Genomic DNA, 57,671 nt, shown 5'->3' with positions numbered 1-57,671 from the left:
TACAATATGGAAATTCCTTCTGTATTATGTGATGTTTTATTACACTTGCTTATTGACACTATCATAACACATGTTTTATATTTATTTAAGGAATAATAAAGGAAATATTCCATTATAAAAGAGGTGGCTGCTTTTGAATGATGTGTTTGAATACGTCGAGCTAAACAGGAACAAATATATCCAATGGCTGCAGGATATTTGCCGACAGCCCAGTGTTGCCGCACAGAATCGCGGAATGACAAAAACGGCTGGCATGGTGGAATCTTTGATTCAACAGCTTGGCGGAAAAGCGGCGCAGGTTCAAACTTCCGGTTATCCGGTTGTGTATGGAGAGTTTCAAAACAATAAAAAGAGTACGCTTTCTTTTTATAATCATTACGACGTTCAACCGGAGGACCCTATTGAATTATGGGACTCACCACCTTTTGCGGCTGAAATAAAAGATGGTCGAATCATTGCCAGAGGGGTTGCTGACAATAAAGGAAACCTTATAGCTCGATTGGCTGCAATTGACGCCTATATGGCAGTAAAGGGTGAGCTTCCGCTCAATATCAAGTTTATCATCGAAGGTGAGGAAGAGATCGGCAGTCTTCATTTGCGGGAGTTTGTGGATGCGAATAGAGAATTGGTTCAAGCTGACGGATGCATTTGGGAATTTGGTTATAAGGATGCGGACGGCAGTTTGCAGGCAAGCTTTGGGGTCAAGGGGATGTGTTATGTTGAGCTGGTTTGCCGGGGAGCGAACACCGATATGCATTCTTCCAATGCGGCTATTATCGAAAATCCGGCTTGGCGTTTAATCTGGGCTTTAAACACATTAAAAACGCCGGATGAGCGAATTCAAATTAAAGGTTTTTACGATCAAGTAGCCTCTTTAACGGAAAAAGACCTTGAAGTATTGAACAACATGGATTACGACGAAGAAAGCACATTGAAGAAGTTTGGACTGGACTCATTCGTTCTCGAGCTGTCGGGCTTGCCGTTGAAAGAAAAGCTGATATATCAGCCTACCTGTACGGTTTGCGGCTTCAAATCCGGTTACATAGCCGAAGGTAAAAAGACGGTCCTGCCATCAGAAGCAAGAGTGAAGATTGATTTCCGTCTCGTACCGAATCAAGACCCGCATACCATTTATGAGCTTTTGCGGAAGCATTTGGACGAGCACGGCTTTTCAGATATGGAAATGATTCCGCATACAATGACTTATCCCGCACGTACGCCGCTTGACGGACCATTGGCTCGCTCGGTTATTAAAACAGCCAAAGAAATTTACGGTTCTGAGCCTACAATCAAGCCTATGTCACCGGCAACGGGGCCTATGTATATTTTGTGCCAACGAATTGGAATTCCTTCCGTATCCGTTGGAGTAGGGCATTTCGCATCCAATAATCATGCTCCCAACGAGAACATTTTTGTGGAAGATTTTATTCAAGGTATTAAACATATAGCGGCAATTATGGATGAGTTTTCCAAACAAACATAGGAATGTGTATGAATAAAATCGAGGGGGAAATTATTAATGAAACGATTTGGGACCACGAGTCTGGCCATTATTATTGCATTATCCGCTGCGCTTGCCGGTTGTGGCAAACCTGATGCAAACGGTTCAAGCCAAGGGGCCGGTATGGGTGGAGAAAAAGTGCTGACGATAGCCAGAAGCAGCGACATTATCGGATTTGATGTGCATAATCATGGCTTCACAGGTACAGAATCGGTCCATGTCAACATGTTCAATTATTTGGTTAAAAAAAGCCCGGACGGCAAATTTCAGCCGGATCTGGCTCTATCCTGGGAAACGACAAACCCGACAACCTGGAGATTCAAGCTGCGGGAAGGCGTGAAATTTCATAATGGCGACTCCTTTACTGCTGCAGATGTGAAGTTTTCACTGGAGCGCGTGGCTAAAGATCAAAAGCTGGTTGAATACGGAAACTACAAGCAAATTAAAGAAGTGAAAATCGTCGACGATTACACGGTTGATATCATTACAAGTGAAACGGAGCCGGTACTGCTATCCAGACTTTCCCGACTGGGCTCAAGCATGCTGCCGTCTAAATATATTCAGGAAAAAGGAATAGAAGCATTTCTCAAAAATCCTGTTGGAACCGGACCTTATAAATTTTTCGAATGGCTGCGCGACGACCGTGTGACTTTAGTAAAAACCGATACTTACTTTGGAGATAAGCCGAAATGGGACAAGCTGGTTTTCCGGTCAATTCCAGAAGAAGCGACAAGGGTTTCCGAGCTGATGACCGGTGGGGTTGATATCGCGGTGCAAATTCCGCCGACTGACATGAAGCGGGTTAATGAGAACAAAACCACTCAATCGTTATCCGGACCGACAACACGTGTGATGATGCTGGCGCTTCGCACGAAAAGCGGACCGACTTCAGATCCGAAGGTTCGTGAAGCGATTGATTTGGCCATTGACAAAAAAGCCATCATCAAAAATCTGTTTGAAGGCGATGGGAAAGAAACGATGACAGCAATTACTCCGGGTATTTTCGGGGCTAAGCCGGATTTGTTCGGCAAATCGCAGTTCGATCCTGATCGAGCCAAGCAATTGTTGAAGGAAGCCGGGTATGAAAAAGGGTTGACGATTAACTTTACAGGTTCGGTTGGAAAAACGTTGAAGGATAAGGAAACTTCGGAGTTTATTGCCGCTATGCTTGGCGAAGTGGGCATTAAAGTGAACCTCGAAATATTGGAAAGCAGCAAGTTTAATGAAAAACGCAACGCGGGCACAACCGGAGATATGTTTCTGGTCGCTTATGCCAATTCTATGTTTGACGCAGCACTTCTTTACAAACGCCTTGCCCCGGATACCGGTTACGACAATCCGGAAGTGCTCAAGCTGTTAAGTGCAGCTGAGAAAAATATGAACGCTCAAGAACGGGAAAAGCAGTTCCAGCAAGTTCAGGATATTCTAGCAAAAGACCGGCCGCAAATCAACTTGCTGCAATTGGTAGCTAACTATGGAACGAACAAACGCCTTAACTTTACACCAAGAATCGATGAAATCACCTATGCAGATGAAATTACTTTGAAGTAGCCGCTTTTACGCTTGGGGTCTCCGAGGTGGGGCCCCTTCTTAATTCAAGGCTTACATTGGGAGGTAAAGCGTGAGGCAATTTTTATTAAAATCGATCATTCAGGTCATCCCGGTATTGTTTATGATTTCCATTATCGTTTTCTTGTTGGTGCATGTTTCAGGTGATCCTGTATCGTTGATGCTCCCGGACACGGCCACCGATGAAGACCGCAGAACATTGAGCATCGCTCTAGGCTTGGATCAGCCGTTAATCAGTCAATATTTCAGTTTTCTTGGCAATTTGCTGCAAGGGGATTTCGGCAAGTCATTTCGTTACAACGAGCCTGCGCTGCCAATCGTGTTAGCCCGGCTTCCGGCTACGTTCGAGCTTGCTTTTTTTGCGATGGTTGTTGCTACAGTTATTGCGATTCCACTTGGCATCATTTCGGCAACGAAACGGAATTCCTTCTGGGACGTGCTAGCAACAGGAGCGGCAGTACTCGGTAAAGCAATGCCCCACTTTTGGCTAGGGATCATGTTTATTTTATTGTTTTCAGTTAAATTGGGCATATTTCCGGTATCTGGTCGAGGAACGTTCGCTCATCTGATCTTGCCTGCGTTTACGCTTGGAACAGGGATAGCTGCAGAGATGACACGTTTGATCCGTTCCAGCATGCTGGAAATATTGGGCCAGGATTATATTCGTACCGCCAGAAGTAAAGGCTTAGGTGAAAAAATTGTTATTTATAAACATGCTTTCCGCAATTCATTAATTCCTGTTGTTACGATCATGGCGCTGCAAATTTCATCTTTAATAAGCGGGGCATTAATTACGGAGGCGATCTTCGCTTGGCCCGGCATGGGACAATTAATTGTTCAAGCGGTCAATACGAGAGATATGGCGATCGTTCAAGCAGCCGTATTTGTGATCGCAATATTGGTTATAGCCAGCAATATGCTAGCTGATCTGGTATACCGGTTATTGGATCCGCGAATTAAATTTAATTAGCAGCAAGGGGGGGAACATATGAGTTCATTGATCGAGACGCAGAGCGGGCAAGTTAACAGGCGAGAAACTACAAAAAGTGTCAGCAAGGCAAGGCGTTTAGCACGCTCACTGTTGAAAAGCAAAACGGGTACGATTGGTTTTATTATCATAGTCGCTATTGTGTTCATGGCGTTGTTTGCCGGTGTTGTTGCTCCGCACGACCCGGTCAAAACTAGTGCGGCAAAGCGGCTGCTGCCGCCGATGTGGATGGATAAAGGCACCGCTGATTATCCGCTTGGCACGGATAATCTTGGGCGGGATGTGCTCAGCCGCATTATTTATGGGTCGCAGATATCGCTGCTCGTAGGAATATGCGCGGTAGCAGTTGCTGGTACGATCGGCGTTATTTTAGGGCTTGTTTCCGGATACTATGGGGGTTGGATCGATAAGGTCATAATGAGAACTGTCGATACATTTTTGGCCATACCGAATATATTATTCATCCTTGTAATTTTAGCTGTTTTGGGGCCGGGATTATCCACGCTGATTTTCGTTATTGGGATAACCAATTGGGTGAAATATGCTCGCATTATCCGAAGTGAAGTGCTTAGTGTTAAAGAGCGTGATTATGTGAGAGCAGCCCGTTCGGTAGGTGCGAAAAATTACCGGATTATAGTCAAGCATATACTTCCTAATGTTATTTCTTCATTTATTGTCGTTTCCACTTTAAGTGTGGCTACAACTATTATTTTGGAAGCGTCCTTAAGCTTCCTAGGTCTGGGCATCCAGCCGCCGACCGTTACGTGGGGCGGTATGCTGAGTGATGGCAGACAATATCTTGCCACTAGCTGGTGGGTCGCTACATTCCCTGGAGTTGCCATTACAATCACAGTTCTGGGCATTATTTTCCTGGGCGACTGGCTGAGGGACGTGCTTGATCCTCGTATGAAAACAAAATAATACTACTATTATGATACGGAACAAAAGAGGTGAGAGTATTGGCACAATTGCTGGAAGTTAAAAACTTGCAAACGCATTTTAAAACCGAAGGCGGGGTCGTTGCTTCTGTCAACGGTATTTCGTTTTCCGTATCCAAAGGGGAAACGTTGGCTATTGTTGGTGAATCCGGTTGCGGTAAAAGCGTTACCTCACTTTCTATCATGGGGCTCGTTGCTGCACCTGGGAAAGTGGTTGGCGGTGAAATTTTGCTAGATGGCGAAAATTTGCTGAACAAAAGCAATTATGAGCTGCGCAAGCTCAGGGGGAATAAACTTTCAATGATTTTCCAGGAGCCGATGACATCGCTTAATCCTGTGTTTACGGTTGGAAACCAGCTTGGTGAAGTATTTGCGCATCATCAGGGGTTGAATAAAAAACAAGCCAAGCTTAAAAGCATACAGATGTTGGATGATGTTGGAATTCCACGTGCAGACAAAGTGGTTGATTACTTCCCGCATCAGCTTTCAGGGGGGATGCGGCAAAGAGTAATGATCGCAATGGCTCTCGCCTGCAACCCAGCTTTATTGATTGCCGACGAGCCGACGACGGCCCTTGATGTGACGATCCAAGCGCAAATACTTGAATTGTTGAAAGCACTATCCAAAGAACGTGATACAGGAGTCGTTCTGATCACTCACGATCTTGGAGTTGTTGCGGAAATGGCTGACAGAGTGATCGTTATGTATGCCGGAGAGATAGTGGAAGAGGCTAATGTATTTGAATTGTTTGCCTCTCCGAAACATCCGTATACAAGAGGGCTTCTGGGCTCATTGCCGAAAATCGATGAACAGCTCGATGAGCTGGATTCCATCTACGGCTCCGTACCGAATCCGCTGCAAATGCCGAGCGGCTGTGCATTCCACCCGCGCTGCCCAATCGCCACGGAACAATGCAAGGCCAATAAACCATTGCTTGAGACGGTGAACGACAGCCATCGGGCACGTTGCTTTTACAGCCAGTAAGGAGTGATTTAGCATGAATCAAACGCCCCTGCCGTTATTGGAGGTTAAAGGGTTAAAAAAACATTTTCCGTTTAAACAAGGCTTATTCAGCACACAAAAAGGTTCCGTACGCGCCGTTGACGGTATTGATTTGTCAGTATACCGCGGAGAGACGCTTGGAATTGTAGGCGAGTCCGGATGCGGTAAGTCTACAGCTGGACAGCTCATTCTGCAGCTCATAGAGCCAACGGAAGGGGAAGTATGGTTTGAGGGAAAACAGATGACCGTCCTATCCAAAGAGGAGCTGCGCAAAGCTCGCCGCAATATGCAAATCATTTTCCAGGATCCGTATTCCTCACTTAACCCGCGGATGAGCGTGGAAGATATCGTGTCTGAGCCTTTGGTGGTACACGGTCTTTATAAGGGTGCAGCATTAAAAGAAAAGGTTATAGAGCTATTGCGGCTGGTCGGTCTCGATACACATCATCTTTCGCGCCATCCCCACGAATTCAGCGGCGGACAGAAACAGCGGATTGGAATAGCCAGAGCGCTTGCGCTTAATCCGAGTCTGATCGTTTGCGATGAAGCGGTATCAGCATTGGACGTATCCATACAATCACAAATTTTGAATTTGCTCAAAAAGCTGCAAAAGGAATTGCAACTGACCTATATTTTTATCGCTCATGGCTTGCCGGCGGTCAAACATATCAGTGACCGTATTGCAGTTATGTATTTGGGCAAAATTGTCGAATTGGCTGATCGCGAATCTTTATTCTCTCATCCGAGACATCCTTATACACAAGCACTGCTTTCAGCTGTTCCAGTCCCTGATCCGACACAACGGAAAGAACGTATCATTTTGCAGGGTGACTTGCCGAGCCCTGCGAATCCGCCCAAAGGCTGCAGCTTTCATACACGCTGCCCTTATGTACAAGAATTGTGCCGCAACATAGCACCCATTTTGCAGGAACAAGCGAGTGGCCATGCAGCTGCCTGCCACTTCCCGCTATAATGGGGTATCGGGGCTTACGCCTAATAACATTCGGTAAGGAGTTCAAAAACGATGGAAAACAATGAACATACAGAAGACAACAGCACGCTCCAAGCTTATTTAAACGTAATATTGGCTTACCAGCCGCAGGTAGTGCCTCATCGAAACCGGGTTACATTTATAACGAAAAAAACGGGATTACCCCAGCTTTGGAGTTGGGATGCAGCTGAGTCGAGCTGTAAGCAGGTCGTACAGCTGCCGGATCGGGTGATGGCCGTCAAGCATTCTTCCTGCGGCTTCAGAACAGTTATAGGCATGGATCACAAAGGAAATGAGAAGCAGCAGCTGTATATGTTGGACAACGAGACGCTGAATGTGCAGGAGCTTGTCTTCTCCCCGGAGCATTTCCACCATCTGGGCAGCTGGTCTCCATGCGGAAAAAAAATCACCTTCTCCAGCAACCGGAGAGGTCCCGGTTTATTTGATCTTTATGTGCTGGATGTGGAGACGAAACAGTTGGAGGTCGTCTACCGGCACGAGAGCAAGTGTGTTCCTCTCAGCTGGCTGCCAGATGGCTCTGGACTATTGTTCGTTACTGACGAGACGAGTATCTCGCAGCATTTGTACGTACTTGATCTTCAAGATGGAGGCACCCGTCGAATTGGTTTGGAGGGAGCGGGGGTTTATACTTCCGTACAGCTCTGTGAGGATGGTACAGGTTACTTTATCACGAATGCCGCTGAAAACACGATGGCGCTGTATTGTTTTTCCGCGGATCGAACAGGAGCGGATTTGCTCTGCCATATTCCCGAGTGGGATATTGAGGAGGCCAAGCTGTCACCCGATAGAAGCCGAATTGCGTATACAGTAAATGAAGGCGGCATGTCGGTTTTATATATGTATAATTTGGAAAGTGGAAGCTCAGAAGCAACTAAAGGGCAGCCGAAGGGCGTTATACAATCTTTGTCCTGGTTAAACGAGGAGCAGCTCGTTTTTGCCCTCAAGAGTCCAATACAGCCAGGAGATGTCTGGTCCTATCGGACAAACGACACATCGTTCCAGCAGCTTACTCATTTCGGTGCGGCGGAGAGTATCGCGCATTTACTGCGTGAACCTGAGCTTTGCACATTCAAATCCTTTGACGGTGTTGAAGTTCCGTATTTTTATTACAGACCCGATTCATCGAGGTATACAATGGGGCAATCCAAATCGGAAGGAGCAGCGCTGACGGCCCAAAAGTCACCAACAGTCGTTTACGTACATGGCGGGCCGGAATCGCAAATTCGCTTCGAGTTTCAACCGGTCATCCAATATTTGGTTGGAAAAGGGTTTAACGTTATTGCACCGAATGTTCGCGGCAGTATGGGCTACGGCAAAAACTATTTGAATCTCGATAACAGACGGAAAAGGATGGACACAGTCGCGGATTTGGCAGAGATGGTGAAGGATCTTGGCCGCTTCGAGGAAATCGATACAGCCAACATTGGCATCATGGGACGGAGCTACGGGGGATTCATGGTACTCGCTGCGCTCACGCATTATCCTGATTTATGGGCAGCGGGAGTGGATATCGTAGGGATAACCCATTTCCGTACCTTTCTGCAAAATACAGGCGAATGGCGCAGAAAGCTGCGCGAATCGGAGTACGGTACGCTCGCTGACGATTCTGACTTTTTTGAGGAAATCGCGCCATTCAATCATTCGCATAAGATCAAGGTACCGCTGCTCATCTTTCACGGACGCAATGATACACGGGTTCCGGTTACGGAGGCCGAGCAGTTGTTCGCGGATATGCAGGCTAGAGGTCAAGAAGCCGAGCTGGTCATTTTCGAGGACGAAGGGCATCAGACAGAGAAAATGGAAAACCACATCGCAATGAATTCGAGAATCATTCGCTTTTTCCGTCGTCATTTAGAAAAATAAAGCTGCATATTGTAAAATGAAAATCCTCTGACGCCTGTATTGGTGCAGAGGATTTTTTGTGAAAGAACGTACGCGGATATGGCTGGAGTTGTTTGTGGAACGATCTATTTCAACGCATACTGGGATAAAGCAGCCAAAAATTGGTTACATATAGAAAGACAAGTGTTACCAATTCACGAAGTTAGGTTAATTGGTACACATAAGAGTCTCTTATTCATTATGATAAGGAGCCGAGATATGTATGCCAGAGCTACCGGAAATGGAAAATTACAGGCTTCTGCTGAACCCGAGAATTACCGGCATACCGATATCAGCAGTTGAAGTCGGTAGAGAAAAATCAATTAATACTTCAGTGGAGTTTTTTCAGCAGCAGCTGATAGGTGCCTCCATTTACACGATTGAACGCAGGGCTAAGCATCTTTTGTTCCATCTTAACACGACTAAGGTGCTTGTGCTTCATCTTATGCTTGGTGGAATGATGTATTACGGAAGCGGCGATGATAGGCCGGAACGGACTGTACAAATAACCATAAGCTGGGGAAACCGTCATTTATTTTTTATTGGATTGAGGTTGGGGTATTTGCATTTATACGATGTATTGGATGTCGAGAGGCTGCTGCTAAAGCTCGGACCTGAACCTTTGGAGCCAGAGTTCTCCTTCAATGATTTCGCCCTATTACTGCAAAGGAATCGGGGAACCTTAAAGTCAACATTAGTTGACCAAAGTGTTATTTCTGGAATTGGCAATTGTTATTCCGATGAAATATGTTTTGAAGCGGGATTGCTTCCGTCACGTCGCTGCCAGCAGCTTCACCAAGAGGAGCTGGAACGTCTATTTCTTTCTATGCTACACGTGCTCCAGACCGCTGCACACCAGGGTGGTTATATGGAAATGCCGCTGTTCTCCGGTGATCATCTGACGGGCGGGTATGATAGCCAATGCAAAGTATACGACCGGGAAGGAGAGCCCTGTGTGCGCTGCGGGCGTCCTTTGGTCCGGCAGGATGTGTCGTCCAAGAAGTCCTTTTGCTGTTTGAACTGTCAGAGCTAGTGATTGAATTGTGTCTGAAAGAGCATTGGGAGGTGGGAAGAAACGATGAAAATAGGCTGTCATATTAGCATACGCAAAGGTTATGAAGAAGCAGCCAAAACTGCGATTAAGCTGCAAGCGGGAGCATTTCAATACTTCTCCAAAAACCCGCGAAGCTTGATCATTAAGCGCTGGAATGCCAAAGATGCCGAAGCTTGCTTCTCGCTGTGCCGTGAGCAGGGCGTTCTTTCGATCGCACATTCACCCTATCCGACCAACCTGGCCTCTGAGGATTCCGAACTTCGTCATGCAACCGTTATGTCATTGCGCAACGATCTGGAGATTGCCGAGGCTTGTGGTTCCGTAGGCGTTGTGGTGCACTTTGGCAAATATAAAGGCGGGGATACGTTACAAGGCTATAAAAATATTATACAATGTTTACATGAAGTGCTTTCAGACTGGCAGGGCCAAGCCAAGCTGCTTATTGAGAATCAAGCTGGAGAAGGCACGAGGATGGGCACCTCTTTGGAGGAGCTTATGCAAATTCGGAATTTGTCGGATTGCCGTGAGCATATCGGTTTTTGCTTCGATACATGCCATGCTTATGCTAGCGGTTTATGGCCATCACACCCGAATGGATGGGGAGAGCTGGCTGCTAAAGCCTCTTCACTTGGGTATTTTGATCATTTAAAAGCCATTCATATTAACGATTCGTTGTATCCCGGAGGTATGGGGAAGGACCGGCATGAGAATATAGGCAAGGGATATATAGGTGAGCTGCGGTTCCGTGAGTTTTTGCAATCACCATCCTTACGTGCTCTTCCACTTGTACTAGAGACTCCGACTCCTGCAAATGGATCACATGCTTCTGAGATTGAATTTATTCTTGAGTTGTCGCGCATCAAGGACGTTCAATGAAGTTAGTTTAATTCCGGTTACATAGTTCCAGACTTCATAATTTATGTGAGAATACGGCTTAATAGAGCTTTCTTTTGAAAAGAGGTGATTTCCATCATTCATGTTTATCTGGACGATATGAGACCTTGTCCCAAAGGATTTGTAGCTGCCCACAGCGCCGAAGAGTGCATTCTTTTGCTTCAGGAATGTGAGGTTGGTATTCTTTCCCTCGATTTTGATTTGGGTTGGGGGCAGCCTGATGGTTTGAATGTCGTACATTATATAGTTGCTGCGGGACGATATCCGGAAGAAATCTACCTGCATACCTCAAGTCTAAGCGGCAAAAAAGCTATGTATCAGCTGTTGTACCAGAACAAACCTGAAGGTGTACAGCTAATTAATGGGCCCATGCTTTATGATACACTACAAAAGATTTCCAATACTGTACAAGAATAGGTTGTGATCCTGCACATGCAAGTTTTATCATTGAAAAATATTCATTTTGTCCGCGAGGAGCGGGCGATTTTATCCGATATTGAAATTCAGGCCAACTTGGGTGAGCACTGGGTTATTCTCGGCAAAAACGGTTCCGGCAAAACGACCATTTTGGAACTGATTAACGGGTATCAATTTCCAAGTCGCGGTCAAGTACAAGTGTTAGAGCATACATACGGTCAATGTGACGTAAGAGAAGTGCGTAAAAAAATTGGCTACATCAGTCAATCCTTATATGAGAAGTTAAATCCGGCGGATCCCGTTTGGGAGGTTGTTGCTACCGGTGAGTATGCATTTTTGCGGTTTTACGAGGAAATTCCTGATGAGGTTCGACAAAAGGCATTGCGTATGCTGGAAGAGGTAAGACTGCCGCATCTAGCTGATCAAGCACTAGGTTCATTATCTCAAGGTGAACGCAAGAAAATCATGCTGGCTCGATCGCTTATGACTAATCCCTCGATTCTTATTATGGACGAGCCCTGCTCAGGCCTTGATTTATTCGAGCGGGAAAGGCTGCTGGAGACGGTGAACCGACTGGGGCAACAAAACATTACAGTTTTATATGTAACCCATCATATCGAAGAAATAATGCCGATGTTTACTCATGTGGCGCTTATAGATGATGGAAAGCTTATCGCCTCGGGCCACAAAGAGGATGTATTGACAGAAGATAATTTACTCAAGGCGTTTCAGGTTCCGGTATCGTTGGAATGGTTCCAGGGACGGCCTTGGATTAAGGTGCTGTAATGATAGTAGATACGGTAAAAAGCAGCGTTTTTATTGGAACAGCGAACCATGGCTTCGGACAGCAGGCACAGGAAGAAATTCGGCGTTTGTTTGGCAACGAGGCTAAATTTAGTCATGTGGTGCCTGCCGAAATATTTCTATATTCCTTGCCTCTTGGAAAATTGGATGCGATAAGCAAGGTGCTGGAGCAGGAGCCTATGTTTCTTCGTCATATGCAGCCTGTGGATACTGAGCTGGACTGGGATGGCTCCATAACGTCGCTTCAGACTTGGATTAGCGACAGCTTTCAACTGGCTGAGGGGACCAAACTCGCGATTCAAATTCGTAAGACGGAGCAGACATCGCAATTGTCAACAGGCGAATGTAAAAAGGCTTTGGACAGTGTTTTGATGGATGCTTATGCAATTGTGCCGGTTGCCAAGGATGCGGAGCTTATCTTGTCGGTCTATTTGACACCGGAGAGAGCGTATGCCGGAATTTCCAAGCCAACAGACAATTTATCCGATTGGTCGGGTGGGGCTATTCGTTTCCGTAAGGAGGATGGTCAAGTATCTCGGGCCAAGTTCAAGCTGCTGGAATCAGAAGTAGCGTTTGGTCTTGATTTCACACAGTATCGATCGGCAATTGATATTGGCGCGGCGCCGGGTGGATGGACGTCCTTATTGCTGGAAAGAGGAGTTAAGGTCACTGCGATTGATCCGGCCAAGCTCGATGCAAGTCTTCTTAAACATCCGAATCTGACATTTCATAAGAAAAATGCAAGTGATGTGTTACTTCAGCCAGATTCTTTTGATCTGCTCGTATGCGATATGAGCTGGAGCCCACGCCAAATGGGCAGACTCGTAAAAGGGCTGCTTCACGCACTTCAAAGTGGAGGAACTGCAATCATTACGGTCAAGCTAATGCATAAAAAGCCGTTTCAAACCGTTCGTGAGCTGCTGGAGGATATTGAGCCTGAGCTGAATTTGCAGAAAGCGAAGCAGTTGTTTCATAATCGGGAGGAACTGACCTTGTTTTTTATCAAATCCTGATGACGGTTGAGGGAGGACTTTATGCAGAAAGAACAAAATTATTGGAACCAAGTATTTGCTGAAATGGATAATGGCAAGCCCGTTTATGATAACTGGCTGGACAAGCATACGTCTCTATTGGAGCTGACACGCAATATTCCTGTTATTGATCTGGGCTGTGGCGTTGGCTGTGACACTCTATATTTAAGCGAGAGGGGATTTCGCGTCATTTCATGCGATTTGTCAGAGGAAGCGCTGCAGAGGGTTCAGCAGTATGTGCCTAATGCGGTAACCATGCAGGTAAATCTGTTGGAAAAGCTTCCATTTGAATCGAATAGTGCTATGACCGTTATCGCCGATCTAAGCTTGCATTATTTTTCCTGGTCTGATACTGGGTCCATCCTTGCGGAGCTGCAGCGTGTGCTGCAGCCTGGCGGGAACCTGCTGTGCAGGCTGAATTCCGTCCATGATGTGGATTTTGGAGCGGGTCAGGGAATTGAGATCGAACTTAATTATTACGAGCATGAGGGGCGCCGGAAGCGATTTTTTAATGAGGATCAAGTTGATCATTTGTTTGAAAAATGGCGTGTCGTTTATAAACAGGAGGCCGTCATGACTCGTTATAGGCTGCCTAAGCAATTATGGGAGATTGTCGTAACTAACACAGATGTATAGTTGAGCAGCAGGAAGCTGAATAAACCATTAACCGATTACATCGGAGAAGGGGAGAATTCAAATGAAAGCCGTTTATGCGGGAAGCTTCGACCCTATTACATTAGGGCATTTATCCGTTATTGAACGTGCCTTAAAGCTGTTTGAAAATGTGCATATTATTATCGCTAATAATCGTTCGAAAAAACATTATTTTTCATTGGAGCAAAGAACGGAATTAGTGAAGTCGTCTGTAGACAGTGAGTTTTTAAATCAGGTAAATATTGTCCCGTTTGAAGGTATTGTTGCTAATTATATAAATGCTCATCAGATTGATGTAGTCATTCGGGGGATTCGAAATGCAACGGATTTGGATTACGAACTCCAGATGGAGCAGTATATTCGAAATACGACTTCCGCGGATACGATATACTTATCACCTTATACGCCTGATATGCTGACAAGCAGCTCGCTGGTGCGCATGTTTTTTCAATCGGCTAAGTCAGAGCTTGCTCAAAGATATATGCATCCGGTAGCGTATCGCAAAGCAATTGGGTATTTGAAGGAAATGAACCAATCATAAACGTTTATGATATTGGCTATCCAAACAGCTCATTCCTCTTAGAGGAACGGGCTGTTTTTGTTTTGTTTATTTTCAAATATACATCTGTTCACAGAAGGAAAGCAGCCAAGATTGTCGAATGTACAATTGACGCATTTTGGAAATGGAAAACAAAAAAATAGCTTAAGCCGGAGGCAAGTCATCTATGTTAAGTTATTTCAAAGATTTTATCGTCAATATATTTTTTATCTTTTCTCCATTAGTCTTTTACCCGTATATATATAGAACCAAAAGCAGAGTGCCGTTATACAAATTTTTATTGTACATCTTGTTTTCCGTTGCCTTAGTAATAACGATGTCTTTCCCGCTCAATATAAATGGAATGGTATATGATTTCCGCTCCATCCCTATTGTGCTTGGTGCACTATATGGAGGCCTTGAGGTCTCTATTTTATTGTTTGTAACCCTTATCACATATCGGCACCTATTGGGAAGTCCAGTCAATCTGCTGTATAGTGTAGCGTCAGTACCCAGTTTTACAATGCTTGCAGTCTCCTATAAAAAATTCGTTAATCTCAAGTTATATCAAAAAATTGCAGCGGCAGTCATTTTATGTACATTTTTTAAATTGATAACGAATCTAATTTATTATCTTCTTACTCATAGGATTCAATTTTTTTTCAATAGTGTGATAACAACTATAGAGACCTATTTGTTGCAGGGGCTCATTATCGGCATATGCGTATATTTAATAGAATTTTTGAATAAATACTTTCACATGCAAGAAGAAGTTGTAAAAAGTGAAAAAATGAAAATCGTTAGCGATATGGCTGCATCTGTAGCTCATGAGATTCGTAATCCGCTTACAACGGTGAGAGGGTTTATCCAATTGTTTGGAGCACAAAATTTAGGAGAGGAAAAGAAGCTCCTTTACCAGAGAATTTGCTTGGAGGAATTAGATCGTGCACAATTAATTATTACAGATTATCTTTCTCTTGCTAAACCGGATCCTGAAATTATTGAGAAGATGAGTATAAAGGACGAAATTAGCTATATGTCAAATGTTCTCCTAACTTATGCAAATTACAATCATATAGAGATAAAAGAAATTTTATCAGAAAATGATGCGCTCTATATTGTTGGAGACCGGTATAAATTTCGACAAGCGTTAATTAATATTGGCAAAAATGCAATTGAGGCCATGGACAGTAAGGGTGTTTTAGAAATAAAGGCCGTTAAAATCAACCATAATGTTGCAATTATCATAACCGATACGGGGGTGGGAATGACGTCTGAACAAATCAAAAGACTCGGAACCCCTTATTATTCAACAAAAGAAAAAGGAACAGGTCTCGGTACTATGGTATCGTTTGGTATTATTAAAAAAATGAATGGAAAAATAGATATTAAAAGCGAAGTCGGTAAAGGCACCCAATATACATTAATATTTGCAGAGGCATAATCAAACATAATATTCCAAAATAGTTGATAATTCCTTATAATGTGCTATAATTCTAAGTAATATTAATAGAACCGCAGGCGGAAGCACCGCTGATCAAGAGTATTTCTTGTTCAGTGAGTGCTTTTTTTGCGTTCCTATTTGAGGAGGCGATAGGTTATTACAAACCAAGTTAAAGCTGCGGTCGTGCTGGCGATACTATCGGCAGTTCTGATAGGCAGTGGACTTTTGCAATTAAAGGGGATGATGTGAGCATCAACGAAAGCATGACCACCGCTTTTAAGGTATAGTGCGGGAGCTTAGGGCTCGTGAGAATGCTGTCAGATAAAGGGGGAGGGGCCGGGAGGATATGTCTAAGATGAAGCTCGTTTTACTGGAGCAGGATAGTTATTTTATCGATATGATTTCTTCGTACATCCGGACTTCAGATTATGCAGAAACTTTTACAATGAGTGTGTTTACAACGAAGGAGCAAGGATTTTCTTATATTGGACGTACTCAGGAGCTATATATATTGCTTGTTAACGAAAGCTTTATGCCGCTCCCGGAGCTTGTGTTTCGTCAACAGCATGGGTGCCTAATCCTATTAAGTAATACACGGGTCCAGGCGGATATTGTAGAGTATCCGGTGCTTTGCAAATATCAACCGTTAAATCAGCTGTTGTCTCATATTGTTTCACATTTCAACGAATTTACTACGAGTAGGATGCTTAAGGGGAACCGAAGCTCCGAGGTTATTGCTGTATATTCTGCTGTGGGAGGCAGCGGTAAAACATTAGCAGCGGTACATCTGGCGAGAGAACTTACTTTTAAGGGAAAGAGGGTCTTTTACTTAAATTTTGAACAATTGCCTTCCCCATCATGGCTTAAGGAGGCAGGCGCAGAGAGTGAGAATTGCTTCTCCAGGATGCTTTATTATGGGAAAACGGATCCTCGTGTGCAGTCGGCGAAGGTAGAGCGTTATAAGCGAAAGCATCAAGCAATGGGATTTGATTTTTTTCCTGGTATATCGGATTCTGCCGAGATGTCTGAAATGACCGAATTGGATACGGAATCCATTATAAAGGCTGTGCTTGCAACAGGAGGGTATGATTGTATTTTGCTTGATCTCGATTCATCGCTTTATCCCAGAACTTTAGCCTCGCTTAAACTAAGTGATTCAGTTCTTTGGCTTGTTATTGATGATCGCATTCACTTGGAAAAAACGATGCTTCAGATACGGCAGTTAGCTGAAAAGGAGGTATTGTCTGCAAAAGAAGTTAGTCAAAAGCTGAGATTAGTAGTCAACAAGTATAGTGGTTCAATGAAGAATGAGGTTGCAGCACTTGAGTTTCCGGTTTTAGGCTATCTTCCTTATATTCCAGAATGGAAAGCGATTGGCACGATGGATGTACTGCAAGCGCGTGGCGTATTTAGCGAAAGCTTGGCTGCTCTTTCATGGCTTGCAGCTCGACAACAGGGAGGACAATCGAATGTGGTCGGATGAAACCGTTATGCTGTTGAAACAAACGATAAAAGAAAAACTGGATGTATCCTTTTCTGTTACAGACGGGCTGTTGATGGAGATGATCGAGCAGGAGGTATTCGGCTATTCGTTCGATGGATATTTAACAGCAGGGCAAAAACATCTGTTAGTTATGCGGCTCTTTAATTCGTTCCGCGGATTGGATGTACTGCAACCGCTAGTGGACAATGCGAAGGTGACGGAAATTATGATTAATCGTCATGATCAAATTTTTATCGAGCAGAATGGCCGCGTCGAGCTAACGGAAGTGAGGTTTGAAAGTAAAGAAAAGCTCGAGGATGTCATTCAGGCAATAGTTGCCCGAGTGAACCGTGCAGTAAATGAGTCCAACCCGATGGTTGATGCAAGGCTGTTGGATGGCTCTCGTGTTAATGTTGTACTTTCGCCGGTTGCCTTGGAGGGTCCGGCCATGACGATTCGTAAGTTTCCTGAATCTCCACTCACTTTGAACGATTTGATTGAGAAAGGCGCACTGACGGATGAAACTGCTTTGTTTTTGACAAAACTGGTAAAGGCTAAATACAACCTTTTTATAGGAGGAGGTACCGGTTCGGGTAAAACTACATTCCTGAATGCTCTATCGCAATATATTCCGGAAGATGAAAGAATCATTACGATTGAGGATTCGGCTGAGCTGCAAATTCGCACAGTCCCGAACCTTGTCCGGCTGGAGACACGTAACGCGAATACGGAGGGGAAAGGAGAGATTACAATTCGTGATTTAATTCGATCCTCCCTTCGTATGAGACCTAATCGAATTATTGTCGGAGAAGTGAGGGGGGCTGAGGCGCTGGACATGCTGCAAGCAATGAACACGGGACATGATGGCAGCCTATCCACGGGTCATGCGAATTCAACTGGCGATATGCTGAGCAGGCTTGAAACGATGGTGCTGAGCGGCGCCCCTCTGCCTGTAGAAGTGATTCGCAAACAAATATGTTCAGCTATAGATGTGATGATTCATTTACATAGGCTGAGGGACAAGTCTCGCAGGGTTACAGAAATTAGCGAAATTATAGGGTTGAAAGGTGGCGAAGTACAGCTAAATCCATTATTTCAATTTATTGAGAGAGGGGAGGACAAGGACGGTAAAGTTATTGGGGAGCTTCAAGCAACAGGAAACAAGCTTTTGTCAGCACATAAATTAGCAATGGCCGGGATGATGTTGTAATCCGATTCCAATAGGACTGTGCTTTGCCAGGGGAGGAAAGTCAGTTGACTGCTGTAGTTTTGATCATTCTGATTGGGGGAGTTTGCTGGATAGGTTTTTCATTCTTGAAAAGGAATCAACAGCCCCGCAGGGAGCTTGTTAATGGGAGTTTGATCCATTACAACGAGTATGTCATGACTTCTGGGCAAATTCTCATTTCGATATTAGCTGCCGGCAGCTGCTTGGGTATTGTCGGCTATATTTTTTACAAACATATCGGTGGCGCTTTGATCCTTTCATTGTTTGGGTTGTATTACCCTGTCATACGCCGAAAGGGATTGATACGCAAGCGCAAAAGCCAACTGCAGCTGCAGTTTAAGCAAGCTCTGGCATCTATATCTTCTGCGCTGGGTGCTGGCAAATCAGTAGAAACTGCATTCCAAGAGGCTTTGCTGGATTTGCGGTTACTTTATCCTGATCCTAGAGCGCTAATAGTTAAAGAGCTTGAAACGATAAACCATCGCATCAACAATGGTGAAACCATTGAAAACGCCTTGAAAGATTTAAGCGAACGTTCGGCTTTGGAGGATATCCAACAGTTTACTGATGTATTTATGACCTGCAAACGAACTGGCGGCAATTTGGTTCATGTAATTCGTCGTACCTCTTCAATCATTCAAGAGAAGCTGGATATTCAGCAGGATATTCAAGTTATGATGTCACAGAAACGGTTTGAATCCAAGGTTCTTGCGTTTGCTCCGCTTATTGTAATTGCTGTATTAAGCTTTAGTTCCCCGGATTATATGGAGCCGATGTACCAAGGCTCAGGTTTTTTAATCATGACAGTGTCTTTGATTATTTTGATCGGATGTTATGCAGTAACCAAAATGATTATGAACATTAAGGTGTGATGCACGGTTGGTGATTCTGATGCTGTTAGGCGTACAACTTGTGATCGGAGGATGGCTGCTGCTGATAGCAACACCTCACTACAGTGCCTTTTTGAAGGAACAAAAGATCTATTTAAAACTATCCTTTGCCGCACCATTGTCGTTGTGGCTGATGGACCGTTTGCGGCTAGCGGATCACCTGTCAGAGCCGTTATCCCGTGTTCATCAAGTAATGGCTGGATTGCATGGAAGTAAAACCGCTGTTATTCGCACTAAATGCTTTGCCGCTAATGTAATTACAATTGAGATTATTGTTTTGTTTGGAAGCACGGTACTATCCTTGGTTTCTGAGGGCGGTGCTGAAATGCTGCTTTACGGGTGCTGTTTGAATGCGCTGCTGCCGTTCATATTTTACAAAGAGCTGGCAGTCAGGCTGCAAAAGAAAAAGAGGCAGATGCTGTTGGAGCTCCCTGAGGTAGTTAATCTAATTGTTCTGCTTGTAAATGCCGGGGAAACTCTGCAAAAGGCTCTGATGAGGTGCATGGAACGCAAGTCGGATATTGAAGCGAGCCCACTGCTTACTGAGCTGGCTAAAGCCGCTTACGAAATCCAGATGAATGCATCCTTTACTAAATCGATGGAGGATTTCAACAAGCGCTGCGGTGTACAGGAGGTGTCTTTATTTACAACCACGCTGCTGCTCAACTATAAAAGGGGCGGTGATGAATTGGTCATGTCCTTAAAGGAACTGTCATCGAGTCTCTGGGAAAAGCGAAAATCGTTGGCTAAAACATTGGGTGAGGAAGCCTCTTCCAAAATGGTTTTTCCAATGGTTGTCATTTTTATGGTTGTGATGGTTGTTGTAGCGGCGCCTGCCATCATGACCATGGGTTAATCGTAATCAAGGATGAGAGGAGAAATAGTCATGAAAAGGATGAGCGAAGCGCTTAGCGGCTTTTGGGAGGATGAGGATGGGTTAGGAACCCTTGAAATATTATTGATCGTAGCTGTGCTTGTTATTATAGCGATCGCTTTTAGAAAATGGATTATGAAATGGGTGGGTGATTTATTTAATTCCGCTAATACGCAAATATCCGGACAATCGGGTTCCATTGTAAACGATGCAAATTCAATTAGTCCATAGAAAATGGCAGATGATTGTGGAGGCGAGGTTGAGCTGTAATAGAATGAAGCTGTGGCTTATGGATACGAATGGAAGCTTTACAATCGAAGCCAGCTTTGTGCTACCCCTTATATTATTGAGTACGATCTCACTGTTGTTTTTAGCGATGTTTGTGTTTCAAACTTCATCTGCCTATCAAACGGCGGGAATTGCTGCAGACCGTGCCGCGTTCGTCTGGGACAATAGCAAAAAGAATCCGATTACAGGCGCTTTTACGGTTGGAGAGGACGATGGTTTGTATTGGAGGTTGAATAGTGATAGTGTATCCGATCTGTTCTCTTTCCTGATCCCGAACGCTGCTTCACAAGTAACGCTGCCTGTCGCAGGACAGAAAGCAAATAACGGCCTCGAGGGGAAGCTGCTGCGGATTGGGGAAGCAGCCTCATCGGAGTGGAGTGGATCGATGCAGTACAAGAATAATGGGATTAGCCGGGAAGTGAGCGTTCATCTGGTCAAACCCTTCCATTCTCCTCGCTACGTAGAGCACAAACTAGAGAGTAAAGTACAAGCTTCAGCGGCCGCTCAAGTGGTCGATCCCGTAGAAACAATCCGGGTCATTGACCTCACTCGAACTTTTATCCAAGAAGTAAAAGGCAGAATAAAGCCAAGCGATGCACTATTAACTTTGATAGAGCCCAAATCAGTACCAGAGAAACCGGTTGTTATTAACAGCCACAAAACAGCAGTCCTATATTTGCAAACTCTCGTAAATGGAAGAGAGCTAACTATTAATGTCAATGTGGATACACAGCGAGTAGTAGATGCAATGGATACAAATCAGGTGGCGCACCAGGCATTCTATACGTTTAGTGAAAGTCAGCTTCGTAATGAACAAATGCCCAAGGACGCTCAACTTCTTCAGAATGGGACAGCAGTCAAAGGAGTGGTCTGGCACTTTTTTAAGCAGTCCCGTAATAGCCAGGTTAAGTTGTCAGCAAGCTTGAGGCAGGAGCTGGAAAGGAGAGGAATCGTGATTGTTATTCATGAATGATTAACGGTCTGCCCGTAAAAAGATTTTGTTATGAGAGGAGCGAGATTATGTGAGACCTTGGAGGGAGCTGATCCGGGAGCAGGATGGAGCAGTTTCATTGTATTTGATAATGATTTTGGTTTCGGTCTTTTTGTTATGCGCCCTCTTGATCGATTTTTCACGTCTTAAAGTGGCAGAGAAGGAAGCGGAGAATGCGGTGAAAACGGGAGTCCGCTCTACTCTGTCTGCTTTTTCCCCTCAGCTGCATAAGTATGGTCTGTATGCTCTGGAGCAGGAACAGGATAAATCCGAGGCATTATTTCTGAAAACCGTCTCAGAAAATATGTCCGGTTCTGTTACAGCGGGGGGCTTCAGCTTCATTGATCAAAAGTTGGAAACGGATGGATCGGGCATAACCTCCATGTATACGCTCGGAAATCATATCTTTTTAAAAAAACAAATTTTGGAGGAAATGAAATATCGTGCGCCAATGATTTATTCCTTGGAGATAGCAGATAAATTTAAGAAAACAGGTTTGGCTGCTACTATGTCGCAGGCCTCCCAATATGCACATAATGCGGTGAAAATTGAAGCTCTGCTCGAAGAACGAGACGGCTATCTTGATCAAGCATGGAAGGAATGGATATCCATCCATCAAAAGGCCACATCTGTACACCCTTACTACAAGGTCCAATTGGAAGCGTTGAACCAGCTTAGCGATAGAGTTGGTATTCATACTGTTACTGAGGTCAAGCAATCCATTCAGAATGCTAAACGGGATTTGACAGATTTAAGGGATCAAGTAAAGAAAATTGATCTTCGAATAAGATCCTTAATAGAATCAGGTTCGGATTCAGCGGCCGCTCTTGATCGATTATACGACACGCAATCAGAATTGAAAGCTCAAATATCAGATTTGAATGATACAATTAGTGATTTGGATCGATTATTGGAGGATGTAATTAAGTACGCAGAGCTGTTGGTTATGTTGAAATTAAAATCGTCCATGGACGTGTCTGAATTAATAGCTTATTTGAAATTATTTGAGGAGGCGCTGGCACAAGCAAATTCAGCAAATGATCAGTTGAATGAACAATTGCGGTCGATAGATACCCAGTCAACTGGCTCCTCTCCTGCTTATCCCGCGAATCAGGCGTTTCAAGGAATTCATATTATTCAAAGGCAGGAGCTGGATGAATATGGTAGTCAGGCAGCGGGAGCTGTGGCGATGTTTTCGGGACTTGAAGCTCAGCTCGCCAGTGTTCTGCTGTTTGATGCTAACAATTATAGGAATGCGGACAATACAAATCAACTTTTTTGGAAGCAGGTACACGAGCTGTATGTGAAGCAAGGGGGCAAGGAAACCGAACGAAATAAGAATAAGAACGTCATAGCCACCTCCAAACGGGAACAGCGCAGTAAAGCGCAGCCCTATTTGGATCAAGTAACGAAGGCAATGGGCAGCTGCAGCCTTGTAAGTACGACAGATCCATTTAAAGAGCATTATGTCACTCTGCAGGGAGATCCAGTTAAAGGAAGTACAGGTCTTTACCAACGCTACATGGGAGCAAACCGCCAAATCGATTTGGCACAGCCTGTGCCTGATCTTAATCTTGTTAATGCAGATAAAGCTGGAATGAGTGCAATGAATCTTATTTCTTCCATTGAATCTGTTCTATCAGAAGTCAGGGATGAGTTTTACTTGGACGAATTTGCTATCAGCAAGTTTAACTATAGAACACTCGGCTTGGAGAAGGACATTTCCGGTCAACCCAAGACCTCCAAAGAGTTGTCTCAGCCTGATAGCCACACCTTATTAAATCAAGAGCTGGAATATTTGCTGTATGGAGCGAATTCCTGTATAGGCAATTATTCAGCTGCGTATGCGGAAATATTTGTTTTCCGGCTTGCGGTGGGGACTGCTGAGGCTCTGACAGAACCGCATATTCAATCCTTGAATGCAGGTTCTCCGCTTCTTGTGTTTTTGGCTGCAGTTGCCGAAGGGGCCGTGAAAGCTCAGATGGATATGATCAAGCTTGTACAGGGAGAGCAGGTTCCGTTGTCTAAAAAATTTGGCAGCGTTGTTACCTTGTCGTACAAAGACTATTTGCGAATGTTCCTGCTTCTTCACAGCCGAGACAAAGTGCTGCTCTCACGGATGCAATCATTGATCGAATTAAACACCGGAATACCTTTAGAGCAAAGCGCAACCTACTTGTCAGGAACGGCTACGACTTCAGTAAAGCTATGGTTTTTACCAGGATTAATGAAGGTTCTGGGGGTTGCAGAATTATACTCGTGCGAGGTAAAAGGGACGCGTTGTCATATCATTAAAACGGGTGTAATGGCGTACTAACATCTCATGGAGGTGGAATATGAAGCTGATCCGAAATCAGGAGGGAGGAATCGTGCTGGAAGCTGCCCTTGTATTACCTTTGTTTCTTTCTTTTGTTCTTATGCTTATTGCCTTTATCCAAATATCGTTAACCGAGATGGCATTGCAGTCTGCTGTTTCGGAGACGACCAAGGTTTTGGCAGTTAATATGTATCCCGTCGACCTGCTTTATGCCGGCGCCAAAAGCCAATGGAATCAAAGCTCAGTAAATGGCTGGATTGATCTTGCGTTAGGGAAAATACAATCGGTGAAGCAGGGTGCAGTTGATACGGAGCAATTTATCGATGAGTATGAAAGATGGATTCCAGATCCAGTAATTGCTCTGATGGGATGGGAGAAAACGAAAAGGCTGCAGCTAGAAGAGCTTGCTCAAGCAGGGACAGATGAAACAAAAAAGAAAATCGAGGCTGTCTACAAGCCTTTACTGAATAATGCATTTGTTCCTGTTGTAGCGCTTTATGCTAATCAGACACGTCTAAAAAAGGATCGGCTCAAAGTCATCAATGTTACATTGCCGGATTTCAACGATAAGGAGAATGTTTTTATTGGTATCGAGGCGGAGTATGAGCTTCAGCTGAATGTTCCCTTTTTCAGAAAGAAGATTTTTATTCGTAAAAAAGCGTTTGAGCGAGCATGGGTAGGTGGAAGCTGATGATCGCTGCTGTATTGAGTGGTGGACTGCTTGCCATTGCATTTGCAACGGATATTGTTCAACAAAAAATACCGAATCGGATTACGGCAGCCGGCTTAATTATAGGTATTGTGCTGCATATTGCGACTGAAGGGTACTCAGGGGCCAGCTTTGCTTTAATAGGTGCGTTACTAGGCTTTATTCCGTTGCTGCTGTTGTATTGGATACATGCGGTAGGAGCGGGTGACGTTAAGTTATTTGCCGCGCTGGGAGCTTTAACGGGGGCGGAATTTGTACTTCAGAGCATTATGTATTCGCTTGTATATGCTGCTTGTATTAGCTGTCTGATTCTACTGTGGAGATGGGAATGGAAGAGGAGAGGTGTACTAATTGCGAGAATGCTGCTGCTCTTTTTTCTTTGGAAGGACACGAAACAATTGAAAGGCTTCGCAAAATCTTCGCAAAATTTCCGATTTCCTTTTATGTGGGCGGTACTTCCTGCCGCTGCGACAGCAGCTTATTTACAAATTTCATAGTGAAAGGAGGAGCAAGGAATGAATTTGCAGTTATATGGCTTGCAAGTAGACTTTGTTACTCGCAATGGACATTATATGGTGCTATCTTCACTTGAAGGTCTTCGCAGGGAGGAACTGTCCGAATTCCAGGTCAACATGCTGCAGATCAATAAAATCCCCCAGCTGCTTGAAATGCAAATAGAGGAAATCAATCAGCATATCAAGCTGTATTACAACATTACAGGCAAACGGATGCTCACACACTGGCTGCGGCTTGAAAGCTTGAATATCAAACAGTTTTTTACATTGCTATACCGAATCGTGGATACTGTTGCCTCAAGCAACATTTACATGCTGCAAGAAGGAAGATATGTTTTAAAGGAGGATTATATTTACTGCAGCGACGATTGGTGTGATATGTACCTTACCTATGTACCTAAAGAGCTTTTAACTGATAAAAATTCGGTATCCGCGGATTTACAGCATTTGGCCTCAAGGCTGATCCATAAAGTAACTGAATTATCGGGCAGCGGTTATCAAGAGCTTATGAATTATTTGATGGATGAATCTTTTAATTTGCCAATGCTTAAGCAACTGCTGCTTAAACATATGAATCAACCTAATAGCAGTGTGAACAGGATTGAATTAGATAAAGGAATGTCTAAGCGACCTTTTGCATCTTCGTTACATGAACCTGAACCCGCTAAAGAACAAAAGCAGTCTTACTCTGAGCAATCTGCGAGGTTTAACCACAAGCATGTGAACAACCTTGAACCTGTCGTTAAGGAGAAGGGCATGCAGGTAAGGCTATCGGCGCCGCTTAGTGTTGGTGTTACTGGGGCATCACAGTTCTCGGTTGCTCCACCTTCACCTTCATCTCTTTTATTGGATAAGGAAGCAGAACAGATGCTTCAGCCAGAACAGCGAAGAAAGCTTCAAATTCCGGTTATGCTGGTTGGCTTTCTTGTTCTATGTTTAATATGGAAGCTGTATTTGGATTATTCAGGTGAGGCCTGGTTAATGATCTGCTCTGGTTTATCGTTGTTAACAGCAGATGTTGTTTATTGCATTCTGTGGATCTGGAAGCCACAATCGCAGGATGATGACACTATGGAAATGGATTTTTGGAAAATTGGACCTAATCAGGATGGAGTGGAGGAGAGCAATAAAAGCGAGGATCAAGCCAGCTTAGTGCCTTTTTTTGTGCCAAAAAGAGAGCAATCAGCACATTCGGGTCCCTCTCTAGAAGACTCGTCTATGCCTCTTGTATCAAGGCTGGAATCTAAACTAGCTGCTGGCAGTTCGACTGAGATAACTAATCCTACACCAGATACATACTACAAGAGCCTCGAGCAGCGGACAACGTTTCTGACACCGTCTGGGGCAACTCAGCTTTTAAAGCAGGCAGCACATCTGCAAAAATCCCAAGCAGCCGCTCCATATCTGGAATGGAATTGTGATGGGTCAGCCAGGAAAGCTCAGATCAACAAGGCTGCTTTTGTAATTGGCAGACCGGGAGGTCAGGTTGATCTTGCTCATGATGAAGAAGGTATTTCACGAATTCATGCGGAAATCGTTCGCGAGAATGAAGCATTTTGGTTGAAGGATCTTGGTTCACGTAACGGAACCCGTGTAAATGGAGAAATTTTGGTGCCTTATCGGATGTATTCTTTGCAAGAAGGTGATATAGTTAAAATAATTAATATCGATTATACGTTTAAAATGGGGTCGTAGGGTTGAAAACAACATTTGCCATTCATTGGCAGTATGGAGTCGCTACCCATTCAGGTTGGTTTCGGATGGTCAATGAGGACCGCTCATTGTTGCGCATCGGTTCCACTGATAAAGGGGAACCGTATGCTGTAGCTGTGATTGCTGACGGTATGGGTGGGAGCGGTGACGGAGGACAAGCCAGCGAGACTGCGCTGGAGACCGTAAAGGTATGGCTGGACGAGCAGCTTCCTTCCTTGCTTCGATCGAAAAATATTTGGTCAGCTCTTGCTCCTTCTACAGATCGTTTATTTCATGATGTGAATAATCAGCTTATCGAATTAGGCAAGCTATTCGGGAGTCGACTCGGCACTACTCTGACTCTTGTTTTCTTGTTTAGTGAAACATACTTTATTTGCCATATAGGTGATTGTCGCATTTACAAGGTCAGTCGTAGAAATCGGCTCTCCCAGCTAACGAAGGATCAATCATGGACAGCTGAACAGATTCGCAAAGGCAGATTAACTCGCCAGCAAGCACGCAAGCATCCGAAACGGCATGTGCTTTTGCAGTGCCTTGGCATGCAAAAAGAATTGAAGCTTATAAAGCGAACAGGCTTCTATACAAAGCACAATACTTTCCTTCTTTGCAGCGATGGCTTTTACAATCGTGTGTCTGATATGGGCATTGAGCGTTTATTACGTGAAGGTGAGCAAATGCAGCCTGATTTGCAAAACATTTGCGATTTGCTGATCGACAAAGCGTTGGACAAGCGGTCAAATGATAATATAAGTCTACTTTTGCTTCGTTCGGTAACATCGACGCAAACACCTTGGAAACGATTGTATTATCGTTGTAAAAATTTGAACCTCCTATTCCCTGTCGAATGGCGAAAGTGATATAATAATATGTCTTGTTTTTATTTCAATTTCTAAAAATATACAATTATTTACAATAGACAGGAGATTATCGAAGAGCAATGAGTTTGTTGACAGTTGAAGATTTAAGCCATACATTTGGTGACAGAGTTTTGTTTAAGCAGGTTTCTTTCAGATTGCTAGCAGGTGAGCATGTCGGTTTAGTTGGAGCTAACGGTGTGGGTAAATCCACGCTAATGAATATTTTGACAGGTCAGTTATTAAAAGACGAAGGCAAAGTGGAATGGACCCCAAGAGTTCAATACAGCTATTTGGATCAACATACTAAGCTGACTCCGGGCAAAACTATTCGTGACGTTCTGAATGATGCATTTCTTCCGCTTTTTGAACAAGAAGCCGAAATGATGCGTATAACCGAGCAAATGGGAGATGCGGACCCGGAGAAGCTGGAGCAGCTGCTAGAGCAAATGGGGGAAATTCAGGACAGGTTGGAAAATAGCGGGTTTTACCTGCTCGATGTCAAAGTTGAAGAGATGGCCAATGGTCTTGGTTTGGACGCGATCGGCTTGGACCGGGATGTAGCACAGCTGAGCGGCGGTCAACGGACCAAGGTTCTATTGGCTAAGCTGCTGCTAGAGCAGCCTACGGCGCTGCTGCTGGATGAGCCGACCAACTATTTGGATGTCGAGCATATTGAATGGTTGACTAACTATTTGCAAAGCTATCCTTATGCCTTTATTTTGATTTCTCATGATACGGAATTTATGAACAAGGTTGTAAGCATTGTTTATCATTTGGAGTTTTCCAAGCTTACACGTTATACAGCTAATTATGAAAAGTTTCTGCAAATGGCAGATATGAATAAACAGCAGCATATTGATGCGTACGAAAAGCAGCAAGAATATATTAAAAAGCAAGAGGATTTTATTCAGCGTAACAAAGCAAGGGCGTCCACCTCAGGCCGCGCAAAAAGCCGTGAGAAGCAGCTGAATAAAGTGGACCGGATAGATCGTCCTGAAACTGCGGTTAAACCGACGTTCCAGTTCAAAGAAGCTAGGGCAAGCGGTAAAACCGTTTTTGAAGGTCAGGACTTGGTAATTGGATACAACTCACCGCTTCTGCCCAAAATGAACATGACCATTGAGCGTGGTGATAAAATTGCTATCGTCGGCTGTAATGGTGTAGGTAAATCCACTCTTCTGAAGACGATCATAGGTAAGGTGCCAGCATATGGCGGTAAAACGTATTTAGGTGATTTTTTATTTCCCGCCTACTTTGAGCAGGAAGTAAAAGCTCCCAATTTGACACCTATCGATGATGTGTGGAATGAGTTTTCGAGTATGAACCAGCATGAGGTAAGGGCCGCTTTAGCCCGTTGCGGACTAAAGAATGAGCATATCACCCGGCCGATGAGCATGCTGAGCGGTGGAGAGCAAGCTAAAGTGCGCCTGTGCAAGCTTTTGATGCGGGAAAGCAACTGGATTTTGTTTGACGAGCCGACGAACCATCTGGATGTTGTTGCCAAGGAGGAGCTTAAGCGTGCATTAAAAGAATTTAAAGGCACGATTCTGCTCGTTTGTCATGAGCCGGATTTTTATGAAGATTGGGTAACTAACGTATGGGATGTCGAAGAATGGTCTAACCAGACAGTCAATAAGTGATTGGTGGTATCAGAGTAAAGGAATATGTGCATTTGCCGCATATTTCTTTTACTGTACATATTGAACTATTATTTTTATTAAAGAGAGGACGTTTATTTGATGATAACTCATGTTGTATTTTTTAAACTGAAAGACCGCAGCCCAGAAGCCGTAAAAGCAACAGCTCAAGTTCTGACCAATATGGAAGGGAAAATTCCAGTCTTAAAATATATTGAAGTAGGACTTGATGTGCTTCATTTGGAACGTTCCTATGACATTGCTCTGATTACTAAGTTCGAATCCCTTGAGGATCTTCAAGCTTATGACGGGCATCCGATTCATTTGGGAGTTAAAGAGCACATGAAACAGGTGCTTGACGGTACAAGTGTTTGTGTTGACTTTCAATCTTAATTTTAGACAGCTGAAAAAACCGGCTCAAGTGAATGGATATTCACCAAAGAGCCGGTTTCATCATCATCATCCATAACATGATAAACAGAATTGACATGTAGTAATATAAAGCGCGTGACAGCTTGTTTACCAAAGCTTTTCGGTCATGCTCGGGCTGCCTAAGTCGACGGATCGTTGGGGAAAAGGCGCGGGCCATAAAAAATAATGAAGCAATAAGTACGATGAACGTCCCTGCAATCCACGGTGTAGTCCACGGCCATCCGCCAAGCCAAAGCAGCAGAAGCCCGGAGAACACCAGGACATGGCCGGAATGTTTAGATAAACGGACAACGAAATGAAATGAATCTAGATAGGAATGCAGCAGTATTCCTTCTGCTGTCCTAAGCTTGGATAACATAGGGATTAGTACAATAAAAGGTCCAATTGAAACTAATGCGCTTACTGCGTGGATAAAGACTAGCCAGGAATACAAGATTAAAGCCTCCAAACTTGAAAAGGTTAATAAAACAGTGTAGCATTCATTTTATTGAAGACTACACTGTTTTTGCTTCGTTGAATATAAAGTACAGCTTGTATGCACAGCCTAGCTTTGACAAATGCTCACATCTCAATGGGATAGTGCAGCCGCTTGTCAAAGGAAGATACAGGCGATAACTCGCTTATACAGCGCGGAACTCGTGCACCCAGACCTTCATGTGCGGAAGCCAAGGCATACCGGCATGCATGGATAATATGTGATTTTTATAGCTTTCCACATTATCGAAGCCTTCAGTTTGAACAGCCTCGTCTGTCAGTTCACCAAGCGATTGCTGGTAAACCTTATATACTTCGAATTTTTGGCCTTTTAATTCCATGATTTCACCGATATCGGCATAACGGCCGTTTCGGCGGGTGGCTGTTTTTTCGCCACGAATTACTTTTTCTACATCATCTTCCTTGGTAACTAATCGTTCGATTGTACAGGTTTTTGGTGGCAAATTTTCAGACATTGGGCAAAAAACCTCCTTCATTTTGTTCATTTGTAAGCTTACATGAAAAATTTGTCGGAAGCAAATACTTAAGAGCTTTCCAGAGGGAAACTCGCTTTGGAAAGCCATACAACAAGAGGAGGATTCCAATGAAATCCAAAATTAACCAAGCTTATGTGCACAACATTCTGGAGCAATTATTGAAATCTCCCAGTCCGAGTGGTTATTGCCATAACATTATGAAGCTGGTTGCTTCGGAAGCTGGAAAGTTAGGTTATCCCATAAGCTATACTAAAAAAGGCTGCGGTGTCATTACCGTACCAGGCAAGCAGACGGAGCGGGTGATCGGATTGTCAGCTCATGTCGATACTTTGGGGGCCATGGTCCGGTCAATCAAATCGACTGGAACCCTTCGCTTTACATCGGTTGGCGGGTATATGATGGGGGCTGTCGAGAATGAATATTGCAAGGTGCATACAAGAGATGGACGCAGCTATGACGGTACCATCTTGACAACGAAGCCTTCTGTTCATGTATATAGCGATGCCAGAGAATTGAAACGGGAAGAATCGGTTATGGAGATTCGACTGGATGAGCCTGTTAAGACTGTAGAGGAAGTTAAGCAGCTAGGAATTGAAGTTGGGGATTTTATCTCATTCGATCCGCGAGCTGAATTTAAGGCAAATGGTTATATTAAATCACGTCATTTGGATGATAAAGCAGGTGTAGCGGCATTATTTGGTTTGCTGGAGCTGTTAAAGCGTGAAAACATAATTCCAGCTTGTACACTTCAACTGTTAATAAGCACCTACGAAGAAGTAGGGCATGGTGCGGCATACCTGCCTCCGGAAATAGATGAGCTGATCGCTGTTGATATGGGTGCAATGGGAGATGACCTGTCCTGCACAGAGTTTGACGTTTCCATTTGCGCCAAAGATTCGTCGGGGCCTTACGATTATGAAATGACCAGTAAGCTGGTGGAGTTAGCCAAAAGAGATCAGTTGTCCTATGCAGTGGACATCTATCCGCAATATGGCTCCGATGCATCCGCTGCTTTGCGTGGAGGAAGCAACATTAGAGCAGCGTTAGTTGGACCGGGAGTGCACGCTTCTCACAGTATGGAGCGTACTCACAGCGAGGCCCTGTGGAATACGATTGCCTTGCTAGCGGCTTATGTAGTGGAGCCTAGTTTTACTAACGAATCAAAGGGGATGTAATCATTGAATTTAGTAGCGATAGAGCATTTTAACAAAAGCTATGGGGAGAAAGTGCTGTTTGATGACATTTCCTTTCATATTAACGAAAAACAGCGGATAGGCCTTGTTGGCGTAAACGGAACAGGTAAATCCTCATTGCTGAAGGCGATTGCTAAACTGGAAAGCGTTGATTCGGGTAAACTGGTGCATGCCAATCATTTTCGCGTTGAATATTTGCCGCAAAATCCTGAGTTTGATTCAAACTCCACCGTATTGGAGCAGGTGTTCTATGGGGATACCCCGCTGATGCAAACATTAAGGGATTATGAGGAAGCACTAACCTTGCTGCAAGAAGCGCCTGAGGACGAAAAGCGGCAATCTCGCTTATTTGCGGTACAGCAGCGGATGGATACGCTTAATGCTTGGGAGGCTAGCACTACTGCCAAAACAGTGCTGACCAAGCTCGGCATACATAATTTCACACAAAAAGTTGGGGTTCTGTCAGGAGGCCAGCGCAAACGTGTAGCAATGGCAAGAGTACTGATCCAACCGGCCGACCTGCTCATTCTGGATGAACCGACTAACCATATTGATCATACAACGGTGGAATGGTTGGAGGAATTCCTGGCGAAGTGGAAGGGTGCTCTCCTCATCGTGACGCATGATCGTTATTTTCTGGATCGTGTTACCAATCGCATTCTCGAATTGGATCATGGTAAGCTGTACAGCTATGAAGGCAACTATGCGACCTTTCTGGAGAAAAAAGCCGAACGCATGGAGCGTGAAGCATCCGAAGAGGACAAGCGTCAGAACCTGCTGCGTCGTGAACTTGCGTGGCTTCGCCGCGGTGCCAAAGCCAGGTCGACTAAACAAAAGGCGCGTATTGACCGGGCTGTTGAGCTGCGGGATCGCAAGGTAGATGGGCCCGCTGAACAGATGGATATGGCGCTTGGGGCAAGCCGGCTTGGTAAGAAGGTCATGGAGCTGGAGCATGTTTCGAAATCTTTCGATGGGCGGAATATGGTTAAAGATTTCAGTTATATTGTAATGCCGGATGACCGAATCGGCATCATTGGACCTAACGGCAGCGGTAAATCCACATTTCTGAACATGCTGGCAGGTCGGCTTCAACCGGATGAAGGTACAATAGAAACAGGCACAACTGTAAAGCTTGCTTACTACACCCAAGAAAATGTAGAAATGAACGAGAAGCAGCGGGTCATCGAATACATTAAGGACGTAGCAGAAGTGATCCGTACAGCGAATGGCGAATCTATCACAGCAGGCCAAATGCTGGAGCGCTTCTTGTTCTCTCCTTCGCTGCAATGGACACCTATCGGTAGACTGTCAGGCGGAGAGCGGCGCAGATTATACTTGCTGAAAACCTTGATGGGAGAGCCGAATGTGCTGCTCCTGGATGAGCCGACCAATGATTTGGATATACAGACATTGACCATTTTAGAAGAATATCTGGATGATTTCCCGGGTGCAGTAATTACCGTTTCGCATGATAGATACTTTTTGGATCGGACATCTGATCATCTATTTGCTTTTGAGAACGGAACTATAAGTCGATTTAATGGCAATTATTCCGAATATTTGGAGTCGGTCCGTGCTGAGGAGCAGGCAGCGGCTAACGTTCGCAAGCAGCAGCAGGCTTCCGCAGCCGGACAGCTTAAGGACAACGCTTCATCCTCCTCGGAAGCAGTTGATTCCAGCCGCAAGGAAAATAACCGACCTCGCAAGCTTTCCTTCAAGGATCAAAAGGAATGGGATGAGATTGAAGGCAAGATTGAGAAAATTGAAAATCGGCTGGCAGAGGTGAAGCAAGGCATAGAGCGGGCAGGCAGCGATTACGGAAAAGTGCAGGAGCTGTTCGCAGAAGAACAGCAGCTAACAGGGCAGCTTGAACAAACTATGGATCGTTGGGCTGAATTGTCGGAGCTCATAGAGCAGATTGAGGCAAATAAATAAAAGCGATTCAATTGTTGGTTTTCTTGCAATATCAGACTGGATCAGCTCCGTTTGAAAACTAGAAAGTCTGATATTGCAAGAAAAGCTTTTATTCGAAGCCTTTTTTATGAAGATACATTAATATTTTGCAATTCCATTGGGAAAAGACGGGCTTCTTATGCTATAATTTATGTTTGGGAGCAATTAAAGCATCAAAGCAATAATTTAAGAGAGTAGGGAATAATTAATGATTACAGTATCAAATGTAACTTTACGATACGGCAAGAGAGCGTTGTTTGAGGATGTTAACATCAAGTTCACTCCAGGAAATTGCTACGGATTGATCGGAGCCAATGGGGCCGGAAAATCAACATTCATTAAAATTTTATCCGGTGAAATGGAAGCCAATAAAGGGGAAGTCAGTATCACTCCTGGCGAACGGATGGCAGTTTTAAAACAAAATCATTTCGAATATGATGAAATAGAAGTGTTGCGTACTGTAATGATGGGCCATTCGCGTCTGTTTGAAATAATGGAAGAAAAGAACGCTCTTTATGCCAAAGAGGATTTTTCCGAAGAGGACGGTATGCGTGCTGCCGATCTGGAGGGTGAATTTCAGGAACTCGATGGCTGGCAAGCGGAGTCGGATGCCGCTGAGCTATTGATCGGTCTCGGTATTAACAAGGATATGCAAGAGCTAAAGATGAAGGAATTAAGCGGTAACGAGAAGGTTCGTGTCCTGCTCGCACAAGCGTTGTTCGGCAACCCGAATATTCTACTGCTCGATGAGCCTACCAACCATTTGGATATTGAATCGATCAACTGGCTGGAAAACTTCCTGGCCCGTTTTGAAGGTACTGTAATTGTAGTATCCCATGACCGTCACTTCTTAAACCAAGTATGTACACATATTGCCGATATTGATTTTAGTAAAATCCAGCTTTATGTGGGCAACTATGATTTCTGGTATGAGTCCAGTCAATTAGCGCTCAAGCTTACCCGGGAATCCAACAAAAAAACCGATGAGAAGCGTAAAGAATTAGAAGCCTTTATACAACGCTTTAGTGCAAATGCTTCCAAATCAAAGCAAGCCACTTCACGGAAAAAGCAGCTCGAAAAGCTTACTTTGGAAGATATCAAGCCATCCACGCGGAAATATCCGTTTATTAAATTTCAACCTGAACGGGAAGCGGGCAAACAGCTGCTAACTGTAGATAAGCTGTCCAAATCAATAGATGGCGAACAAATATTCAGCAATATCAGCTTCACTATTAACAAAGGCGACAAAATTGCTTTTGTCGGACCGAATGGAAACACCAAATCCACATTGTTCCAAGTGCTGATGGGGGAAACACCGGCAGATTCCGGCGAATTCACATGGGGCGTTACGACTACTCAGGCGTATTTCCCTAAGGATAACTCCTCTTACTTCAACACAGATATCAATCTGGTAGATTGGCTGCGTCAATATTCGAAGGAACAGGATGAGTCGTATCTGCGCGGTTTCCTGGGCCGCATGCTGTTCTCCGGGGAAGAGGCGCTGAAAAAAGCGAGTGTATTATCCGGGGGCGAAAAGGTTCGCTGCATGCTGTCCAAAATGATGATGAGCGGCGCCAATGTCCTTATTCTGGATGAACCTACCAACCATTTGGATTTGGAGTCCATCACAGCACTTAACAACGGAATGGTTGATTTTGATGGTACAATGCTCTTCGTATCGCATGACCATCAGTTTATCCAAACTGTAGCCAATCGCATCATGGAAATTACGCCGAATGGCTTGATAGACAAAATGATGACGTACGACGAGTACTTGGCTAGCGATGAAATAAAGAAACAGCGTGAATTGATGTACACTTGATTGTCTTAAACTTGACAAGGATAAACGGCTGCGTCCAGCAAAAGGATGAGTGTGTTAGTCCAGGTTAAGCCAAGTCAACCAATTAACTTTTTATGCTAATTAATCAAAGAAAAAAGGATGAGCTTGGGTTACGTAGCTCATCCTTCTTTTTAACTCCCGCCGGTACGGCGACGCTGATTGTTAGGCTTCTTGTTATTCTGGCTTCTCATTACGGCGCTGTTGCCGCCCCGTTGCTGCGAATTCGCCTTGGCATCGGCTTGCTCTTGCTTTTTTTGCGCAAGCTTGTTCTTAATAGCGTCAGCTAAACTGACTTTTTTCGGTGCTTGTGCTTCTTCATTGCTTGTTTGGTTCACGTCCGACATGTTGTACACCTTCCTTGCTCTAGATGATTACATTGTACTGATTTGTCCAAGAGGAAGCAAGTTAAATATAGAGTTAAATTAACTTAGGAGATAGCCCTCATGTTTGATCCAACTATTTATGATAATCTAAAAGTTGTCTTTGAAGGCGCCATGTATGACATGGATTTAGACGATTTTGTTCAAATTATTCAACGAACGGATCGGGTTGAATTAGCTACGATGTCTCGCAGTTTTGGAATGGAAGCGGTAAGAAAGCAGGGAGGGCAAGTAATTGGCCGTATCCTGTTGACGGCATCCCTTGCAGACTTAGCTGCAGAGCTGCTGTCTCAGTCCGGTGAACAGCCAGGCTGCGGTCTGGAGCTTACATTTATTTTCCCAATTCAAGATATGGAGCGGGATTGTGCATTAGCTGCCAAGCAGATGATTGACATATGGGGAGATAAAGTTAGCATAGCCCAAAGTATTCATATGGAGTATGGCAAACAACCTGTGAAGCTGGAAAACCATCTGACTGTACAGTTTTTGAGAAAGCTTGACGAGAGACAGATAGACGATATTCCTAGCCTGTTAGAGCATTTTCTTCTGAGTCTGGAGCGACTGGATCAACATTTTGCTACAGAATAGCTGTCCCGCCGAGAGAATTGAGCTTGATTTTGCAGCTAATGTATAGTGAGCAAGTCCTATTTTTAAAAAAGGAGGGTCAGACTTTGATAGAATGGACAGAGATGCAGTTGAAGGAGTGGGAGCTGAGTGGAAAGACAGAGCGGCAGTTCATTTATTTCTACACCCCGCTATGCGGCACCTGCAAAATGACAGAACGTATGCTGCAGGTCATTCTGGCCCTTGACCCGAAGCTGCCCATTGTGAAATGCAATATTAACTTTTGTCCGCAGATAGCTTTAGAGTGGCAGATAGAAAGTGTGCCTTGTTTAGCGGGCTTTGGGCCGGACGGAGTTTTACGCAAAAGATACCGAATGCAGGCTGTCGATGACTTGCATCGATGGTTTCAAGAATTCGCATAGGAAGAAGCTAGATCCGTCAATGCTCGTAAGAGGATTGGGATACCCGATTTGCATTCAAAAAAATTCTAGGAGGAAACCCATGAGCGAACAGTTTGAAATTGGAAGTGTAGTTACCGCGGAGTACAAGACAGGTGAGTACGCAGGTGAGGTTGTTGAAGTATCTCCATCGGGAAAAATAGCTGTGAAAATTTTGGCGGTTATCAAGCATCCGACACAGGGGGATTTGCATAACCCTATGGATCCCAACGTTCCGTTCTTTCACCAGCGCCGTGCATTGGCATTTCAGGAGATAGCCTTGATTCCCCGGTACTCCCTTAAGACGTTTCATGGTACCGTACAGGATTACCGTACATCATTGGAACGGGCGCTTCACTCAGAGATTCGACAGCTGAAGCAAACGGTTCATTGGGCGGAACGCAGCTTGCAGGAGCTCGAGCAGCTGCAAAAGGATTATTCCATTTAAAATATTAGGAATTGACTTGGACTAATCGGCTTCAGAAGGTAAAAACTATGAATCACCCTTATTATTCTTTTGAAACGGATGTGTCGGATCGTTATGCTGTTTGTGCTGATAGGATTATGGACGATCGGTTTGCTGCTGCTGGTTACGGACCCGAGAAGGCCAACAACCCGCTGGATAGCCAGCATTGCCTTTACCGGCGGATCCGGCGGCTTATCCGCAGTTATTCATGACCAGTTAACCCCTTACCTGTACGAACAAGGGTGGCTCGCTGAACCTGTAGTGCGCATATTGAGCCATGCTGAAACGATATTCTCACTCATATGTTACTATGGACTTCCGTATACCTTCTGTATGTTTTCATTGATTTACCACCCGAATGCGGATTTATGGCGTTGGAAACGACAGTTAGCATGGCTGCTTATCCTGCCTGCTGCAGTCTCCTTCGCTTTTGATTCTGCACCGGGGGATCCAATTCCATACCGGTACGTTGTATGCTGGACGACTCCATACATTATGATTGGAATAGGGATGCTGCTTCACGGGGCTATTAAAGAGCGGAATACATTTTTGCGGAAGCTCCGGATGCTGACGGCTTTGGCTGCGGCACCGACGTTATTTTTTGCTTTATTCACGATGTATGTGCTGCCAGCCTTGTTCGGAATCTATGAATGGTGGCGCTATAATGCCGCTGTCATCGGCTTCACCTTAGCCGTTATTTTAATATCAAGCTTCCGCTATGGTTTCATGGGTCTGCAAATATCCATCAGGAATCAAAAGCTCGACTATACGTTGCGCGCGATTACTTCTGGAACATCGATATTGAATCATGCCATAAAAAATGATGTAGGTAAAATCAGATTATTCAGTGAAAAAATCAAATCGGAAGCCGAGCAGCCGGATCCTCAGCAGCTTGTTAACGATATTGAAGTGATTATGAATGCTTCCCAGCATATATATGATATGATTTATCGTATTCAGGGCCAAACGCAGGAGGTAGTTTTACATAAAGAGGAGCAGAAGCTTTCGCTGTTGCTTAACCATTGTCTGAAAATGCTGGAGCCAGGCTTCCTTAACATTGAGATTGCCAGAGATTTTCGTTGTGAAGGAGTCATTTGGGCGGACCGGGCTCAGGTGATTGAAGTATTTACGAATGTACTGACAAATGCGTCGGAAGCGATGCCTCAGGGAGGGCTACTGACAGTTAAGCTGACAGAAACGAAACGCAATCTTGCCGTGGAAATTAAAGATACGGGTACAGGAATGGATAAAAGGCAGCTAAAGCGGATATTTGATCCTTTTTATACAACTAAATCGGGCAAGAAGCTTAATTTCGGGCTGGGCTTATCCTACTGCTACACTATCATACAGAAGCATAAAGGCACGATGGAAGTCCACAGCAAGCCTGACCATGGCACCTCGGTATTTATTAATTTTCCTAAAAAGAAAGGCGGCGTTGGAGGATGAACCGGATACGTGTTGTTATCGTGGAGGACGATCAGGATTGGCTTCGGGGCTTAATAAGCTATTTGGGCAAAGAAACGGACTTGGATATAGTCGGCCAAGCTTCGTCAGGCCAAGCTGCTGTGGAGCTGCTTGAGCGTGTGGAAGCAGATGTCGTGTTGATGGATATTATGATGTCTGACAGCCCTGAAGGAATATGGGCCGCTGCGGAAATTGTGCAGTGTACGGGTGCACGAGTGATTATGCTTACCTCTATGGAGGAGAAGGAGCTTATCTTCGAGGCATTCAAGGTTGGGGCTGTCGACTATATGGTGAAATCGAACTTTACAGAGATCCCGCAATCGATTCGCAATGCTTACGCTAACCGCAGCTCCATTCATCCAAGCGTGGCAGCCAAAATGCGTGAAGAATTCCGTCGTCTAAAGGATCTTGAGCATGAGGTTAGAGTAAAAGAGCTGCGCGACCTTCTTACCCCGACAGAAATCCAGGTACTGGATCTCATTGAAAAAGGCCACACACAAACGCAGATCGCCGATAAATTCGTAGTTTCGATCCGCACCATCAAAGTGCATGTCGGGAATATCTTGCGCAAGCTTGGCGGGAAGAGCAGTAAAGAAGCGGCTCAAAAAGCGAAGGATATGGGCATTTTATAGCGGTTCATTCGCTGTTATGGCGATATAACCGTTTTTTTGTATTGGCGAATTTTCAAGGCTTTATGGTATAGTATTTTACAGTTTATACTTAACAGTTAACCTTGGAGGATTAGAGAGATGTCGGAAAACAAAATTATCCAAATAGGCGTTATAGGCGCTGGCAACATTGCCAATGTACACATGAATGAATTTAAAAAAGTACCGGGAGCCGCTATTGCAGCTGTAACCGATGTATATGTTTCATTGGCTGAGTCGAGAGCCAAGGAGCATGGAATTCCGAAGGTCCATGCATCCTACGAAGAGCTGCTTCAGGACCCTAATCTGGATGCGGTTATCATTGCGGTTCCTAATGAAATGCATGCTCCTATTGCTATAAGCGCTTTGGAGGCCGGAAAACACGTATTATTGGAGAAGCCTATGGCTATCAACGCTGCCTCCGCCAAGCAGATCATTAGAGCACACCGGGCTTCTGACAAAATACTGATGATTGCCCATCAAATGCGTTGGGAAGCTATTAACCTTCAAGTCAAAGAGCAAATCGACAAGGGTGCAATAGGGGAAATCTATAATGTGAAGGCAGGCTGGATGAGGCGTAAAGGAATACCAGGCTGGGGTACCTGGTTTACTCAAATGTCGAAATCAGGTGGTGGGCCTTTAATTGATATTGGGGTGCATATGCTTGATTTATCCCTTCATTTGATGGGCAATGCGAGACCGGTTTCTGTTTTTGGCACAACCTATGCTGAATTTGGTCCTAAGCGTAAAGGTATCGGGACATGGGGTAAACCGGACTGGAACGGCACCTATGATGTTGAGGATTTGGCGACGGCTTTAATCAAGCTCGATAATGGGAGCACTCTAACTCTGGATGTCAGCTGGGCGGCGCACACGGATATGCTGGACAATCAGCCTTACCTTTATGTAATGGGCTCAGAGGGAGGAGCGACGCTTCGCGGGAATAAAGGCAAGCTCTTTACGGAGTTGTTTGACCGTACGGCAGAGGTTGAGCTCAGTGTTCCGGATAATGATGAGGGCGCACGGGTAAGGCAAAGCAATCATTTTGTGGATTGTATCCGTGAAGGAAAGGAACCGATCACATCAGGACTATCCGGGCTGGCCAATAATCTTGTATTAGAAGCCATTTACGAATCATCCCGTACAGGCAGTGTAGTTACACTGGATTGGAATATATAATAAAGACATGGAACTGCTTGAGCTTAACCTACAACTATTCAGTATTATCGGTACAATAGCATTTGCAGTGAGCGGTGCGGTTGTGGCGATGGAAGAAGATTATGATATTCTTGGAGTTTTTGTACTTGCTCTAGTAACGGCTTTCGGCGGCGGTGTAGTAAGGAATTTGCTCATCGGCGTTCCTGTAACAACCTTATGGGAGCAAGGGATGTACTTGAAAACAGCACTAATTGCTGCGGGGCTAGTGTTTATTGTGCCGGTCAGTTGGATTCGCCGCTGGAAAACGTGGGAATCGCTCTTTGACGCTATTGGACTCGCAGCTTTTTCCATCCAAGGTGCTCTTTATGCCGCTAATATGAACCATCCGATTAGTGCCATAATGGTTGCTGCTGTAATGACTGGGATAGGCGGAGGCATAATACGGGATGTATTGGCTGGACGCAAGCCGCTCGTACTTCAAGATGAGATATATGCGGTTTGGGGTATGCTAGCCGGATTGATGATAGGTTTGGGCTGGTTTCAAGGTCCTTATCATCTTATAACCTTATTTGTACTGATAGTAGCTCTGCGGATGCTCTCTGTTCTGTTTAAATGGCGTCTGCCGCGCCGTTCCTTAAGGCTGCCAAGTACTAGGGTGATCGGCACGGAAAATGGCGCAAAATCAAAAATCGAAGCCGGATAAAGGCATGCAGAAAGAGGCTCACAGTTATGGAAATGTCATTCAAGGAGTTTAAGCGAATTCCATCGGAATGGCTTCAGCAGCGATTGGAAACAGTCAAGGCGCTTAGCGGCGATGAACTGGAGCTATATGAGGTTGCCAAGGACAAGCTGACTGGGGAGCATTATCTTCATTATGCATACCTGCATAAGCAGGTGGCGGCCATTGGTCCGGAAAGTACAGGTGAAGAGAACTTTCATCATTTAATGCCGTTGGACAGTGACGATGTACTGGGGATTGTTTTCAGTGAACAGTCCTATTTATATCCGGAGGCTTGGAATAAAACGTTTTTGCGCAATGGACCCGATGGAGATTATGTATGGTTTGATCCTTCCTATACCGAGGATGAGGCAGAAAACGAGGAGATCGGCCAAAATATAAAAGAACAATTGCTGCGGTTTAAGCAGGCAGGAGAATTGTCTCCGGAAGCCGTACGCAAATTGCTTGAAGAAATAGACCGGACAGGCGAGTCGGACAAAGATTAATTGTCGTCGTTTGCGCCTGAATTACAGATTAGGGAGTAGGCTTCTAAAGAAGCTTGCTCCTTTTTTGATACAAAGGCAATGTTATCCTTGGACGTTATTTGATTTTCTTTTGGTTGTTCAGGTGAACGCATATTTTCCTGACTTGGAAACCATCCTAAGCATACATCGATGAATTGATTTATGATGCATTCGAAGTAAACTTTCCTGAAGGAAAGTTCTAGGAGGAGAAACCTTTGAGAATGATTCCATTTCGCTGGACGATTTGGAGGGTTGGCATATTGAGCGGACTGCTGGTTATAGCTGCCGGCTGCAGCGGTGGGCAGCATAAAGTATCTGGGGGCGGAGTGGAGTCATCGAACCTGCATGCCCAATTTGACAGGGATAGCCGCAATAACGAAGATAATACACTTGGAGTAAAGTCGAAGTGGTTGAATGAACAGGCCGGAAGATCGAAGCCGGCTAATCCGGGCTCCTTCCAGCAGCTGGATATGACGAACAGCCATTTGACAAAAGCATGGCGTTTTTCACCTGAAATGGCTAAACCATTGGAGAGGAATCAAGGTATACAGGCTGTTACCGTATTGCTGACAGAAACGAACGCATATGTTGCAGTAATACCGGACGGGCATAATCCAGATATTGAAAGCCATCCTGATATGATGGCGAATCAAGTCACTCCCAAGGGCGGAATCGGCTTATTCGGAACGGACAAAGGCAATGCTAGAATTAATTGGGGAGATTCTGGAGGATTAAGTATGACCATGTCATCTCAAATCAAAAGCCAGGTTTTGGCCATGTCTCCGCCCAATATTCAAAGAGTATTCGTATCAGCGAACCCTAATTTTGTTCAGCGAATCCGTTTTTATGAGAAAGAGCAGCAGCGAGGTGTTGACCTGTCGGCATATATGAACGAATTTAACACTTTGGTACAACGTGTTTTCCCGAATGACCATAATACGAGAAGATAAATGCACGGGAAATAAAAACTCCTGCAAGGGATTACGCGGATTATCGCATAGTCACTAGCAGGAGTTTTTGTGTTAAAGTTCAAACTTGTAACCGACGCCCCAAACGGTTTTTATATGCTTCGGTTCTTTGGGATCGGCCTCCACTTTTTTTCGAAGGTTGGTAATATGTACATCTACGGAACGTTCGGTCACAAAGGTATCAATACCACGGATATTATTTAAGAGTTCTTCACGTGAAAAAACTTTACCTGGATGCAGCCAAAAATGACGCATAATCTCGAATTCGGAGAAGGTTGTTTCTACAGCATGATTTTGTAAATAGATGCAGCGTTTTTCCAAGTCCAATTTAATGGTGTGTGGGTACGTTTTCTCAATTACCTCGGCTGCCGGGGCCTTGTCCATGGTTGATCTTCGCAGCAGAGCTCCGGTTCTGGCGGCAAGCTCCCGCATGCTAAAGGGTTTGCATAAATAATCATCCGCACCTATAATTAGCGCTTTGACACGTTCCGATACTTCGCTTTTGGCAGAAATCATCATAATGGGAACTGAAGACTCGGCACGAAATTGCCTGCATAAATCGATGCCATTCGTATCTGGAAGCATAATATCCAAAATGATAACATTCGGTTCAATGGAGTGAAACAGCTCTATGCCTTGTTTTCCATCGGCAGCCCAATGAACAACATACTCTTCCTCTGCTAAATATATGGAAATCATATCCGCGATACTTTGATCATCCTCAATCAGCAATATTTTAGACATGAATTCCCTCCTCTAGATGTTAGTAAAGTGTTAGAAAACTTAATGACTAACAAACGCCAGTCTGCAACTTTTTTAAAATGATTACGAGATAATAGCTGTATTAAATCTAATAAATAACATTATTAATGTAACTTAAAATGTAGCATGAAACAAGCCATTAATTGTAATTTTGTATTGCCGTTATTACGGTAACTCAACACAAGGAGGCAATTATTATGATCATAGCCACCAAATTAGAAAAAAGAATTCATTCCTATGTTGGAGAGTTAAATGAATTAGTAAATGTTCAAGGGTATGAATTATCTAATCCTGTAGTTGTGAAAAAGAGCATGGAGCTGGATTTATTAATACTTAAAGCCATGCGAAGCAGAAAGAAACGTTTTCATCAAAATGAAGCCTCTTAAGGCTTCTGTATATAAGGATATGGACGATTCAATTTGAATCGTCTTTATTGTGTTGTACGGGTAGTGAGCAGAACGAGTCCGGTATCTTGTGAAAGTCCGAAGTGCGGTCAACCATTACTTGTGTTTCCGGTTATCAGTAATGCCGAACCCGTCATGCCTTAAATGAATTTCTACTCTTATTCCTTTGCTTCAGGGCAACTCATATGCATCCAATTATCGCCCCAATGCTGAACAGCTTCCATAACAGGCTGCAGTGCTCTCCCTTTATTCGACAGCTCGTATTCGATACGCACCGGAGTTTCAGGATATACATGGCGCAGGATGAGTCCGGCTGCCTCAAGTTCTTTGAAGCGTTCTGCCAACATTCTGTCGCTCATGCCGGGAATCATTTCCGAAATATCTTTGAAGCGGCGCGGCCCATTCAATAGTGAATGGATGATGAGGCCTGTCCAACGTTTCCCCAAAATTTCGAAAGCTGCTTCAAATTTCGGACAAAGTGAATGATCGCCCATTATTATCATCTCCCTCTATATTTATAGTGTATCATAAGTTACTTGATAAAAGTAAGCCTTTAGTTTTAATCTGTACTGTTTATCCAATATTATACATCCAGCGTAATGATTTGACATACTTTCTCTTAAAAAAAAGTGACATTCTCGACTCGGTCCTCTATTAAAAGGCATAGATGCGAAAAATCAGCAAATAAGCTATAATTTATGGCGATACTTATTACTGAAAGCCGCTATTATCAATTACTTTATTCAATCAATTCTGTAAATACTTACGAAGTCAGCTTTCTTACGGGGAGCTCTTAGGAGGAATAATAATTATGTACGGTTCACCATTATCAGGACAATCGAAGAAAATGATGCTGCTCGGTTCAGGAGAGCTCGGGAAGGAAGTAGTCATCGAAGCTCAGCGGCTAGGGGTGGAGACTATTGCAGTTGACCGTTATGCGAATGCACCGGCTATGCAGGTTGCTCATCGCTCCTATGTGATCAATATGTTGGATGGAGACCAGCTGCGGGAGCTGATTAAAAAGGAACAGCCGGATTGGATCGTGCCTGAGATTGAAGCCATTGCCACCGATGTGCTAGTGGAGCTGGAGCAGGAAGGCTTCAGGGTTGTGCCAACCGCAACCGCAGCCCGACTAACGATGGACCGGGAAGGAATACGACGTTTGGCTTCAGAAACACTGCAGTTGCCGACGGCTAAGTATGCTTTCGCCGATAGCCTGGAAGAGCTGAAGACCGCAGTTGAGTCGATTGGAACTCCTTGTGTCATTAAGCCGATTATGAGTTCATCTGGTAAAGGACAGAGTGTGTGTCGTACTCCGGAGGATGTAGAGACTTCATGGAACTATGCGATGGAAGGCGGACGCGCCAAAAAAACTCGGGTAATCGTCGAGCAGTTTATCCACTTCGAATCAGAAATTACACTGCTCACTGTTCGTTCCGTGTCCGGCACTTCCTACTGTGCTCCTATTGGTCACGTCCAAAAGGATGGTGACTATATCGAATCTTGGCAGCCCCATGATATGAGCTTGAAGCAAATCGAGCAAGCGCAAGCTATTGCGAAAACGATCACCGATGCTCTAGGAGGAACTGGAATTTACGGTGTCGAGCTGTTTTTGGGCAAAGATCAAGTGTATTTCAGTGAAGTTTCACCGCGTCCGCATGATACAGGAATGGTAACGATGGTGACCCAGGATTTATCGGAATTTGCACTTCATGTCAGAGCAATACTCGGTTTCCCGATCCCTACGATCCGTCTGCTGACTCCGGGCGCCTCGCATACTCTTAAAGCATGGGATGAGCAGCAGCAATTCCGGATTGAAGGAATAGAACAAGCATTGGCTCTGCCGAATACGCAAGTGAGAGTGTTTGGTAAGCCAGAGACAAAAGTAGGCCGCCGGATGGCTGTAGCCTTAACTTCAGCAGATGATGTGGAAGAGGCTCGCAGAGTAGCAGCCGATGCAGCTGGATTCTTGAAGCTTAGCTAATGTGAAATTAAGTTAAATCTGTAAAGCATGTTATATTTCATTATAAGGAGGGATTCTTAATATGAATGCACATGAGATTGATTATAAAATTGCCGGCTCCGAAATGCAGTACGTTGAAATCGAGCTTGATCCGACTGAAAGCGTCATTGCCGAAGCAGGAAGCATGATGATGATGAGCGCAAGCATTCAGATGCAGACGATATTCGGGGACGGAAGCGATCAGAATAAAGGATTTGTAGGAAAGCTGTTCGGTGCAGGAAAAAGGCTTCTAACCGGTGAAAGCTTGTTTATGACCGTGTTCACAAACCATGGCTCCAGCAAGGAGCATGTTTCGTTTGCTTCCCCCTACCCGGGACGTATTCTACCCATGGATTTATCCGAGTTAGGCGGGAAATTGATCTGCCAAAAGGATTCGTTTCTATGTGCAGCGAAAGGAGTTTCTATTGGCATTGCCTTTCAGCGCAAGCTGGGTGTTGGTTTCTTCGGCGGCGAAGGCTTCATTATGCAAAAGATCGAGGGAGACGGCTTGGCATTCGTTCATGCCGGAGGCGCTATATGTGAAAGAGTGCTGCAGCCCGGGGAAATGCTGCGAGTCGATACCGGCTGCCTGGTCGCTATGACACAAGATATCGAATACGATATCGAAATGGTAAAAGGCATCAAAAGTGCAGTATTCGGCGGTGAGGGTTTATTCTTTGCTACCCTTCGCGGTCCAGGTCGTGTATGGATTCAATCATTGCCGTTCAGCCGCTTGGCGGACCGCATATTATCAGCTTCCAGAGCGGGTGGACGCAAGGAAGAGGGAGGCATCCTCGGCGGATTGGGCAATTTACTTGACGGCGATAAGTAAAACAAGCTATTATTCAAGAAGAGTGCGAGCAAAATCGTGGGGTTACAGCTTGATTGCTACACGATATGAATGAGGTAACAAGACATTTACATAAAGAGAGGTGCTGAAAACAATGGCTTATCAACCACAGGTTGTCGACGCCAAGATTGTCAGCAACAACCCGAAAAACGGATTGTTTGAAATTGTAGTAAATTTAAAGGACCGCACATCCTGCCGTCTTATTTATGAGAAGGACGCTGCAACCGGCGCTACTGTAGCGACGCATGTTAACCGTTTGTTGAACGAGCCTTGTCCGATTTGCAGAAAAGATTTCTTGTGCAATTGCATGACTCGGTTTAAGGATGAAATTTCATCACAAGCACTGCAAATGGCCGGAACGCCATAATGTCGCTTAGAAACCCATGAGCTTCCGGCTCATGGGTTTTTTAAACTTATAAGTGCCTTAGAGCACTAAAGTGAGCCACCCTTTCTAATATAAGTTTGCTAAGGGTGCCCTTTTTATCTCGAAAAACAAGCTGCTTGTAAGATTGAAATGTATCCTCAATGAAAGAGTTTCGATCAGAAAGCTTTTCGAAGGAATGAAGAATGAGCGAGTAACTTGCCTACCTTGCTTGGATTAGAGCTATATTAGAGCTTAAGATGCATGATCAAGGGGATTTTTAAAGGGATAGCGTCGATGGGCCATGGATGATTTTATACGGAACGGAGAGTTCCGCTATTCCATCTGCCGCCGCCAATCTGGGGTGATAGCGGAAGTGGGAATTCCGTTATGTTGGCCGAATTGGAGCATTTATGCGAAAAACAGAGCAATAACGGAACGGGCTGTTCCGTTATCACTCTGATTTTTGGACTTTTCGGGGGATTGCGGAACAAATACTTCCGAATACCCTTCACTCCCGTAGGTGCAGTACCGGCGTGTTGTTTAGTTTAGGGTTATGTATGTGCAGGTGATCGCTTCGCTAAAAGTATAGTGAAGCTAACTGTACATGGAACACTGTAGAGGAGTTGTTTGCTATCAATCTTCATCGAGAGGGCTTCGAATAGAGGTTTTCTTATAATATCAGACTTATAAGTTTTCAGCGGAGCTGAACAAGTCTGATATTGCAAAAAAAGCTACCGCTTAGACACGAATGTATCTTCATCGAGAGGGCTTCGACAACAGAAGCTTTTCTTATAAAATAAAGCAGCTCCAGGTGGTTATATTCTCATGTTGCGAATGATGCTCTACATTGTTCTGGTTTGTTCAGTTTCTATAACAGGGTCTGTTGTATTCATCTTCTTCCAATCATCGAATCAAGCGAAGCGTGAAGTATCCGGCCATGTGCTTCAGCTGCATGAGCAGGCAATGCAAAGGCTGCAGCAAACGTTCAACGGGCTGGATTATATGGTGAAAACCGTAAGTAATGACTATGCTGTTCAACGCTTGGTTGAAGGAAGAGCATTGCAAGGTTCAGCAGACGAACGAGGCTTAAGAGAGTACGCTGATTTTTTGATCCGCGAGCAAACCGCGAACCTGCCTTACTTAGCGGAAATGTGCATTACATTCGATAGCATGAGTTACTCGATCTGCACAAAGTCGCAGAAAGGTGCCGCTCTTCTGGACCAGCCGCGGCCATCCATGAAGAAGAATGAACGATCCTTAGCCCCTCTTGCCAAGGGGGAAGGACAGCACAGCGGGTATAATGTTGTATATACAGTACCTTTGTCAGACCAGACTCATGTAGTAAAAGGCTCCGTGCAATTAATGATAGAATTGGACAGGATAATGAAGGATATTTACGGGAATATGCCCCTGTTGGTTAATGAGCTTACCGATTCGACGGGTGAGCGGGTCTATGCAAGAACGACTGCGGACCGGTTGAGAACTGCTGATTTGAGAATAGAAACTTTAAGTCAAGAAGGGGCTGCGGTTATCCCTTTGCAGTGGAGGGATGATACTTATATTTTACAAAAAAGATTGGAGCTTCCCGGAGCTGTATGGTTTTCACAAATCATTGTTCCTCAATCGCTTGAGGGTGAGCCAACTATTGGTTTTTCCCAAACTTTACTGCTTATGATCTTGTTGCTTCTGTTTGTGGGCATCGTAAGCGCATTCTTGTTCCTGCATTATTTTGTAAAGCCATTGCAATTGCTGCGCAAGCTAATGAACCGGGCAGAGTTGGGTGATTTTCAAGCTTATTGGGTACGTCACAGCAGTCGGGAATGGAACGAGCTTGGTGAGAGCTACAATCAAATGCTCAACAGACTTGAGGAGCTTATCAAGCAGGTAAAACGTGAGGAGTCCCTAAAAAAAGAAGCCGAAATGGAAGCGCTGCAATACCAGCTAAATCCTCATTTTTTGTATAATACTCTGAACACAATTAAATGGGTAGCCAAAATGCATCATACACCGCAAATTGCAGAGGTTGTTACTTCACTCGTACGGCTGCTGCAGGCGAGCTTGGGAAAAAAAGGCGATTTTATAACGGTGCGCGAGGAAATGGAACTGATTCGTGATTATATGGACATTCAAGCCTTCCGTTATGGGGATAAAATTCGGCTGGAAAGCGAAGTGGATCCACTTGCGAAGGGCTGCTTGGTACCCCGAATGATTTTACAGCCATTGATTGAAAATGCAATTATTCATGGACTGGAGCCAGGACGTCAGGAAGGTTGGATCCGCATTCGCATTTGGCTGGAAATGGAGCGTGAGCTCTTGTATTGTCAGGTTGAAGATAACGGGGTCGGTATGGTTGTTGAAGAGTACGGAGAAATGACAGGAAGTGGCAGCAGCGAAGGCGGGATGCGGGAGCGTATGAGCGGGATAGGACTTCGTCACATCCGCGAGAAAATCAAGCTTTATTATGGAAACGGATACACTATGCATATCACTGGCAAACCGCGGCAGGGGACAACGATCCGATTGACTATGCCGGTGCATCAAAGTGAGGAAGAGTAAACAATGAATGTACTAGTAGTAGATGATGAGCCGATAATTCGGCAAGTGCTGAGAACGATGATCCATTGGGAGGATCACGGCTTGAAATGGGCCGGTGAGGCTGTTGATGGAGAAGAAGCTTGGGAAGCGCTGCAGCTGGGCCGCATAGATCTGGTTGTTACTGATATTCTAATGCCCCGTATGGACGGGCTTGAGCTCGTTAAGCGGCTGAAACAAACCGAGATGGACGTAGGAGTTGTAGTACTTAGCTGTCTTGATGATTTTGCATATGTTAAGGAAGCGATGAAGCAGGGGGCGAGCGACTACATATTGAAGCCGACGATGGAGCCTGAGCAGCTCGTTGCTACGCTCACCGAGGCCAAGCAGGCTCTGCAGAAGCAGCGGGACGAGAGGCGTAAGCAAGAGGAGCTGCAAGAGCAGCTGCAGCAATCCAATCAGGCACAGCGGGGACTAAGGCTGCAGAAGGCCTGGCTCAACCATCAGGTCGATGAGGAGCTGGAGGCCGAGATTTTCACAGGAGAAGCGATGCTCTCCAGTTGGATGATATATGTGACCCCGGCGATGCGGACATCGCTATCCCGTTGGAGCTGGCCTTCAGCAACAGCATTTGTAACGCTGAACGATCATCAACAGCTTCTATTGTTTGCAGATAGAGAGTCGGGGGCTGGCACAGAGGCTTATCTAATGGCGAGTGAAATAAGCGCATTTCTGCGACATGTCGGCGGCTTGACAGCAGATTGTTACTGCATTACAGCCGTGTCACCGATACAGCATCCTGAGCGTCTTCGATCTATTCTTCATGAGCATGCCGGATTGCGCCAGGCATGTTTCTATAGTGGTATTCGAAAGGAACTGTGGATAGCCGATGACTATTATATGAATCCGGCAGCACGCTTCTTGACGGAAGGCCAAATTCCACAGGAGGAAAAGCAAAATTTGCTGCGTGCTATTGCAGGGCGCAATGAGGAAGCCGCCGTTTATTGGTCGGAGCAGGTTGTTGATAAGCTGAAGCAGCTGGAGCTGCCGGTTATGCAGGTTTACAGCTTCATTTATGAGCTGTTGAGTTTAGCGGCAGCTTTCGCAGGCCAGCATAGACCGGATGTGGGTACGGATGAATTTGAACGAAGCTATGTCACTTTGGCAGCTGTGCAGTCGCATCTGTATATGGATTCACTAGGTCAATGGTTTATTCAGGCGATGCGTGTCCTTGCAGGGGGGCTGACTGGAGGAGGCACGGATGCTATGGAGCCATCCTCGCGTAATCCATTCGTACGAAAGGCCGTTTATTATATGCAGCAGAACTATCACCTGCAAATCAGCACCTCGGATATATCCGATTATGTGAAGCTGAGCCGCAGTTATCTAAGTGATTTGTATGGTAAAGAGATGGGTGAAACACTTTCTGAATCATTGACGAGAATCCGTATTCAAGCAGCCAAATGTTTGCTCGAGGCCGGAGCTATGAAAGTTTACGAGATAGCTGAGGCGGTTGGCTTCAGCGATGCGAAAGCCTTCGCCAAAACTTTTAAGAAGGCCGTCGGCTGCACACCCAAGGAATATGAGGAGCAAAAGAACAAATAGACACCAATTTCTAACAAATTGGTGTCTATTTTTATGTTTTGGAAAAGTTTACATTTAACATATAGATAACGCTTTCAGAAAGGGAGGCAGAATTATGTCATCATCTGTCGACAAATTTGCCACGAGGGAACCGATTATTCAAGCGGTCAACGTAACGCGCACATTTGGAAAAGGCATCGCTGCCGTTCATGCGCTCCGCGGAGCCAATTTAAGCATAACCTCCGGACGGCTCGTTGCGCTGAAAGGGCGCTCAGGATCGGGTAAAACGACCTTGTTGAATATGCTTGGTGCCTTAGATCAGCCGTCGGAGGGGGCGGTCTATTTCTTAGGTCAGGATGTTACGGTTATTTCCGACAAAAAGCGCAATGAGCTTCGACGTACGCAGCTTGGATTAATATTTCAATCCTTTGCTTTGGTGCCTTACATGTCTGCGTTCGAGAATGTTGAATTTGGCCTCAGGATCGCAGGAGTTCCCTCTGCTCACTACCGTGATTACTCGGAACAGGCCCTTGATTATGTAGGGTTAAAGCCTCGGATGAAGCATAGGCCTTTCGAATTGTCAGGCGGGGAGCAGCAGCGTGTTGCAATCGCCAGAGCGATTGCCCATAAGCCGAAGCTTCTGCTGGCAGACGAGCCTACCGCTGAATTAGACAGTAGAATGGGGCTGCAGGTGATGAAAGTATTTAAAGATTTGGTGCAGCACGAAGGAATGACGATTATTTTAACAACGCATGATCCGGCAATTATGGAAATTGTGGATCAAGTGTACGCATTGGAGGATGGATACATTGTGGAAGAAAGCTAAAAGCTCTAGGCCATTATTAGGGTCTATCTTGTTCGGGGCTGTCTTTATTTCAATATTGCCAGGCTGTAGTCTGTTGCCTAAGGAGGAGCAAGCCTTAAAACCGCCGCTTGTTAAACCGGTAAAAGAGAATTTTGAGGTTTTTGAAGTGAAGAAGAGTACGGTCACTAAGCAAATCAGCGGAGTCGGAATTTTTGCCTCTGACAAAATGCAATATTTGTATTATTCAGAATCAGGCGGCCGGCTCTCCGAGATCTTAGTCCAGATGGGTGCGGTTGTAAAAAAAGGCGATGTAGTTGCACTATTGGAGAAAGGCGAGATTGAAGGGAAAATACGCCTGCAGGATATTGTTGTGGAAAAAGCCAAGGTTGCGCTGGAGTTGGCCAAGGACGAGCAGCGTGGCAATGCTCTGGCGATTCGCATGAAGGTGCTGGATGTGCAAAAGGAAGAAATTCAGCTGGAGATGCTTAAAGAGCAGCTTGCAAAAACAAAGCTAGTCTCTGAAGTGGACGGAATTGTTACTTACATCGATCCCCTCAAGCAGGGAGATCCGGTAACCGCTTATAGAACGCTGCTAACGGTTTCGGATCCCAGGTCTATGAAGCTTGTGTATGAGACAACGACTCCGAATGATCTGACAGGCGTTCAAGTGGGAATGGAAGCAACGATAAAATACAAATCCAATAGCTATCAGGGTAAAGTGGCGCAAATACCGGCAACTGCTCCGCAGTCTGATGTGAAGGCAATTCAGGATAAAAATGCCAAATCCATTGTGATCGTTACTGAAGGACTTCCGTCGGAAATTGAAATCGGCAACAGCGGGGATATCGTCATAGTTACCGAAAAGAGAGAGAATGTTCTGGTCATTCCGAAGCTCGGGCTGAGGTCTTACCTGGGCCGTGATTATGTACAGGTGCTGGACGGGGAAAGCCGCAAGGAGATCGATGTTGAGAAGGGGATTGTATCCGCAACAGAGGTTGAGATTCGTAAAGGGTTGAAAGAAGGCCAGAAGGTGATTCTAAACAATTGAGGTGATGGCAAGTGGCAATTCTTGTGATGATCATTCGCAAAATGGTCAAAAACAAATGGCTTGAATTCAGCCTGCTGCTTGGCTTGATCATCTCAGTGGGTCTTGTCAGCAGCATGCCGATTTATACTAATGCCATTTTGCAGCGGTTATTAATAAAAGATTTAGAACAGCTGCAGGATGCTAAACAGCAATATCCAGGTATATTTTGGAACTCGATCTACATTACAGGAGAACTGACGGCGGAGCAGGCGAAGCAGGCGATTCAGGATGCGGATCAGTATATGGGCAATGAAGCTCCGAAACGTTTTCAATTACCTATAAAAGAATATGTTATTGAACGATCGACCGATAGGTGGAATATGGTCCCTGTTGATGAAGGCAAAGTAGATTCTTCCATTAGACGGACGGCTGATATTACAGCACTTAGTGGGCTTGCGGAGCATGTTCGATTGGTCGATGGGAAACTGCCCTCGTCAAAGCCTGTTGATGGCGTAATTGAGGCGGTTGTAGTCGATCAGGGGCTGACGAATCTGAAAATGGTGGTAGGCCAGCAGTATACTATTCGGGATGATGAGGTAAAAACGCCAATCCAGTTTAAAATCGTAGGAGTGATCGACCGAAAGGATTATAACGATGTGTACTGGTATAATTCTTTGTCAAGCTACAACTCCAGTTTAATTGTCTCCTATGATTGGTTTGAACAAGAAATAACTAACAATGAGCTGCTTAAGCTGCGTTCCAGCATATGGTACCTGGCTGTGGATTACAGCTACATGAAACTCGATTCGATAGAACGCTTTATTGGGACTTATCAGAATACGGAAAATTTTTTGGCGAATCATTTTCCTAATTACACGCTTAAGGCTCCTGCGCTGCCAACTCTGAATGGGTATTTTGTCAAAGAAGAAAAGCTTCGCTTAATGTTATGGTCGTTGAACGTTCCAGTTATGATCATGCTGGCGTATTATTTGTTCATGGTTTCCAATCTGATCATTGACAGGCAGAAAACCGAAATCGCCGTATTGCGGAGCCGTGGCGCTAGCAGGCTGCAGATCGTGCTCGGTTATGTGTTCGAGGGATTGCTGCTCGGCGGAGTAGCGCTCGCTTGCGGACCGTTCTTCGGTTTGTTTTTAACGAAAATGCTGGGCGCCTCCAACGGGTTTCTGGAGTTTGTGCAGCGGGCCGCTTTAGATGTTAAATTGAATCAAACTGCTTTCCAATACGGAGTAATGGCAGTGCTCTGTTCCTTAGCTATGACACTGCTGCCTGTGCTGTTTGCAACAAGGGCTACAATTGTTGGACATAAGCAGCAGATGGCGAGGCAAACCACGCTTTCCTTTTGGCATAAATATTTCATCGATGTCATCTTGCTGGTCATTTCTTTGTATGGGCTGCATACGTTCCGCACCAAAATGAGCGATATGCAATCGCTGGGCCTGGACATTACAGACCTGCAAATGGACCCTTTGCTGTTCCTTATTCCTGCTTTGTTCATACTAGGGGCAAGCTTTTTACTGCTCCGAATATACCCTTGGTTAGTGAGACTTATTTATCAGGCGGGAAGGAGATGGTGGCCGCCGTCTCTATATTCCACCCTACTGCAGGTTGGCCGCTCCATTACACAATATCAGGCTATTATGGTTTTTTTGAGCGTAACGCTGGCTACAGGACTTTTTAGTGCAAGCGCTGCGCGGACTATAAACAAGAATGCCGATGAAAAAATAATGTACGGCAACGGAGCCGATATTACGATGTCAGTAAAATGGGAAGATGATGCCCCTCCTCCGAGTATGGGGAATGAAGGCGGGGGCGAACCAGATCCGACAGAATTGCTGGTAGCTAAGAAAAAGGTGCAATTTTCGGAGCCGCCGTTTCTTCCCTTTACTCAGCTTCCCGGAGTGGAGCATGCTGCGAAAGTGTTCACGAAGTCCAATGCCGCTTTCACCATCGGGAAGGAGCGGGGATCAGCTACTTTGATGGGAATCGATACGGATGATTTTGGCAATACGGCGTGGCTGCGAAATGGACTCCTGGATCATCATTTTAATGATTACTTGAATGTGCTGGCTTCCAGTCCATCCGCGGTGCTTATTTCCCGCACCTTGGCAGATCAACACAATGTCAAGGTAGGTGACAATTTATACGCGAGCTGGGACGGTGTTGAGAGCACGATGTTCAATGTTTTCGGTATCGTTGATTATTGGCCGTCATGGAATCCGAATCCATTGTTCAGCGATAAATCTGCCGTTTCAACGACTTCTGCTGGAAGTGCGGCCAATGCCAAAAATAAGAAGATAAAGGCGCCTATGCTGATCGTGGGGCACTTGTCTTATATTCATAACAATATGGCGCTGGAGCCTTATGATGTGTGGATGACTCTGAAGCCGAGCGCCAAAAGCCAAGAGCTCTATGATGCACTGGAGGAAAAGAAAATTCCGGTGACCAAGCTTAACGATGCGAAGCAAGAGCTGATCCGTTCCAAAAATGATCCTTTCCTGCTAGCGATCAATGGGGTTATGACATTAGGCTTTATTATTTCGATTGTGATCAGCTTTTTTGGATTTTTGCTTTATTGGGTACTGTCGCTATCAGGGCGAGTATTGCAGTTCGGGATTTTGCGAGCAATGGGGATTTCCTTCCGCCAGCTCATTATGATGCTTATTGGCGAACAACTGCTTACCTCAGGTGCCGCTGTTGCCATTGGTATGCTGACCGGCAACCTGACCAGCCGATTTTTTGTACCTATGTTTCAGCTCTCTATGCAGACATCAAGCCAGGTGCCGCCGTTTCTGGTTACATTTGATCCGCGTGATCAATTGCAGCTGTACATTATAGTCAGCATCATGCTGACTGTAGGGCTGTTCATACTCGGCACGATGCTCTCACGGGTAAAAATTCATCAAGCAGTCAAGCTTGGGGAGGACTGATCATGATTCATTGTGATAACCTCGTAAAAATTTACAAGGTGGCCGATTTGGAGGTTGTAGCTCTGCAAGGATTGGATTTGCATGTTCAGCCCGGCGAGCTGATGGCTATAATCGGCAACAGCGGCAGCGGCAAGTCAACGCTGCTGAACATGCTGGGCGGGTTGGACCGCCCCTCTGCGGGGCAGCTGTATGTGGACGGAAAGGATTTGCTGAAGTTTAACGAGAAGGATCTCGTTAAATACAAGCGTGAAACCGTAGGCTTTGTATGGCAAAATAATGCGCGTAATCTCATCCCCTATTTAACGGCGCTGGAGAATGTGGAGCTGCCAATATTGCTTCAAGGTAAACGCAAGCGTGAACGAGCCCTTGAGCTGCTGGAGGCGGTTGGACTCGGCCATCGGATCAAAAACCGCCTAAACGAGCTGTCCGGCGGTGAACAGCAGCGTGTAGCCATTGCTATTGCATTGGCAAACAGTCCCAAAATGCTGCTTGCCGATGAGCCTACAGGTTCTGTAGACACGAAGATGGCGAATCAAATATTGGATCTGTTTCGCGATTTGAATCGCCGATTGGGATTGACGGTTGTCATTGTTACCCATGATCCGTTACTGGCGAAGAAGGTTGATAGAGTGGTGGCCATCCGCGACGGGAAAACTTCCTCCGAAATTATTAGGCGCAAGTCCTATGCCGATGAGCTGGAGGAGCTGGAGCAAGGCCTTCAGCAGAATGATGAGGATTCACACGTGGAATATGCGGTTCTCGATAAATCCGGGCGCTTGCAGGTACCTGAAGAAATGCTTAAATCAATTGGACTTCGCTCCGCCAATAAAGTCAGGGTTCAAGTGGAGGACGGCCGTATTGTTTTATTGCCACCGGAAGAGAAGGGGGAGCAGTGAGTTGAAGACATTCGTATCGAAGCGACTTTTATTATGGTTCATATTCATCTTTACATCCGTGACTATTTCATATGCTTCTGGCACTACTGCTCATGCAGAAGGCGAAAGCTACCTGAGGGATGAGATTGATCCAACTCTTCAGTTAAACCAGGTTCCAATTGGCAGCGGCAGCTCGTTTGAATTAAAAAGTGCCGTAGTGCTGCCTGCCGATGGAGGAAAAACGCTATATTTTACTATGACCGTAACGAATGGAACGGGAAGTAAACTATCTTTTTTGGATTACTGGGTTAAAATCATAAGTGCCTCGGGAGCCGAATTTAAAGCTGAATTGATCCCTCAGGACAAACTGAAAAAGGAGATTCCTGCCGGACAGCGAGTTGATTATTCGTTCTATGCCCCGGTTAATGATACGACGCTGCTGGAGGAGCTGACTTTTCGAATTACGCAGTGGAATTATTCAAGCTCGGAGCTTGAGACGAGTATTGGCGATATTCGATTCCCTGATCCGGCATCAGCCGTTATGGCCCCCATAGTACGCAGCAGGTCGGTGCTT

Annotated in this window: 56 protein-coding genes (1 of these 56 cut by a window edge); 51 read left to right on the top strand and 5 right to left on the bottom strand. The window is 45.0% G+C overall.

The window, feature by feature from the left end:
- The first annotated feature begins 142 nt into the window (after window positions 1–142).
- The 28 genes from NV381_RS11750 to NV381_RS11615 all read left to right on the top strand — a co-directional run bounded on the left by NV381_RS11750 (window position 143) and on the right by NV381_RS11615 (window position 29,622).
- The gene (locus NV381_RS11750) at window positions 143–1,483 is read left to right on the top strand and encodes a M20/M25/M40 family metallo-hydrolase (protein WP_308861811.1); all 1,341 of its coding nucleotides are present in this window, start codon (window positions 143–145) and stop codon (window positions 1,481–1,483) included.
- 36 nt (window positions 1,484–1,519) lie between these two features.
- A complete protein-coding gene (locus tag NV381_RS11745) occupies window positions 1,520–3,052 on the top strand; it encodes an ABC transporter substrate-binding protein (RefSeq protein WP_258213471.1) in 1,533 nt (510 codons plus the stop codon).
- 70 nt (window positions 3,053–3,122) lie between these two features.
- Entirely contained in the window at window positions 3,123–4,040 is a 918-nt protein-coding gene (locus NV381_RS11740; RefSeq protein ID WP_258213470.1) for an ABC transporter permease, read from the top strand.
- Window positions 4,041–4,058: 18 nt separating this feature from the next.
- Window positions 4,059–4,979, top strand: a complete 921-nt coding sequence (locus NV381_RS11735; RefSeq protein WP_258213469.1) for an ABC transporter permease — start codon at window positions 4,059–4,061, stop codon at window positions 4,977–4,979.
- 38 nt (window positions 4,980–5,017) lie between these two features.
- Window positions 5,018–5,980, top strand: a complete 963-nt coding sequence (locus NV381_RS11730; protein WP_419182260.1) for an ABC transporter ATP-binding protein — start codon at window positions 5,018–5,020, stop codon at window positions 5,978–5,980.
- Window positions 5,981–5,993: 13 nt separating this feature from the next.
- Window positions 5,994–6,971, top strand: a complete 978-nt coding sequence (locus tag NV381_RS11725; protein WP_258213467.1) for an ABC transporter ATP-binding protein — start codon at window positions 5,994–5,996, stop codon at window positions 6,969–6,971.
- Between the two features lie 51 nt (window positions 6,972–7,022).
- Window positions 7,023–8,873, top strand: a complete 1,851-nt coding sequence (locus NV381_RS11720; RefSeq protein ID WP_258213466.1) for a S9 family peptidase — start codon at window positions 7,023–7,025, stop codon at window positions 8,871–8,873.
- Window positions 8,874–9,114: 241 nt separating this feature from the next.
- Complete coding sequence (locus NV381_RS11715) at window positions 9,115–9,924, top strand: Fpg/Nei family DNA glycosylase (protein ID WP_258213465.1); 810 nt, start codon at window positions 9,115–9,117, stop codon at window positions 9,922–9,924.
- A 45-nt stretch (window positions 9,925–9,969) separates the two neighbouring features.
- A complete protein-coding gene (locus NV381_RS11710; protein ID WP_258213464.1) occupies window positions 9,970–10,821 on the top strand; it encodes a deoxyribonuclease IV in 852 nt (283 codons plus the stop codon).
- Window positions 10,822–10,905: 84 nt separating this feature from the next.
- Window positions 10,906–11,256 carry a cyclic-phosphate processing receiver domain-containing protein gene (locus NV381_RS11705; RefSeq protein WP_379374675.1) on the top strand — a complete coding sequence of 117 codons (351 nt, stop codon included), beginning with the start codon at window positions 10,906–10,908 and terminating at the stop codon, window positions 11,254–11,256.
- A 15-nt stretch (window positions 11,257–11,271) separates the two neighbouring features.
- Complete coding sequence (locus NV381_RS11700) at window positions 11,272–12,042, top strand: ABC transporter ATP-binding protein (protein ID WP_258213463.1); 771 nt, start codon at window positions 11,272–11,274, stop codon at window positions 12,040–12,042.
- Window positions 12,042–13,073, top strand: a complete 1,032-nt coding sequence (locus NV381_RS11695) for an SAM-dependent methyltransferase (protein ID WP_258213462.1) — start codon at window positions 12,042–12,044, stop codon at window positions 13,071–13,073. Before NV381_RS11700 ends, NV381_RS11695 begins: the two co-directional genes overlap by 1 nt.
- A gap of 21 nt (window positions 13,074–13,094) precedes the next feature.
- The gene (locus tag NV381_RS11690) at window positions 13,095–13,727 is read left to right on the top strand and encodes a class I SAM-dependent methyltransferase (RefSeq protein ID WP_258213461.1); all 633 of its coding nucleotides are present in this window, start codon (window positions 13,095–13,097) and stop codon (window positions 13,725–13,727) included.
- A gap of 61 nt (window positions 13,728–13,788) precedes the next feature.
- Window positions 13,789–14,286, top strand: coding sequence for a pantetheine-phosphate adenylyltransferase (gene coaD / locus NV381_RS11685; protein ID WP_258213460.1), 498 nt, complete (start codon window positions 13,789–13,791; stop codon window positions 14,284–14,286).
- A 184-nt stretch (window positions 14,287–14,470) separates the two neighbouring features.
- On the top strand, window positions 14,471–15,727 hold the full coding sequence (locus NV381_RS11680; RefSeq protein WP_258213459.1) for an ATP-binding protein: 1,257 nt from the start codon (window positions 14,471–14,473) through the stop codon (window positions 15,725–15,727).
- 346 nt (window positions 15,728–16,073) lie between these two features.
- On the top strand, window positions 16,074–17,210 hold the full coding sequence (locus NV381_RS11675) for an AAA family ATPase (protein ID WP_258213458.1): 1,137 nt from the start codon (window positions 16,074–16,076) through the stop codon (window positions 17,208–17,210).
- Window positions 17,197–18,420 (top strand): CpaF family protein, encoded by a 1,224-nt coding sequence (locus NV381_RS11670; protein ID WP_258213457.1) that lies wholly within the window; start codon window positions 17,197–17,199, stop codon window positions 18,418–18,420. The genes NV381_RS11675 and NV381_RS11670 overlap by 14 nt, the downstream gene beginning before the upstream one ends.
- A 44-nt stretch (window positions 18,421–18,464) precedes the next feature.
- Entirely contained in the window at window positions 18,465–19,310 is an 846-nt protein-coding gene (locus NV381_RS11665) for a type II secretion system F family protein (protein WP_258213456.1), read from the top strand.
- Window positions 19,311–19,320: 10 nt separating this feature from the next.
- On the top strand, window positions 19,321–20,184 hold the full coding sequence (locus NV381_RS11660; protein WP_258213550.1) for a type II secretion system F family protein: 864 nt from the start codon (window positions 19,321–19,323) through the stop codon (window positions 20,182–20,184).
- Window positions 20,185–20,214: 30 nt separating this feature from the next.
- Window positions 20,215–20,433, top strand: a complete 219-nt coding sequence (locus NV381_RS11655; protein WP_258213455.1) for a Flp1 family type IVb pilin — start codon at window positions 20,215–20,217, stop codon at window positions 20,431–20,433.
- Between the two features lie 28 nt (window positions 20,434–20,461).
- Window positions 20,462–21,463 (top strand): hypothetical protein, encoded by a 1,002-nt coding sequence (locus tag NV381_RS11650; protein ID WP_258213454.1) that lies wholly within the window; start codon window positions 20,462–20,464, stop codon window positions 21,461–21,463.
- 49 nt (window positions 21,464–21,512) lie between these two features.
- On the top strand, window positions 21,513–23,798 hold the full coding sequence (locus tag NV381_RS11645; protein ID WP_258213453.1) for a hypothetical protein: 2,286 nt from the start codon (window positions 21,513–21,515) through the stop codon (window positions 23,796–23,798).
- A gap of 19 nt (window positions 23,799–23,817) precedes the next feature.
- Window positions 23,818–24,489 carry a TadE/TadG family type IV pilus assembly protein gene (locus NV381_RS11640; protein ID WP_258213452.1) on the top strand — a complete coding sequence of 224 codons (672 nt, stop codon included), beginning with the start codon at window positions 23,818–23,820 and terminating at the stop codon, window positions 24,487–24,489.
- Window positions 24,489–25,004 carry an A24 family peptidase gene (locus tag NV381_RS11635; protein WP_258213451.1) on the top strand — a complete coding sequence of 172 codons (516 nt, stop codon included), beginning with the start codon at window positions 24,489–24,491 and terminating at the stop codon, window positions 25,002–25,004. Before NV381_RS11640 ends, NV381_RS11635 begins: the two co-directional genes overlap by 1 nt.
- Before the next feature lie 18 nt (window positions 25,005–25,022).
- On the top strand, window positions 25,023–26,717 hold the full coding sequence (locus NV381_RS11630) for an FHA domain-containing protein (protein ID WP_258213450.1): 1,695 nt from the start codon (window positions 25,023–25,025) through the stop codon (window positions 26,715–26,717).
- A 2-nt stretch (window positions 26,718–26,719) separates the two neighbouring features.
- Window positions 26,720–27,592 carry a PP2C family protein-serine/threonine phosphatase gene (locus NV381_RS11625; protein WP_258213449.1) on the top strand — a complete coding sequence of 291 codons (873 nt, stop codon included), beginning with the start codon at window positions 26,720–26,722 and terminating at the stop codon, window positions 27,590–27,592.
- Window positions 27,593–27,672: 80 nt separating this feature from the next.
- Window positions 27,673–29,232 (top strand): ABC-F family ATP-binding cassette domain-containing protein, encoded by a 1,560-nt coding sequence (locus NV381_RS11620; protein ID WP_258213448.1) that lies wholly within the window; start codon window positions 27,673–27,675, stop codon window positions 29,230–29,232.
- A 99-nt stretch (window positions 29,233–29,331) separates the two neighbouring features.
- Window positions 29,332–29,622, top strand: a complete 291-nt coding sequence (locus NV381_RS11615; RefSeq protein WP_258213447.1) for a Dabb family protein — start codon at window positions 29,332–29,334, stop codon at window positions 29,620–29,622.
- Between the two features lie 40 nt (window positions 29,623–29,662).
- Here the strand turns inward: NV381_RS11615 and NV381_RS11610 are convergent, their stop codons facing one another.
- Both NV381_RS11610 and NV381_RS11605 read right to left on the bottom strand, forming a co-directional pair.
- Window positions 29,663–30,097 (bottom strand): hypothetical protein, encoded by a 435-nt coding sequence (locus tag NV381_RS11610; protein WP_258213549.1) that lies wholly within the window; start codon window positions 30,095–30,097, stop codon window positions 29,663–29,665.
- Window positions 30,098–30,281: 184 nt separating this feature from the next.
- Window positions 30,282–30,611, bottom strand: coding sequence for an ASCH domain-containing protein (locus NV381_RS11605; RefSeq protein ID WP_258213446.1), 330 nt, complete (start codon window positions 30,609–30,611; stop codon window positions 30,282–30,284).
- 128 nt (window positions 30,612–30,739) lie between these two features.
- Here NV381_RS11605 and NV381_RS11600 point away from each other — a divergent pair, with 128 nt between their 5' ends.
- From NV381_RS11600 to NV381_RS11590, 3 genes are all read left to right on the top strand, one after another.
- On the top strand, window positions 30,740–31,807 hold the full coding sequence (locus NV381_RS11600; protein ID WP_258213445.1) for a M42 family metallopeptidase: 1,068 nt from the start codon (window positions 30,740–30,742) through the stop codon (window positions 31,805–31,807).
- Between the two features lie 3 nt (window positions 31,808–31,810).
- Window positions 31,811–33,760 carry an ABC-F family ATP-binding cassette domain-containing protein gene (locus NV381_RS11595; RefSeq protein WP_258213444.1) on the top strand — a complete coding sequence of 650 codons (1,950 nt, stop codon included), beginning with the start codon at window positions 31,811–31,813 and terminating at the stop codon, window positions 33,758–33,760.
- Between the two features lie 226 nt (window positions 33,761–33,986).
- Complete coding sequence (locus tag NV381_RS11590; protein WP_258213443.1) at window positions 33,987–35,600, top strand: ABC-F family ATP-binding cassette domain-containing protein; 1,614 nt, start codon at window positions 33,987–33,989, stop codon at window positions 35,598–35,600.
- A 149-nt stretch (window positions 35,601–35,749) separates the two neighbouring features.
- Here NV381_RS11590 and NV381_RS11585 read toward each other — a convergent pair whose 3' ends face one another.
- Entirely contained in the window at window positions 35,750–35,962 is a 213-nt protein-coding gene (locus NV381_RS11585) for a hypothetical protein (protein WP_258213442.1), read from the bottom strand.
- A gap of 99 nt (window positions 35,963–36,061) precedes the next feature.
- Here NV381_RS11585 and NV381_RS11580 point away from each other — a divergent pair, with 99 nt between their 5' ends.
- The 9 genes from NV381_RS11580 to NV381_RS11540 all read left to right on the top strand — a co-directional run bounded on the left by NV381_RS11580 (window position 36,062) and on the right by NV381_RS11540 (window position 42,926).
- Window positions 36,062–36,586, top strand: coding sequence for a hypothetical protein (locus NV381_RS11580; RefSeq protein WP_258213441.1), 525 nt, complete (start codon window positions 36,062–36,064; stop codon window positions 36,584–36,586).
- Window positions 36,587–36,669: 83 nt separating this feature from the next.
- Window positions 36,670–36,984, top strand: coding sequence for a thioredoxin family protein (locus NV381_RS11575; RefSeq protein WP_258213440.1), 315 nt, complete (start codon window positions 36,670–36,672; stop codon window positions 36,982–36,984).
- Between the two features lie 79 nt (window positions 36,985–37,063).
- Window positions 37,064–37,447: a kinase-associated lipoprotein B gene (gene kapB, locus NV381_RS11570; RefSeq protein ID WP_258213439.1), complete on the top strand. Its 384-nt coding sequence runs from the start codon at window positions 37,064–37,066 to the stop codon at window positions 37,445–37,447.
- A 93-nt stretch (window positions 37,448–37,540) separates the two neighbouring features.
- Window positions 37,541–38,911 carry a sensor histidine kinase gene (locus tag NV381_RS11565; RefSeq protein WP_258213438.1) on the top strand — a complete coding sequence of 457 codons (1,371 nt, stop codon included), beginning with the start codon at window positions 37,541–37,543 and terminating at the stop codon, window positions 38,909–38,911.
- The gene (locus tag NV381_RS11560; RefSeq protein WP_258213437.1) at window positions 38,908–39,561 is read left to right on the top strand and encodes a response regulator transcription factor; all 654 of its coding nucleotides are present in this window, start codon (window positions 38,908–38,910) and stop codon (window positions 39,559–39,561) included. Before NV381_RS11565 ends, NV381_RS11560 begins: the two co-directional genes overlap by 4 nt.
- A gap of 117 nt (window positions 39,562–39,678) precedes the next feature.
- Complete coding sequence (locus NV381_RS11555) at window positions 39,679–40,755, top strand: Gfo/Idh/MocA family protein (protein ID WP_258213436.1); 1,077 nt, start codon at window positions 39,679–39,681, stop codon at window positions 40,753–40,755.
- Between the two features lie 7 nt (window positions 40,756–40,762).
- Complete coding sequence (locus tag NV381_RS11550) at window positions 40,763–41,437, top strand: trimeric intracellular cation channel family protein (RefSeq protein WP_258213435.1); 675 nt, start codon at window positions 40,763–40,765, stop codon at window positions 41,435–41,437.
- 26 nt (window positions 41,438–41,463) lie between these two features.
- Complete coding sequence (locus NV381_RS11545; protein WP_258213434.1) at window positions 41,464–41,958, top strand: hypothetical protein; 495 nt, start codon at window positions 41,464–41,466, stop codon at window positions 41,956–41,958.
- Window positions 41,959–42,197: 239 nt separating this feature from the next.
- Window positions 42,198–42,926, top strand: a complete 729-nt coding sequence (locus tag NV381_RS11540; protein ID WP_258213548.1) for a YhcN/YlaJ family sporulation lipoprotein — start codon at window positions 42,198–42,200, stop codon at window positions 42,924–42,926.
- A gap of 72 nt (window positions 42,927–42,998) precedes the next feature.
- Here NV381_RS11540 and NV381_RS11535 read toward each other — a convergent pair whose 3' ends face one another.
- Window positions 42,999–43,688, bottom strand: a complete 690-nt coding sequence (locus NV381_RS11535; RefSeq protein WP_258213433.1) for a response regulator transcription factor — start codon at window positions 43,686–43,688, stop codon at window positions 42,999–43,001.
- Between the two features lie 215 nt (window positions 43,689–43,903).
- Here NV381_RS11535 and NV381_RS11530 point away from each other — a divergent pair, with 215 nt between their 5' ends.
- Window positions 43,904–44,092 (top strand): aspartyl-phosphate phosphatase Spo0E family protein, encoded by a 189-nt coding sequence (locus NV381_RS11530; protein WP_258213432.1) that lies wholly within the window; start codon window positions 43,904–43,906, stop codon window positions 44,090–44,092.
- Between the two features lie 176 nt (window positions 44,093–44,268).
- Here NV381_RS11530 and NV381_RS11525 read toward each other — a convergent pair whose 3' ends face one another.
- Complete coding sequence (locus tag NV381_RS11525) at window positions 44,269–44,604, bottom strand: winged helix-turn-helix transcriptional regulator (RefSeq protein WP_258213431.1); 336 nt, start codon at window positions 44,602–44,604, stop codon at window positions 44,269–44,271.
- 317 nt (window positions 44,605–44,921) lie between these two features.
- On the opposite strand from NV381_RS11525, the gene purT reads away from it, so the two are divergent.
- From purT to NV381_RS11475, 10 genes are all read left to right on the top strand, one after another.
- On the top strand, window positions 44,922–46,094 hold the full coding sequence (purT, locus tag NV381_RS11520; protein WP_258213430.1) for a formate-dependent phosphoribosylglycinamide formyltransferase: 1,173 nt from the start codon (window positions 44,922–44,924) through the stop codon (window positions 46,092–46,094).
- Window positions 46,095–46,155: 61 nt separating this feature from the next.
- Entirely contained in the window at window positions 46,156–46,944 is a 789-nt protein-coding gene (locus NV381_RS11515) for a TIGR00266 family protein (RefSeq protein WP_258213429.1), read from the top strand.
- 112 nt (window positions 46,945–47,056) lie between these two features.
- A complete protein-coding gene (locus NV381_RS11510; protein WP_171652011.1) occupies window positions 47,057–47,329 on the top strand; it encodes a hypothetical protein in 273 nt (90 codons plus the stop codon).
- Window positions 47,330–48,151: 822 nt separating this feature from the next.
- Window positions 48,152–49,882 (top strand): sensor histidine kinase, encoded by a 1,731-nt coding sequence (locus tag NV381_RS11505; RefSeq protein ID WP_258213428.1) that lies wholly within the window; start codon window positions 48,152–48,154, stop codon window positions 49,880–49,882.
- A gap of 3 nt (window positions 49,883–49,885) precedes the next feature.
- Complete coding sequence (locus NV381_RS11500) at window positions 49,886–51,463, top strand: response regulator transcription factor (protein ID WP_258213427.1); 1,578 nt, start codon at window positions 49,886–49,888, stop codon at window positions 51,461–51,463.
- 94 nt (window positions 51,464–51,557) lie between these two features.
- A complete protein-coding gene (locus NV381_RS11495) occupies window positions 51,558–52,268 on the top strand; it encodes an ABC transporter ATP-binding protein (protein ID WP_258213426.1) in 711 nt (236 codons plus the stop codon).
- Window positions 52,252–53,295, top strand: coding sequence for an efflux RND transporter periplasmic adaptor subunit (locus NV381_RS11490; RefSeq protein WP_258213425.1), 1,044 nt, complete (start codon window positions 52,252–52,254; stop codon window positions 53,293–53,295). Before NV381_RS11495 ends, NV381_RS11490 begins: the two co-directional genes overlap by 17 nt.
- Before the next feature lie 11 nt (window positions 53,296–53,306).
- On the top strand, window positions 53,307–56,222 hold the full coding sequence (locus tag NV381_RS11485; protein ID WP_258213424.1) for an ABC transporter permease: 2,916 nt from the start codon (window positions 53,307–53,309) through the stop codon (window positions 56,220–56,222).
- Between the two features lie 2 nt (window positions 56,223–56,224).
- Window positions 56,225–57,118, top strand: coding sequence for an ABC transporter ATP-binding protein (locus tag NV381_RS11480; protein ID WP_258213423.1), 894 nt, complete (start codon window positions 56,225–56,227; stop codon window positions 57,116–57,118).
- Between the two features lies 1 nt (window position 57,119).
- Window positions 57,120–57,671 carry the 5' end (the start) of a hypothetical protein gene (locus NV381_RS11475; RefSeq protein ID WP_258213422.1) on the top strand. It continues 1,587 nt past the right edge of the window, so only the first 552 of its 2,139 coding nucleotides appear in the window; its start codon is at window positions 57,120–57,122; the stop codon falls past the right edge of the window.

Source organism: Paenibacillus radicis (ex Xue et al. 2023), assembly GCF_024722015.1.
Lineage (GTDB): Bacteria > Bacillota > Bacilli > Paenibacillales > NBRC-103111 > Paenibacillus_S.
Note: the sequence above shows the minus strand (reverse complement) of the source record. Positions and strands in the feature narration are given on the sequence as shown.

Excerpts from the sequence above, each read along its gene's own strand:
- NV381_RS11745 (WP_258213471.1), top strand. The coding sequence starts at position 1,520 with ATGAAACGATTTGGGACCACGAGTCTGGCCATTATTATTGCATTATCC.
- NV381_RS11735 (WP_258213469.1), top strand. The coding sequence starts at position 4,059 with ATGAGTTCATTGATCGAGACGCAGAGCGGGCAAGTTAACAGGCGAGAA.
- NV381_RS11725 (WP_258213467.1), top strand. The coding sequence starts at position 5,994 with ATGAATCAAACGCCCCTGCCGTTATTGGAGGTTAAAGGGTTAAAAAAA.
- NV381_RS11720 (WP_258213466.1), top strand. The coding sequence starts at position 7,023 with ATGGAAAACAATGAACATACAGAAGACAACAGCACGCTCCAAGCTTAT.
- NV381_RS11715 (WP_258213465.1), top strand. The coding sequence starts at position 9,115 with ATGCCAGAGCTACCGGAAATGGAAAATTACAGGCTTCTGCTGAACCCG.
- NV381_RS11710 (WP_258213464.1), top strand. The coding sequence starts at position 9,970 with ATGAAAATAGGCTGTCATATTAGCATACGCAAAGGTTATGAAGAAGCA.
- NV381_RS11700 (WP_258213463.1), top strand. The coding sequence starts at position 11,272 with ATGCAAGTTTTATCATTGAAAAATATTCATTTTGTCCGCGAGGAGCGG.
- NV381_RS11695 (WP_258213462.1), top strand. The coding sequence starts at position 12,042 with ATGATAGTAGATACGGTAAAAAGCAGCGTTTTTATTGGAACAGCGAAC.
- NV381_RS11690 (WP_258213461.1), top strand. The coding sequence starts at position 13,095 with ATGCAGAAAGAACAAAATTATTGGAACCAAGTATTTGCTGAAATGGAT.
- coaD (WP_258213460.1), top strand. The coding sequence starts at position 13,789 with ATGAAAGCCGTTTATGCGGGAAGCTTCGACCCTATTACATTAGGGCAT.
- NV381_RS11680 (WP_258213459.1), top strand. The coding sequence starts at position 14,471 with ATGTTAAGTTATTTCAAAGATTTTATCGTCAATATATTTTTTATCTTT.
- NV381_RS11675 (WP_258213458.1), top strand. The coding sequence starts at position 16,074 with ATGTCTAAGATGAAGCTCGTTTTACTGGAGCAGGATAGTTATTTTATC.
- NV381_RS11670 (WP_258213457.1), top strand. The coding sequence starts at position 17,197 with ATGTGGTCGGATGAAACCGTTATGCTGTTGAAACAAACGATAAAAGAA.
- NV381_RS11655 (WP_258213455.1), top strand. The coding sequence starts at position 20,215 with ATGAAAAGGATGAGCGAAGCGCTTAGCGGCTTTTGGGAGGATGAGGAT.
- NV381_RS11640 (WP_258213452.1), top strand. The coding sequence starts at position 23,818 with ATGAAGCTGATCCGAAATCAGGAGGGAGGAATCGTGCTGGAAGCTGCC.
- NV381_RS11635 (WP_258213451.1), top strand. The coding sequence starts at position 24,489 with ATGATCGCTGCTGTATTGAGTGGTGGACTGCTTGCCATTGCATTTGCA.
- NV381_RS11630 (WP_258213450.1), top strand. The coding sequence starts at position 25,023 with ATGAATTTGCAGTTATATGGCTTGCAAGTAGACTTTGTTACTCGCAAT.
- NV381_RS11620 (WP_258213448.1), top strand. The coding sequence starts at position 27,673 with ATGAGTTTGTTGACAGTTGAAGATTTAAGCCATACATTTGGTGACAGA.
- NV381_RS11615 (WP_258213447.1), top strand. The coding sequence starts at position 29,332 with ATGATAACTCATGTTGTATTTTTTAAACTGAAAGACCGCAGCCCAGAA.
- NV381_RS11605 (WP_258213446.1), bottom strand. The coding sequence starts at position 30,611 with ATGTCTGAAAATTTGCCACCAAAAACCTGTACAATCGAACGATTAGTT.
- NV381_RS11600 (WP_258213445.1), top strand. The coding sequence starts at position 30,740 with ATGAAATCCAAAATTAACCAAGCTTATGTGCACAACATTCTGGAGCAA.
- NV381_RS11590 (WP_258213443.1), top strand. The coding sequence starts at position 33,987 with ATGATTACAGTATCAAATGTAACTTTACGATACGGCAAGAGAGCGTTG.
- NV381_RS11585 (WP_258213442.1), bottom strand. The coding sequence starts at position 35,962 with ATGTCGGACGTGAACCAAACAAGCAATGAAGAAGCACAAGCACCGAAA.
- NV381_RS11580 (WP_258213441.1), top strand. The coding sequence starts at position 36,062 with ATGTTTGATCCAACTATTTATGATAATCTAAAAGTTGTCTTTGAAGGC.
- kapB (WP_258213439.1), top strand. The coding sequence starts at position 37,064 with ATGAGCGAACAGTTTGAAATTGGAAGTGTAGTTACCGCGGAGTACAAG.
- NV381_RS11565 (WP_258213438.1), top strand. The coding sequence starts at position 37,541 with ATGCTGTTTGTGCTGATAGGATTATGGACGATCGGTTTGCTGCTGCTG.
- NV381_RS11560 (WP_258213437.1), top strand. The coding sequence starts at position 38,908 with ATGAACCGGATACGTGTTGTTATCGTGGAGGACGATCAGGATTGGCTT.
- NV381_RS11555 (WP_258213436.1), top strand. The coding sequence starts at position 39,679 with ATGTCGGAAAACAAAATTATCCAAATAGGCGTTATAGGCGCTGGCAAC.
- NV381_RS11550 (WP_258213435.1), top strand. The coding sequence starts at position 40,763 with ATGGAACTGCTTGAGCTTAACCTACAACTATTCAGTATTATCGGTACA.
- NV381_RS11545 (WP_258213434.1), top strand. The coding sequence starts at position 41,464 with ATGGAAATGTCATTCAAGGAGTTTAAGCGAATTCCATCGGAATGGCTT.
- NV381_RS11540 (WP_258213548.1), top strand. The coding sequence starts at position 42,198 with ATGATTCCATTTCGCTGGACGATTTGGAGGGTTGGCATATTGAGCGGA.
- NV381_RS11535 (WP_258213433.1), bottom strand. The coding sequence starts at position 43,688 with ATGTCTAAAATATTGCTGATTGAGGATGATCAAAGTATCGCGGATATG.
- NV381_RS11530 (WP_258213432.1), top strand. The coding sequence starts at position 43,904 with ATGATCATAGCCACCAAATTAGAAAAAAGAATTCATTCCTATGTTGGA.
- NV381_RS11525 (WP_258213431.1), bottom strand. The coding sequence starts at position 44,604 with ATGGGCGATCATTCACTTTGTCCGAAATTTGAAGCAGCTTTCGAAATT.
- purT (WP_258213430.1), top strand. The coding sequence starts at position 44,922 with ATGTACGGTTCACCATTATCAGGACAATCGAAGAAAATGATGCTGCTC.
- NV381_RS11515 (WP_258213429.1), top strand. The coding sequence starts at position 46,156 with ATGAATGCACATGAGATTGATTATAAAATTGCCGGCTCCGAAATGCAG.
- NV381_RS11510 (WP_171652011.1), top strand. The coding sequence starts at position 47,057 with ATGGCTTATCAACCACAGGTTGTCGACGCCAAGATTGTCAGCAACAAC.
- NV381_RS11505 (WP_258213428.1), top strand. The coding sequence starts at position 48,152 with ATGTTGCGAATGATGCTCTACATTGTTCTGGTTTGTTCAGTTTCTATA.
- NV381_RS11500 (WP_258213427.1), top strand. The coding sequence starts at position 49,886 with ATGAATGTACTAGTAGTAGATGATGAGCCGATAATTCGGCAAGTGCTG.
- NV381_RS11495 (WP_258213426.1), top strand. The coding sequence starts at position 51,558 with ATGTCATCATCTGTCGACAAATTTGCCACGAGGGAACCGATTATTCAA.
- NV381_RS11480 (WP_258213423.1), top strand. The coding sequence starts at position 56,225 with ATGATTCATTGTGATAACCTCGTAAAAATTTACAAGGTGGCCGATTTG.